Below are 57,277 nucleotides of genomic sequence, written 5' to 3'. Positions count from 1 at the left end.
TGAAGATCCCGTCCCTTCCCGGGGGCGGGATCTTCCGCATTCGGCACCTGTTCCCGGACCGGTTTGAGTCGGGGGGCGCCCGGCGGCCGTATACCCGGCGGAGACGTCCGGGCGGGCGCGGGCACTGGCCGGAACGATCGTGGCGGGAGCCGTGTCCGGACTGGTACTGAGGCGTCGCTGACCGTGTTGGTCCGGTCGTGGCAGAATCACATGGCCGGAAGGGAGCGCGGCCCGACGGGAGGGAGTGGCGATGCCTGCGAGCATCCTCGGGGAGGTCGGCCACCTCCCCGGTGCGGCGTTGATACGGGACACGGCCACCCGGCTCGGCTGCCCTTCCTGCGGTTCCGCGCATGTGGCCCAAGTGCTCGGCGACAACGGCGGGATCTCCTACGTGTGCACGGCCTGCGGCCACATCTGGAGCTGATCGATGGGTGCACACCGGCGGAAGTGCGACTGGTGCGGGAGCGGTACGCCGATCGTCCGCGACATGGAGCCGATCAACCCCGACTACCAGTACTGGTGCGAGGAATGCGCGCGGGCGCTGATCATAAAAGGCGACCCGATCGAGACGTACCGGGAGCTGGAGGGCGAGCCGATCTACGGCCGGCTCCTGGAGGAGCACTGCACGCTCAAGCGGTTCTACCAGTTCGTCACGGCCTGACGCGGACCTCTCCGCGGGCGGGTCCCGGCGACGGTGTCCGGGCCAGCGCGAGGAACAGCGCGCCGGCCGCTCCGTAGAGGACCGACAGCAGCAAGTGCGGGCCGCCCAGGTGCAGTTCGGGCCGGCCGGGCCCGTGCGGCACCCACCACGGGACGTACGAGCAGAAGACCAGCAGGGTGCCCAGGGCCGCCGCCCGGTGCCCGCGCGTCCACAGCAGCGCCACCAGCGGCACGCACCACACCCAGTGGTGCGTCCACGACACCGGGCTGACCAGCAGGGCGGTGACCGCGCAGGCGCACACCGCCCACGCCCTGCGCCCCCGCAACTCCGCCCGCACCGCCACCGTCAGGCCCAGGGCGGCCGCCAGGGCCGCGCACAGTACCCAGGGGCCCGCCGGGTCGGGCGTGCCCAGGAGGCGGGCCAGGACACCGCGCAGCGCCTGGTTGGCGGTGTCCTCGGCGCGCCCGGCCCGGCCCGCGCGGAACACCGCGTCCGTCCAGAACCGCCGGGAGTCCTCCGGCAGGACGGCCGCCGCCAGCAGGGTCGGTACGGCGAACGCCACGGCCGCCCCGCGCGCGTGCCCGAGCCACGGCTGACCGCGCCCGCCGCGCAGCCGGTCCGCCAGCCCCGTGGCGAGCAGGAACACCCCGAACAGCGCGGGCGTCAGTTTGACCGCCGCGGCCAGCCCGAGCCCCGCCCCGGCCCAGCGGTCGCGTCCGCCGGCGGGACGGCGGGTCAGGTCCGCCAGCACCAGGACGGCCAGCAGCAGGTTGATCTGGCCGTAGCGCAGGGTCGTCCACACCGGCTCGCACCACACGGCCGCCGCCGCGACCCACCAGGCGCTCTCCCCGCGCGCGTGGCCGACGAGCCGCAGCGACAGCCGGACGAACACCACCAGCAGCGCCAGATTGCCGGCCGTCGCCAGGGCGCGCAGCAGCGCGGTGTCCAGCAGGGGCAGCGGCGTGAAGAGCAGGGCCGCGAACGGCGGATAGGTGGTGGGCAGGTGTGCGGCGGTCGCCCGCAGCGCGTACAGGTCGCCGCCGGCGCGCACGGCGGCGCCCTCGGCCCGGTAGACCATCAGGTCGACCAGCGACACCCGCGCGGCCCGCTGCGCGGCGCAGAACACCCCGAACGACACCAGGCACACGGCCGGCGCGACCGGGATACGGCGGTGTGCTGCGGGCGGCGCGCTCTCGGTCATGAAAAGCGACATTAGCGGTCGTACCGGAGCGAAGTCGCAATCGATTTGGTGCTGCGTCGAGGGCCCTGTAATGTTTACGTCGTCGCCGGGGGAACCGGGCGGAACAACAGAACAAGGGGCTATAGCTCAGTTGGTAGAGCGCCTGCATGGCATGCAGGAGGTCAGGAGTTCAATTCTCCTTAGCTCCACAGAAAGCGAAGGCGGATCATCCCAAGGGATGGTCCGCCTTCGGCGTGTTGCGAGATGCGTCACAGGGAATTGCCGCGGCGGGCCACCCGGTCCGGGTGGCCCGCCCCGTCCGTGCGCTCAGCGCCCCAGCGCGCGCCGGCCGCGCCCCTGGGACAGGACCGGGAGATTGCGCGCCGGCACCTGCCCGCGCGTGTCCTCCTCGATGCGCAGGGCGAGCGCCGGGCAGCGGCGCACCGCGCGCAGCGCCTTCGCCTCCGCGTAGCGCGGCACCTGCGCCTGGGCGACGGTCGGGAAGCCGTCGGCGCCCAGCTCGAACACCTCCGGCAGGATGTCCGCGCACAGCCCGTGGCCCCGGCAGAGCGTCCAGTCGACGTGGATCTTCTGCCGGCTGGCGCCGGTGTCCGCGGGCTCCGCGCCGCCCGGGACGCCCGTCGGGGCCCTGCCGCCCTCGAAGAGCGGCAGCACGCCCTCCACGGGCCGTCCGCAGCCGTTGCCGAGGACGTGCGCCGCCAGGTCGTCGGTGAACGCCCGGACGGTCGACTCCAGGAACATCGCCGAACCGTCCGGGTGCGAACACGCGCCGCGCCGCTTCACGTTCCTCGCGACCTGCTTCAGCGCCTCCAGGGCGGCCGGGCCGCCGCCGTTCAGGATCTCCTCCAACCCGCGCGCGGCGGCGGGCAGTCCCAGGTAGCAGGGCCCGCACTGGCCGGCGCTCTCCTCGGCCAGCCACTGCGCCACCCGCAGCGACTCGCCCAGCGGGCAGGTCTCCTGGCTGATCGGCAGGATCGCGCCCGCGCCCAGCGAACCCCCCACGGCCTCCAGCGCGTTGCGCGAGACGATCGCCTCGTCGACGGTGGCCGCGTCGATCCACTTGCCGTGGTAGCCGCCGGTCAGCACCCCCTGCGGCACCGGCGGGGCGCCCGCCAGCCGGAGCACGTAGCGCAGCGGCACCCCGGTGGGGACCTCGATCACCATCGGGCGGGCGACCGCGCCGGATACGGTGAGCAGCACGGTGCCCGGTTCGTCGTACAGGCCCGTGTTGCCGTAACGCTCCGGGCCGATGCGGGCGGCGACGGCGAGCTGCGCGAACGTCTCCGCGTTGGACAGCAGGGTGGGTGCCCCGCCGACCCCGCTGCGCGAGGCGCTGACCTTGCGGCCGGGCGGGATCGCCGGGCCGCCGTCGATCGAGCGGATCAGCGAGGCGGCGGCACCGGTGACCATGCGCACCGGGTTGCGCTGCACCCACGCGCGAAGGGCCGCCCTGCGGCTGTTGCCCAGGCCGCGTTCGGCGAGCGCGGCCTCCATGGAGCGCTGCGTGGACTCCCGCGTGACACCGATGACGAGCGTGCGCGCGCCGAGCGCCTCGGCACACAGCAGCGCGCCGTCCAGGATGAGGTGCGGCGCGCGGTTGATCAGCACGGTGTCCTTGCGGCAGGCCGGTTCGTCCTCGCTGCCGTTGACCACGACGACCGGCCGCACCCCGCGCTTGATCGCCGACTCGGCGACCGAGCGCAGCTTCTTGTGGAAGGGGAAGCCGGCGCCGCCGCGGCCCCTGAGGCCGATGCGTTCGGCGAGCTGGGCGAGCTGTTCGCCGCCCAGCGGGTCGAGCGGCCCGTGCACCTTCAGGTGCATGGGCAGGTCGAGCCGCTCCACAAGGTCGAAACCCGACGTGAGCTGGGGAAGTCCGACCACGCGGACCTCGGGGACGTCGGGCAGGGCCTCGTTCACTCAAAGCCTCCGGAAGGCGTGTTCCATGGTTCGCCCGCGCCCGGCGTCCGGTAGGGGAAGCCGGGCGGAGTCTCGGCGGCGGGACCGCCGGCGAACGTGTCACCAGGGTGGTACGCGCCGCGGCGGCCGTTCGTCTCACCGGTGTCGTACACGTCACCTCCGCCGTATCCGGCGGCGCCCGGATCGCCGTAGGCGGGGACGGTGGGTCCGGTGTCCCGGAGCGGGTCGTACGCGGACGGCGGAGCCTCGCCGACCGGCGGCGGGGACGGGACCGGCCAGCTACCCGGAGGGCCCGAAGTGGGGGACGGGCCGTCCGGCCGCGAGACGGCCTGCGCGGGCCACGCATCCGGCGGCGGGTTTCCGCGGGCCGTCCGGCCGGCGTAGTGCGGCGGCGGGCCGCCCGGTGCCGACACCGCGCGGTAGGCCGCGGCGAAGCCGGGGGCGGGCCCGTCGGCCGGGGCCTGGGGGAACGGGGCGGACGCCGGGCCGGCGGGCACCGGCTCGCGGCGGCCCCCGAAGCCGGAGCGGGCCGGGCCGGCCGCCCGGGCGCGGCGCCCGGCCGGCCTGCCGCCCACGGGCCGCTCGGGGCCGCCGAACAGGGCCGCCAGCCGGTCGGCGACCCGGCGCTTGACCGGGCGCGGCGCGGCGCGCAGCGCGAGGGCGCCCATCACGGCGAGCAGGGACAGGCTGTAGAGGATCACGAAGACCGGTTTGGCCGAGCGGCCCGCGTAGAGACCGTGGACCAGCGCCGCGCACCAGGCCGGGTAGGCGAGCATGTGCATGGCCCGCCAGCGCGCGGCGACCGGGGCCGGGCCGGCGAAGGCGCCGCGCAGGGCGCCCGTGACACCGACGAAGATCATCAGCAGGCCGGCGAGCGAACCCAGCCCGATCAGGCCGGCGATGCCCGTGACGCCGAGCGAGAACGGGACGGCAGCGGCGATCAGCCCGGTGTGGCCGAGCGCGATCTTGGTCGTGACGTGCAGCAGGAGGAAGGCGATCGAGGCCACCGCGGTCGTCCGGTGCACCGCCTGGCCGATGATCCGCTGCCGGGTGTCGAGGAAGATCCGGTCCTGGGCGAACAGACCCCAGATCACCGAACAGCTCAGCGAGACGAGGGACAGCACGCCCGCGCCGAAGTTCAGGAAGTCGCGGAACCCGCTGCCTCCGGCCGGCACGGCCACGGGGAGGAGCAGCAGGAAGACGGCGGACGCCACCCCATAGGCCGAGCGGCCCGGCGCGGGGAGCGAGCTGGTACTACGACGAGGGTTCATGGGGGCAACTCCGAGCAGTTCCGGGAAAGCGGTCCCGCTGCCGCACTCTAAGTGGCGCCATACCGATCGGTACGGGGTTTGGGTTATTGCGTTGTTATCAACGGACAATGTGAGAAGGACGGTGTCCCTTAGGGGGCGGTACGCGCGGTAATCGCTGGCCTTTGTTCAGTGCCGGACGGGCTTCGTGACATGTCCCTCAGGGATACGCAAGCGCCTCGCGACCTGCTCAAGGGCTGCGGTACCCTAGCGCCATGCGTGCCGTACGCCTTCTGCTTAGCGGGCCGCGCTGATCAGTACCGACCCCCGGTCCAGCCGTGAGGTCGGCATCGGCGCGGCGTCCCCTCCTGTGCGAGGGGTTTTTTCATTTCCGCAGGCAGAGACGATCGATGGAGCTTTGAGGATCATGAGCGAGACGAACCCCGCTGCCACCGCCGCGTCGGCGGAGGCCGCGCCGCACCGCTACACGGCCGCCCTGGCGGCCGAGATCGAGGCACGCTGGCAGGACTTCTGGGACGCCGACGGCACCTACGCGGCGCCGAACCCCACGGGCGACCTGGCGGGCGACCCGGAGCTGGCCGCCCGGCCCAAGAAGTTCATCATGGACATGTTCCCGTACCCCTCCGGCGCGGGCCTGCACGTCGGCCACCCGCTGGGCTACATCGCCACCGACGTCTACGCCCGGTTCCAGCGCATGACCGGCCACAACGTCCTGCACACCCTGGGCTTCGACGCCTTCGGCCTGCCCGCCGAGCAGTACGCCGTGCAGACCGGCACGCACCCGCGCGTGTCCACCGAGGCCAACATCGAGAACATGAAGTCCCAGCTGCGCCGGCTGGGCCTGGGCCACGACAAGCGCCGGTCGTTCGCCACGATCGACCCCGAGTACTACAAGTGGACCCAGTGGATCTTCCTGCAGATCTTCAACTCCTGGTACGACGAGGAGGCGCGCAAGGCCCGCCCGATCGCCGAGCTGGTCGCCCGGTTCGAGTCCGGTGAGCTGCCGGTTCCGGGCACCACGCGCGCGTGGAGCGAGCTGAGCGCCCGCGAGCGCGCCGACGTCCTGGGCGAGTACCGCCTGGCCTACGCCTCCGAGGCGCCCGTCAACTGGTGTCCCGGCCTGGGCACCGTGCTGGCCAACGAGGAGGTCACCGCCGACGGCCGCTCCGAGCGCGGCAACTACCCGGTCTTCAAGGCCAAGCTGCGCCAGTGGAACATGCGCATCACCGCCTACGCCGACCGGCTGCTGGAGGACCTGGAGGAGCTGGACTGGCCCGAGGCCATCAAGCTCCAGCAGCGCAACTGGATCGGCCGCAGCGAGGGCGCCCGCGTCGACTTCCCGGTCGACGGCGAGCGCATCACGGTCTTCACCACCCGCCCGGACACCCTGTTCGGCGCCACCTACATGGTGCTGGCGCCCGAGCACCCGCTGGTCGAGAAGTTCACCCCCGAGGCATGGCCCGAGGGCACCCACGCGGTGTGGACCGGCGGCCACGCCACCCCGGCCGAGGCCGTCGCCGCCTACCGCGCGCAGGCCGCCTCGAAGTCCGACGTCGAGCGGCAGGCCGAGGCCAAGGACAAGACCGGCGTCTTCACCGGCGTGTTCGCCACCAACCCGGTCACCGGCGAGCGCATCCCGGTCTTCATCGCCGACTACGTCCTGATGGGCTACGGCACCGGCGCGATCATGGCCGTCCCCGGTCACGACAGCCGCGACTTCGCCTTCGCGCGCGCCTTCGAACTGCCCGTCCGCTGTGTGGTCGAGCCGACCGACGGCCGCGGCACCGACCCCGCCGCCTGGGACGACGCCTTCGTCTCCTACGACGCGAAGATCGTCAACTCCGACCGTGACGACCTCAGGCTGAACGGCCTGGGCGTGGCCGAGGCCAAGGCCCGCATCACCGAGTGGCTGGCGCGCGAGGGCATCGGCGAGGGCACGGTCAACTTCCGGCTGCGCGACTGGCTGTTCAGCCGCCAGCGTTACTGGGGCGAGCCCTTCCCGATCGTCTACGACGAGGACGGCGTCGCCCACGCCCTGCCCGAGTCGATGCTGCCGCTGGAGCTGCCCGAGGTCGAGGACTACAGCCCGCGCACCTTCGACCCGGACGACGCCGACACCCAGCCCGAGACGCCGCTGTCGCGCAACGAGGACTGGGTCCACGTCACCCTGGACCTGGGCGACGGCCCCAGGAAGTACCGCCGTGAGACCAACACCATGCCCAACTGGGCCGGCTCCTGCTGGTACGAGTTCCGGTACCTGGACCCGCACAACGACCGCGCGCTGGTCGACCAGGAGATCGAGCGGTACTGGATGGGCCCGCGCGAGGACCGGCCGCACGGCGGTGTCGACCTGTACGTCGGCGGCGCCGAGCACGCCGTGCTGCACCTGCTGTACGCGCGCTTCTGGTCCAAGGTCCTGTACGACCTGGGACACGTCTCCTCCGCGGAGCCGTTCCACAAGCTGTTCAACCAGGGCATGATCCAGGCCTACGTCTACCGCGACAGCCGGGGCATCGCGGTGCCGGCCGCCGAGGTCGAGGAGCGGGACGGCGCCTACTTCCACCAGGGCGAGCAGGTCACCCGCCTGCTGGGCAAGATGGGCAAGTCCCTGAAGAACGCGGTCACTCCGGACGAGATCGCCGCCGAGTACGGCGCCGACACGCTGCGCCTGTACGAGATGGCGATGGGCCCGCTGGACGTCTCCCGCCCGTGGGACACGCGCGCGGTGGTCGGCCAGTTCCGGCTGCTCCAGCGGCTGTGGCGCAACATCGTCGACGAGGCCACCGGCGAGGTCACCGTCACCGGCGCCGAGCCCGACGAGGAGACCCTGCGCGCCCTGCACAAGGCCGTCGACGGCGTCCGCCAGGACCTGGAGGGCCTGCGCTTCAACACCGCCATCGCCAAGGTCACCGAGCTGAACAACCACCTGACCAAGTCCGGCGGCGCGGTGCCGCGGTCCGTGGCCGAGCCGCTGGTGCTGATGATCGCCCCGCTGGCCCCGCACATCGCCGAGGAACTGTGGCGCAAGCTGGGCCACACCGACTCGGTCGTCCACCGGGACTTCCCGGTCGCCGACCCGGCCTACGTCGTCGACGAGACCGTGACCTGCGTCGTGCAGATCAAGGGCAAGGTCAAGGCCCGGCTGGAGGTCCCGCCGGCCATCTCCGAGGAGGAGCTGGAGAAGGCCGCGCTGGCCGACGAGAAGGTCGTCGCGGCGCTGGGCGGCGCGGGCATCCGCAAGGTGATCGTGCGGGCGCCGAAGCTGGTGAACATCGTCACGGCGTAGGCACGCGGGCGCCGGCCCGGCGTAGCCACCGGGTGCCGTCCCGGGCGGCGGAACCGGGCGCTGCGCACCGGCTGAGGGTAGTCCCCTACGGGCAGGTTCGGGGTTTCGGCGGAACTCCGGGCCTGCCCGCTGCGTTTACCGTGGAGAGCGTGACCGCGCACAGCACACCGACCGCAGGAGGAGCGCCATGGAAGTAGTGCTCACCGTGTTCGCCCTGCTCTTCCTGCTCCTCGTCGGCCTCGGCGCCTACGCCACGGTCAAGGCCGTGGGCGCCGCCAAGCGCGGTGTGGACCGGACCGTCGCGCAGGCCCGCCGCACGGTCGAGGACCACACCCTGCGCGCCAAGTCCTTCGTCCAGCCCGGACCGGCCGGCGAGGTCGCCCAGCTACGGCTCGCGCTGCGCACCTCCCTGCGCGCCACCCAGGACGCGCTGCGCGCGGGCGCGGCCGAGGACGAGTCGCTGAAGGAGTCCCTCGGCCTGTTCGAGCGGCTCAGCGAGCACGGGCGCGACCTGGACGCCGACCTCAAGCGCCTGGAGACCGAGCCGGACCGGGCCACGCTCGCCGCGCGCCTGCCCGGACTGCGCGAGCGCACCGAGCGGATCACCGCCTCCGCGGACTCGCTGCGGTGGGCCGCGCGCGACCGCGCCCGCCGCTTCTCCGACGACGATCTGGACTCCCTCAGCGCCCAGATCGACATCGAGGCCGGCGCCCTGCGCCACTGGACGCCGGCCGAGCCCGGCCAGGCGCCCCCGCAGTGGCCCGGCGCGCACGCCTCCGCCGCCGGAGCGCCCCGGCCGGAGACGGCGGAAGCCCGCGCCGCCGAGGAGTCCGCTCCGGAGGCGATCGCCGCGCCGGCCTGGCGCCCGGCCGCCCCCTGGCAGCGGAAACCCCGTCCCGAGAGCACCACATGAGCCGCCCGCGCCACGGCCACCCGGCCGGGGCCGGGCTGCCGAGCGAGCACTACGCCAGGTAACCTCCAGCCCATGTCCCCCCATGTCGCGATCGTCACCGATTCAACGGCCTATCTGCCGCCCCGGGCGATGGAGCGTCATGGCATCACCGCGGTGCCGCTGACCGTGGTCCTCGGCGACCAGGCCCTGGAAGAGGGCACCGAGATCTCCACCCGCTCCCTCGCCCAGGCGCTGCAGAAGCGGCGCCCGGTCACCACCTCCCGCCCCAGCCCCCAGGTGTTCGCGGAGACCTACCGCAGGATCGCCGCGGCCGGCGCGGACGGCATCGTCTCCCTGCACCTGTCCGCCGAACTGTCCGGCACCTACGACGCGGCGGTCCTCGCGGCGCGCGAGGCACCGGTGCCCGTGCGGGTCGTGGACACCGGAATGGTCGCGATGGCGCTCGGCTTCTGCGCGCTCGCGGCGGCCGAGGCCGCGGAGGCGGGCGACACGGTGGACCAGGTCGTCACGGCCGCCGAGAAACGCGCCTCGGGCACCTGCGCCTACTTCTACGTCGACACCCTCGACTATCTGCGCCGCGGCGGCCGCATCGGCGCCGCCCAGGCACTGCTGGGCTCCGCGCTCGCCGTCAAACCCCTCCTCCAGCTCGAAGACGGCCGTATCGGGCCGCTCGAAAAGGTGCGTACGGCGTCCAAGGCGATCGCGCGCCTGGAGGAACTCGCCGCCGAACGGGCGGGCAACGCCGAGGTGGACATCGCCGTGCACCACCTCGCCGCCGCCGACCGTGCCGCCGCGCTCGCCGACCGGCTGCGCGCACGCGTCCCGGGCCTGGCCGACCTGCATGTCAGCGAGGTCGGAGCGGTGATCGGGGCGCACACCGGGCCCGGTCTGCTGGGCGCGGTCGTCTCGCCCCGCTGACGGGCGGACGCGGTCCCGGGCTCCCGCGGGGAGGCCCGCGCGCCGGTCCGCTTCACTCGTACGGGTGGCGGAGTTTTCCACAACCGGGCCGTCATACACGGTAATTCACCACGAACTCCGTGGGGCGGCGCGATCATCCATGCTCGTCCCATGGCACTTCGATCCCGTCCCCGCACCGCGACCCCGACCAGCGGCCCGGGCCGTGGCCCCGGCTCCGACGGCCGCGTCCGCCACCACCGCACCCCCGGACCTCCCCGCACCCGCCACCGCCCGCCCGCCCCGGCGGACGAACTGCGCCGCCGGGCGGAACTCCTCTTCGGCGAACGGGCCTCGCCCTGGCGGGAGTCGGGCAAGGCGCCACCGGGGCGGGGAGCGCTCGCGGGTCTGCCGGAGGCGGAGGTCCCCGCGGGATCTGACGGCTTTGTGGGCTCTGCGCCGCCTGTTGGGTCCGGGGCGTCCGGGGCGTCTGGGGTGGGGGCGGAGAGGGGCGCCGGATTCGCCGCGAGGGCGGGGTCGGAGCGGCGCGAGGGGCCCGCACGGCCCGACGAGTCTGACGGATCTGACGGAGCTGACGGGTGGGGAGGATCGGGGGAGCCAGGAAGGTCCGGGGAGCCCGGGGAGCCCGAGGCGCCCGCGGCTTCCGGCTGGCGGGAGCGTGCCGGACTGGCGGTGCGGGAGCGGCTGCCGCTCTGGCTCCAGGCACGGTACGGCGTGGAGCGGCGGGCCGTCGTGGCGCTCACCGTGGTGCTCGTGGCCGCGGCCGTTCTCGCCGCGCAGCACTTCTGGACGGGCCGGACCCGGTCCGTGAGCGCCCCTCAGGTGGTGCGCAGCCCGGCGCCCTTGACGACGAAGACCGAGGCGGCGGCGGCCGGACCGTCCGGGGAGACGTCGGCGACACCCGGCGCGCAGATCGTCGTGGATGTCGGCGGCAAGGTCCGCAAACCGGGAATCCTGCGGCTGCCGGCCGGCGCCCGGGTGGCCGACGCGTTGCGCGCCGCGGGCGGGGTCCGGCCGGGTGTGAGCCTGGCAGGGCTGAACCGGGCCCGTTTCCTGGTCGACGGCGAACAGGTCGTCGTCGGCTCGCCCGCCGGCGCCGCCGCGCCCGGTCCGGCGGCCGGGTCCCTCCCCGGAGCCACCGGTGCGGGTCCGGCGGTGCCGGTCTCCCTCGGCACCGCCACCGCGGACCAGCTCGACACCCTGCCCGGAGTCGGCCCGGTCCTGGCCCAGCACATCATCGACTACCGCACCCGGCACGGCGGTTTCCGCTCCGTGGACGAACTGCGCGAGGTCGACGGCATCGGCGACCGCCGGTTCACCGATCTGCGCGACCTGGTGCGGCCGTGAGCCGCGCGCTCGCCGTGGCCGGCCCGCGTGCCGAGCCCGAGCGGCAGGGGCCCGTGCACACCGGCCGGAGCGATCCCCTGGACCTGCGCCTGGTGCCGCCGGCGCTCGCGGCCTGGGGTACGGCGGCCCTGGCCGTGGACGCGTCGCCGGCCTGGACCACCGCGACCGCCGTCGTCTGCCTGACCGGTGGCGTCCTCCTGCTGTCGGTGCGGCGACCGGGACGGTTCCGGGCGCGGGAACGGCCCGGCCGGACGCACGGGCGGCTGCGCTGGGCGCGGACCGCCGTCGCCGCGGCGCTGCTCTGCTCCGCCGCGGCGGCCGTCTCCGCCGGACTGCACGGGGCCGACGTGCGGCGCGGCCCGGTGCCCGAACTGGCCCGGCGGTCCGCGAGCGTCACCGTCGAGGCCGAACTGACCGGCGACCCCTGGCTGAGCAGACCACGGGTGCGCGGCGATCACACGGCGCCCGTGGCGGTGCTGGCACGGGCCGACCTACGGAGCGTGGAGACGGCGGACGGGAGCCGGGCGCGGACCCGGACACCGGTGCTGCTCGTCGTCGACGCGGACGTCCCGGCACCGGAAGGGAGCGCCGCGGGCGACCGGAACCCCGGACCGCCAGCCGGCGCCGGAGGGCACGGGCCGGGTGCGCGCGCCGCCTGGCTCGGGCTGCTGCCGTCCACCCGGCTCCAGGTGGGCGGACGGCTGGCACCCGCGCTCGCGGGCGGCGACCGGACAGCGGCCGTGCTCCGGGTGCGCGGCCGGCCCCGGCCTCGGATCGTGGCGGGGCCGAGCGGGCCGCAACGGCTCGCCGGGAGACTCCGGGCCGGTCTGCGGGAGGCGACCGAGGACCTGCCGGGAGACGCGCGGGCGCTGCTTCCCGGACTGGTCGTCGGGGACACCTCGCGGATCACACCCGAGCTGGAGCACGCCTTCGAGGAGACGGACCTGGCGCACACCCTCGCCGTCTCCGGCAGCAACCTCACCGTCCTGCTCGCGCTGCTCATCGGGCCGCCGGGGCTGGCCCAGCGCGCGGAGCGCCGTGGCCTCGCCCCGCGTCTGGGGCTGTCACTGCGGGCGACGGCCCTGCTCGCGGGAGCGCTGACGCTGGGCTTCGTGGTCGTCTGCCGGCCCGACCCCAGCGTGCTGCGGGCCGCGGCCTGCGGCGCGGTCGCACTGCTCGCGCTCGCCACCGGGCGCCGCAGATCGCTGGTCCCGGCCCTGGCCACGGCCGTGCTGCTGCTGGTGCTGTACGACCCGTGGCTGGCCCGCGGTTACGGCTTCCTGCTGTCGGTGCTGGCCACCGGCGCGCTGCTGGTGCTGGCGCCGGGCTGGAGCGAGGCGCTGCGGCGACGCCGGGTGCCGCCGCGGCTGGCCGAGGCGCTGGCGGCGGCTGCCGCGGCGCAGGCCGTGTGCGCGCCGGTGGTGGCGGTGCTGTCGGCCCGGGTGAGCCTGGTGGGGGTGCCCTGCAATCTGCTGGCCGAGGTGGCGGTGGCACCGGCCACCGTGCTGGGGTTCGCGGCGCTCGCGACGGCACCGGTGGCGATGCCGGCGGCCGAGGCGCTGGCCTGGTGCGCGAGGTGGCCGGCCGGGTGGATCGCCGGGGTCGCCCGGACCGGGGCGGCGCTGCCCGGCGCGGGCGTGGACTGGCCGGGGAGCTGGCCGGGGGCCCTGGCGCTCGCGGCGGTCACCGTGGCCGTCGTCCTGGCCGGGCGGAGACTGGTACGGCACCCCGGGTGGTGCGTGCCGCTCGGCGTGCTGCTCGTGCTCCTCGTGACGCGGCCGGCCCCGCTGACCCGGGTGATCACCGGCTGGCCGCCGCCGGGCTGGCGGTTCGCGATGTGCGACGTCGGACAGGGCGACGCGACGGTGCTGGCGGCCGGCGGGGGAGCCGCGGTGGTCGTGGACGCCGGACCCGACCCGGGACTGGTCGACGACTGCCTGCGGCGGCTCGGTGTCACCCGCGTTCCGCTGCTGCTCCTCACCCACTTCCACGCCGACCACGTCGCGGGACTGCCCGGCATCCTGCGGGGCCGCTCGGTGGCCGCGATCGAGACCACGGGGCTGGCGGAACCGGCGGACCAGGCGGAGTTCGTCCACCGGCAGGCGGCCGAGCGGCACATCCCGGTCACGACGGCCGTCGCGGGAGAGGAACGGCGCACCGGACCGCTCACCTGGCGGGTCCTGTGGCCACCACCGCCGCACACCGGGCCACGCACCCCTGCCGGGACGGGATCGCACACCGGGACGGGAGCGGCCCTAGGGATGGCAGCGCCCGCCGGGACGGCAGCGCCCGCCTGGACGGGAACGGCACCCGGACCGCGGGTGCCGCCGGTTCAGCCGGGGGGCGTCCTCTTCGCGCCGGAGGGGCCGAACGACGCCAGCGTCGCGCTGCTCGTCCGCACGGGCGGACTGCGGCTGCTGCTGCTCGGAGACCTCGAACCACCGGCCCAGCAGGCACTGCTGCGGTCCCCGGCGGCGGCCGGCCTGGCCGGGGTCGACGTCCTGAAGGTGGCCCACCACGGCTCGGCCTACCAGGACCCGCGGCTGCTGCGGCGCGCGGCGCCCCGGGTGGCCCTCGTCTCCGCGGGCGCCGGCAACCCCTACGGCCATCCGGCACCGGTGACGCTGGCCGCGCTGCGGACCGCCGGGGCGACGGTCCTGCGCACCGACAAGGACGGCGCGCTGGCGATCACCGGGACCGGCGGGCGGCAGGGGCGGATACGGGTGACGAGCGAGCACTGAGCCCACCGTCGGCGCCCGTCGTGGGCCGGCGGCGCGGAAACCGGGCCCGCGCGGCCAATTCGGCCCACTCCCGGCGCATGCCCCGCATTCCTGAGATGTGGGACCGTGTTGCCTCGAAAGCCGCATCGGTGATCGAATGGATCTTCGGCAAGGGATCACGTCGAGGCGTACAGGGGTGTCGTTGATGTTCGGCCGTTGGCTGGGTGACCGAGCGAACCGCGGGCAACGGACGGGCCCCCTGGCGGCGTTGCGCACACCACCGGGTGCCGGGGTGCTCAGCGGCCGGGTGGTCGACCCGGTCGACGAGCCGGTGCACGGCGCGGAGCTGACGGTCAGTGACTCCCTGGGCCGCCGGGTGGTGTCCGGCGGGACGGACCCGTACGGGCTGTTCGTGGCCACGCTGCCGGCGGGGGAGTACCGGATCGCGGTGGGGGCGGAGGGGTACGCGCCGTACCGGGCCACCGCGCTGGTCGGCGAGAACTCCCTCGCCTCGCTGGGCGATGTGATCCTTCAGGTGGCCCAGCCGCCGGCCCCGCCCGCGCCGGGCGACTGGGACGTGGAACCCGCGCACTCCTCGATCGCCTTCACCGCGCGGCACATCGGACTCGCCCTGGTCCACGGGCGGTTCAACTCCTTCGCCGGCGTCGTGCGGATCGCCGAGCGGATGGAACAGTCGGCGATGCACGTCGTGATCGACGCGGCGTCCATCGACACGAGGGTCCGGATGCGCGACGACCACCTGCGGTCGGCGGACTTCCTGGACGTGGGGCGGTTCCCGACGCTGGAGTTCTACAGCGACCGGTTCGTGCACAGGGGTGGCAGCCGGTGGGCGGTCACCGGGGCGCTGTCGCTGCACGGCGTGACCCGCACGGTCACGCTCGACACCGAGTACCTCGGACTCGGCAACGGCATGGAGGGCGAGACGCGGGCCGCCTGCCGGGCCACCACCGAGCTGCACCGCGACGACTTCACGGTGAGCTGGCAGTCGATGCTGGCCCGGGGCATCGCGGTGGTCGGACCGAGCATCCGCGTCGACCTGGACGTCCAGATCGTGCCGAAGAACTGACCCCCGCGGAACCCGGCACACCCGTCCTGCCCCGGGCCGGCCGGCTCGCAGCCGTACCGGAGAATGGGGCGGTGAGCGATGTGAGACACGTGCTGGTGCTGCCCGACCGCGACGCCGCGGAGGAGGCGGCCGAGGCGCTCGGGCAGCGGTTCGGGATCGACGAGGAGCCCCGGCTGGTCCGGGACGCGCTGGCCGGCGAGGACGACGCCGAGGACGCCCAGTGGCTCGTGGTCCTGCGTGACGAGCGCGAACGGCTGGACCCGGCCGAGCTGGACGCGTTCGCGGGCGAGTGGGACGGCTGGCGCGAGGAGCCCTGAACCGGCACCGGACACACGGGCCCCTGAACCGGCACCGGACGGACGTATGGGCCCCGGCCGCTGTCAGTGCCGCGTGGGATGCTTTAGGCGATGGCCAGGAAAAGTGCGAACGACGACCCTCTCGCCCCGGTGACCCTCGCCGTGGGCCAGGAGGACCTCCTGCTCGACCGTGCCGTGCGGGAGGTGGTGGCCGCCGCCAAGGCCGCCGACGCCGACACGGACGTGCGTGACCTCACCCCGGACCAGCTCCAGCCCGGCACGCTCGCCGAGCTGACCAGCCCCTCGCTCTTCGCGGAGCGCAAGGTCGTGGTCGTGCGCAACGCGCAGGATCTTTCCGCCGACACGGTCAAGGACGTGAAGGCGTACCTCGGCTCGCCCGCGGAGGAGATCACGCTCGTGCTGCTGCACGCCGGTGGCGCCAAGGGCAAGGGACTGCTGGACGCCGCGCGCAAAGCGGGCGCGCGGGAGGTGGCCTGCCCGAAGATGACCAAGCCTGCGGACCGGCTGGCCTTCGTGCGCGGCGAGTTCCGCACCCTCGGACGGTCGGCCGCGCCCGAGGCGTGCCAGGCGCTCTGCGACGCCATCGGGAGCGATCTGCGGGAGCTGGCCTCGGCGGTGTCGCAGTTGGTCGCCGACGTGGAAGGCACGATCGACGAGGCCGTCGTCGGGCGGTACTACACGGGGCGCGCCGAGGCGTCCAGCTTCACGGTCGCCGACCGGGCCGTGGAGGGGCGTACGGCGGAGGCGCTGGAGGCGCTGAGATGGTCGCTGGCGACGGGCGTGGCGCCGGTGCTGATCACCAGCGCGCTGGCGCAGGGCGTCCGGGCGATCGGCAAGCTGTCCTCGGCCCGGGGCGGCCGGCCGGCCGATCTGGCGCGTGAGCTGGGCATGCCGCCGTGGAAGATCGACCGGGTGCGCCAGCAGATGCGGGGCTGGACGCCGGACGGGGTCTCGGTGGCGCTCCGTGCGGTCGCGGAGGCCGACGCGGGCGTGAAGGGCGGCGGCGACGACCCCGAGTACGCGCTGGAGAAGGCGGTCGTGGTGATCGCCCGGGCCGCAAGATCCCGAGGCCGCGGCTGACCGTCCCACGATCCCCCGGAGACGCGCCCGCGGTCCGGGCCCGCGCTGCCGGGTGCCGGGGTGGCCGAGTCCACGGTGCCGCGGAGGCAGGCCCGCGATTCGGGGCCCCGCTGCCGAGGTGGCAGGCCCGCGGTGCCAGGAGGTGCGCCCACGGTGCCGCAGAGATAGCCCCGCGGTGCCGCGAAGGCCGGCCCGCGGTCCGGGGAGGTAGGCCCGCGACGCCGCGAAGGTAGGCCCACGATCCCCCGGAGACGCGCCCGCGATCCGGGCCCGCGCTGCCGGGTGCCGGGCTGGCCAGGCCCCCGGTGCCAGGAGGTGCGCCCACGGTGCCGCAGAGATAGCCCCGCGGTGCCGCGAAGGCCGGCCCGCGGTCCGGGGAGGTAGGCCCGCGACGCCGCGAAGGTAGGCCCACGATCCCCCGGAGACGCGCCCGCGATCCGGGACCCGCGCTGCCGGGTGCCGGCTGGCCGGGTCCGCGGTGCTGCGGAGGTAGGCCCACGGCCCGGGCAGGCAGGCCCCCGGTGCCGCGAAGGCAGGCCCGCGACGCCGCGGAGACAGGCCCGCCGTCCGGGCAGGCAGGCCCGCGACGCCGCGGAGGCAGGCCCGCCGTCCGGGCAGGCAGGCCCGCGACGCCGCGGAGACAGGTCCGCCGTCCGGATGGGCAGGCCCCCGCTGCCGCCAAGATGAAACCGCGCTGCCGGGCAGGTGCGGCGGCATGCCGAAGGCCCCGGCATCCGTCTTGGGGAAGAACGGGGCGCCGGGGCCGTCGGATGAAACCGTTGAGCCCGTTCCCGCGTGGCGAACGCAGGCCGCGAACAGGCTCGTTGTGCCGGACGGGAGCGGATGAGAGAGGGCCCGCTCTGGGTCCCTCCGGCGATCAGATCAAAAGGGAGGTTCGGCCCTAGAGGGACGTGACCTTGGAAGCAAGCGCCGACTTCTTGTTGGCGGCCTGGTTCTTGTGGATGACACCCTTCGAGACGGCCTTGTCGAGCGCACGCGCGGCAGCGCGCTGCAGCTCGGTGGCCTTCTCGGTGTCACCCGCGGCAGCGGCCTCGCGAGCCTTGCGGATCGCGGTCTTCAGGGAGGACTTGACGGCCTTGTTGCGCAGCCGGGCCTTCTCGTTGGTCTTGTTCCGCTTGATCTGGGACTTGATGTTCGCCACGAAGGAGCCTTTTCAGGTTCAGGCACGGGGCCGCACGGGTCCCGTACCGATGATCCGAACTGATGAGTCGCGCCTCGCGCTGAGAGGGCATGAGGCGCAGCCATCTACAGTACCAGTGGCGCTCCGGACGGCCCAAAACGGCCCCCGGTCCCTGCCCGTGGGACCATGGAGACTACGTAACGATCCGACCCGAGGCATAAGGCGCCTCAAGAGACAGGACCCTGCGTGCCCGCGACCCCTAACCATGTGCCCGAGCCGAGCCGTACCGACCCGGCTCTGATCCGCAACTTCTGCATCATCGCGCACATCGACCACGGCAAGTCCACGCTCGCCGACCGGATGCTCCAGCTGACCGGTGTGGTCGAGCAGCGGCAGATGCGTGCTCAGTACCTCGACCGGATGGACATCGAGCGCGAGCGCGGCATCACGATCAAGTCCCAGGCGGTGCGTCTGCCCTGGGCCCCCACCGAGGGCCCCGACCAGGGCACGACCCACATCCTCAACATGATCGACACCCCGGGGCACGTCGACTTCACCTACGAGGTCTCGCGGTCGCTGGCCGCCTGCGAGGGAACCATCCTCCTCGTCGACGCCGCCCAGGGCATCGAGGCGCAGACCCTCGCCAACCTGTACCTGGCGATGGAGAACGACCTCACGATCATCCCGGTGCTGAACAAGATCGACCTGCCGGCCGCGCAGCCGGAGAAGTTCGCCGAGGAGCTGGCGAACCTGGTCGGCTGCGACCCGGAGGACGTGCTCAAGGTCTCGGCGAAGACCGGTCTCGGCGTGGACGCGCTGCTGAACAAGGCCGTCAAGGAGATCCCGGCGCCGGTCGGGGTCGCCGACGCCCCCGCCCGCGCGATGATCTTCGACTCGGTCTACGACTCGTACCGCGGTGTCGTGACGTACGTCCGTGTCATCGACGGCCAGCTCAACCGGCGCGAGCGCATCCGGATGATGTCGACCGGCGCCACCCACGAGCTGCTGGAGATCGGCGTCAGCTCGCCCGAGATGCTGCCGGCCGACGGTCTCGGCGTCGGTGAGGTGGGGTACCTCATCACCGGCGTGAAGGACGTCCGCCAGTCCAAGGTCGGCGACACCGTCACCAGCCAGCACAAGGGCGCGACCGAGGCGCTCGGCGGGTACAAGGACCCGAAGCCGATGGTCTTCTCCGGTCTGTATCCGCTGGACGGCTCGGACTACCCCGAGCTGCGCGAGGCGCTGGACAAGCTCCAGCTCAACGACGCCGCGCTGGTGTACGAGCCGGAGACCTCCGCCGCGCTCGGCTTCGGCTTCCGCGTCGGCTTCCTCGGCCTGCTGCACCTGGACGTGATCCGGGAGCGGCTGGAGCGCGAGTTCGGTCTCGACCTGATCGCCACCGCCCCGAACGTGGTCTACCGCGTGATCTTGGAGGACGGCAGCGAGGTCACCGTCACCAACCCGAGCGAGTTCCCCGAGGGGAAGATCGACGAGGTCTTCGAGCCGGTCGTGCGGGCGACGATCCTGGCGCCCACCGAGTTCATCGGCGCGATCATGGAGCTGTGCCAGACCCGGCGCGGCACGCTGCTCGGCATGGACTACCTCTCCGAGGACCGGGTGGAGATCCGCTACACCCTGCCGCTCGCGGAGATCGTCTTCGACTTCTTCGACCAGCTGAAGTCCAAGACCCGCGGCTACGCCTCGCTGGACTACGAGACCACGGGCGAGCAGAGCAGCTCCCTGGTCAAGGTGGACATCCTGCTGCACGGCGACAAGGTGGACGCCTTCTCGGCGATCACCCACAAGGACCAGGCGTACGCGTACGGCGTGCGGCTCGTCGCCCGGCTCAAGGAGCTGATCCCGCGGCAGAACTTCGAGGTGCCGGTGCAGGCCGCCGTCGGCTCCCGGGTCATCGCCCGCGAGACCATCCGCGCCATCCGCAAGGACGTCCTCGCCAAGTGCTACGGCGGTGACATCTCGCGCAAGCGGAAGCTGCTGGAGAAGCAGAAGGAAGGCAAGAAGCGGATGAAGATGGTGGGTTCCGTGGAGGTTCCGCAGGAAGCCTTCATCGCCGTCCTGTCCAGCGATGACAGCGCGGGGTCGACCAAGAGCAAGAAGTAACCGGGGGTAGCGGTCGGTCACGACGGCAAACCGGGCATGCGGGGGCCCGCCGTGCGAAAGCGCGGCGGGCCCCCGCGCGTCCCGGGCACCGCCGTGCGGGGAAAGTGACAGGCCGGTGCCCCTTACGCAGCGGGCGGTCGCGCCTTACCCTGATGCCTGCTCGCTAGTTACTGGTGAGTTAAACAACGATCCGCACCCCCACAGTGAGTCAACCAGCCGCACCGAGTCAGCCGCACCGTCGCGGGCCCCCGGAGGATGTCGTGAGCGACACACAGATTCTGATCGAGAACCGTCCGCCGTCCGTGGCGGCCCTCTTCCTGGAGCGCGTGGCGTCCACACCGGACGCGGAGGCCTACCGCTACCCGGTCCCGCCCGCCGCGGGCCAGGGCCCCGACGACTGGGCGTCGCTCAGTTGGGCGCAGGCGGCCGACCGGGTGTACGCGATCGCGGCCGGGCTCATCGAGCTGGGCATCGAGGCCGAGCAGCGGGTGGCGCTCGCCTCCTCCACCCGGGTCGAGTGGATCCTCGCCGACCTGGCCATCATGTGCGCCGGCGGCGCCACCACCACGGTCTATCCGCAGACCAACGCCGACGAGTCCGCGTTCATCCTCTCCGACTCCGAGAGCCGGGTGCTGATCGCCGAGGACGCGGCCCAGCTCGCCAAGGCCGTGGAGAAGCGCGCCGAGCTGCCCGCCCTGGCCAAGGTCGTGGTGATCGACCCGGCCGGGGTGGAGACGGGCGACTGGGTGACCACCCTCGCCGAGCTGGAGGAGCGCGGCACCGCCTATCTGGAGCAGCACCCGCAGCTCATCAAGGAGCGGGTCGGCGCGATCACCAGGGACCAGCTCGCCACCCTGATCTACACCTCGGGCACCACCGGCCGCCCCAAGGGCGTGCGCCTGCCGCACGACAACTGGGCGTACATGGCCAAGGCCATCGCGGCGACCGGCCTGATCACCATGGACGACACGCAGTACCTGTGGCTGCCGCTCGCGCACGTCTTCGGCAAGGTGCTCACCTCCGGCCAGATCGAGGTCGGGCACGTCACCGCCGTGGACGGCCGCGTCGACAAGATCATCGAGAATCTGCCGGTGGTGCGGCCGACGTACATGGCGGCCGTGCCGCGCATCTTCGAGAAGGTCTACAACGGCGTCGCGGCCAAGGCCCGCGAGGGCGGCGCGGCCAAGTACCGGATCTTCCAGTGGGCCGCCGAGGTCGCCCGCGAGTACGCCAAGGTCACCCAGGACAACTTCCGCCGCACCGGCACCGCCTCGGCGCCCTTCGGGCTCGCCGCCCGGCACAAGGCCGCCGACGCCCTCGTCTACGGCAAGCTGCGCGAGGCGTTCGGCGGCCGGCTGCGCGCCTGTGTCTCCGGCGCCTCCGCGCTCTCGCCCGAGATCGGCTACTTCTTCGCCGGCGCCGGCATCCACATCCTGGAGGGCTACGGCCTCACCGAGACCTCCGCGGCCTCCTTCGTCAACCCGGGCGAGGCCTACCGCACCGGCACGGTCGGCAAGCCGCTGCCCGGCACCGAGGTCCGCATCGCCGGCGACGGCGAGATCCTGCTGCGCGGCCCCGGCATCATGCAGGGCTACCACCAGCAGCCCCAGAAGACCGCCGAGGTGCTGGAGTCCGACGGCTGGTTCCACACCGGCGACATCGGGGAGCTGTCGCCCGACGGCTATCTGCGCATCACCGACCGCAAGAAGGACCTCATCAAGACCTCCGGCGGCAAGTACGTCGCCCCGGCCGAGGTCGAGGGCCAGTTCAAGGCGGTGTGCCCGTACGTGTCCAACATCCTCGTGCACGGCGCCGACCGGAACTACTGCACGGCCCTGATCGCCCTGGACGAGAGCGCAATCCGGGAGTGGGCGAAGGACAACGGCCTGGCGGGCCGGCCGTACGCCGAGATCGTCGCCGCGCCGCAGACGGTGGAGCTGGTCGACGGGTACGTGCGGCAGCTCAACGCCGGTCTCCAGCGCTGGCAGACCATCAAGAAGTTCCGGCTGCTGCCGCGCGACCTCGACGTGGAGCACGGCGAGATCACGCCGAGCCTGAAACTGAAGCGGCCGGTGGTGGAGCGGGAGTACCGGAACCTCATCGAGGAGATGTACGCCGGGACCCGGGAGCAGTAGCCCTCAGGGAGCGGCCGGTCCGTTGTGCGGCCCGAGGCGGCCCCCGGTGCCCCTCAGCCGCTCACCGGCGCTCAAAAGCCGCCGTCTTCTGTCCACTTCGGTAACTGCCCGCTTATAGGCGCCCCCGGTCTGTCACCCTGGCCGCATGGACATGGCGGCCATACCGACGCAGCGGGAGAACGGCTCCCCGCCCGGCCAGGTGCGGGGCCGGGCCACGCTGCCCGGCAGCCCTCTCGCCCCCGGCTCGGCCCGCGCGCTGGTGCGGGCCGCGCTGGACCACGCGCCCGGCGTCTCCCCGCGGCTGGCCGACGACGCCATGGCCGTGGTGAGCGAGCTGGTCACCAACGCCGTCGTGCACGCCGGCACCGAGGTGCGGGTCGACTGGCTGCTGGAGGACGGCGGCGCGTTCGTGATCGAGGTGCGCGACCGGCACCCGTCCCGCGCGCCCCGGGACGCGTCGGCGGGCGAGGGGCCGTACGACACGGCCGAGTACGGGCGCGGCCTGCGCCTGGTCGCCACGCTCGCCGAGTCCTGGGGCGTCACCTACCGCGCCGGCACCAAGACCGTCTGGGCCCGGCTGCCGCCCGGCGGCAGCGACGCCCTGGACGGACCCGCCCCGGATCCCGCCCTGGAGGTCGCCGGGGACCTCGCCCCGCTGCCGCACCGCGCCGAGGGTGACCGGGACTGGCTCGGCCGGGGCGCCCTGTCCTTCCTCGCCGAGGCCTCCGACCTGCTCGCCGGACAGCTCGACGAGAACCTGGTCGCCGCGCTCACCGGCCAGCTCATCGTGCCCCGGCTCGCCGACTGGTGCGCGGTCTGGCTGGAGGACGAGGCGTCCGTGCGCGGCGGCGTCTGCGACGGCCCCGCCCGGGTCTGGCACGCCAGCGAGGCCCGCATCGAGGAACTGCGGTGCGCCCTGGAGAAGGAGCCGCCGCGGCCGCCGGACGGAGCGCGCTCCGGTCCCGAGCCCTACCCCTGGCCCGGCCACGCGCTCGGCCCGCACGGCGCCCAGGGCACGGCCCTGTCGTACCGGCTGGTCGCGGGCGGCCGGCCGCTCGGCACGCTGATCATCGGCCGGTGCGGGCCCGCGGGCTTCCCCGAGGAGATCACCGGCCTGGTGGAGGACCTCAGCCGGCGGGTGGCCCTCGCCATCGGCGCGGCCCGCCAGTACGCCCGCCAGGCCACCATCAGCGCCGTCCTGCAGCGCGGCCTGCTGCCCGGCGCGGTCGCCGAGATCCCGGGCGTGAGCAGCGCGCTCGTCTACGAGCCCTGCGACAAGGGCGGCCCCAGCGGCGACTTCTACGACCTGTTCCCGGCGGGCGACGGACGCTGGTGCTTCGCCGTGGGCGACGTCCAGGGCAAGGGCCCGGAGGCGGCCGTCGTGATCGGCCTGGCCCGCCCCTGGCTGCGCCTGCTGGCCCGCGAGGGGTACGGCGTCGCGGACGTCCTGGACCGCCTCAACCAGCTCCTGCTGGACGACGCCACCGAGGCCGCCGACGCCGCCGCCCGCGCCCTGGTCACCGCCGGCGGCCGGCCGGCCTTCGGGGACGGCCCGCAGACCCGCTTCCTGTCCCTGCTCTACGGCGAGCTGACCCCGCACGACGGCGGCGTGCGCTGCACCCTCGCCTCCGCCGGCCACCCGCTGCCGCTGGTCCTCGGCCCGGACGGAAGCGTGCGCACCGCGGCCCGTCCGCAGACCCTCCTCGGCGTCGTGGAGGACGAGACGTACACCAGCGAGACGCTGGAGCTGCGGTCCGGCGACAGCCTGCTGTGCGTCACCGACGGCGTGACCGAGCGGCGCTCCGGCTCCCGCCAGTTCGACGACGGCGACGGCCTCGCGCACGCCCTGGCCGGCTGCGTCGGGCTCAGCGCCGAGCGGATCGCGGAACGGATCAGCCGTCTGGTGCACGACTTCGGCGGCGGCCTGCCCGAGGACGATCTCGCCCTGCTGGTGCTCCAGGCGGAGTGACGCCCGCGGTGCTGGACAATGGAGGGCATGCCTTCCGCACTCCCCGACGGCGAGCCCGTCCCCGCCGACGGCGCGCTGCCCGCGTACGCGCTCGCCGGGGCCGCCGCCCGCCCGCTCGGCTTCTACCTGCACGTGCCGTACTGCGCGACCCGCTGCGGCTACTGCGACTTCAACACCTACACCGCCACCGAGCTGCGCGGCACGGGCGGGGTGCTCGCCTCCCGGGACAACTACGCGGACACCCTCGCCGACGAGGTGCGGCTGGCGCGGAAGGTGCTGGGCGACGACCCGCGCCCGGTCCGCACGGTCTTCGTCGGCGGCGGCACGCCCACGCTGCTGGCCGCCGGTGACCTCGTACGGATGCTGGACGTGGTCCGCGAGGAGTTCGGGCTCGCCCCGGACGCGGAGATCACCACCGAGGCGAACCCGGAGTCGGTGGACCCCGCGTACCTCGCCACGCTGCGGGAGGGCGGCTTCAACCGGATCTCCTTCGGCATGCAGAGCGCCAAGCGGCACGTCCTGGACGTCCTGGACCGCACGCACACGCCCGGCCGGCCCGAGGCGTGCGTGGCGGAGGCGCGCGCGGCCGGCTTCGACCACGTCAACCTGGACCTGATCTACGGCACACCGGGGGAGAGCGACGACGACTGGCGGGCCTCCCTGGACGCGGCGATCGGCGCCGGCCCCGACCACGTCAGCGCCTACGCGCTCATCGTGGAGGAGGGCACCGGGCTCGCCCGTCGCATCCGCCGGGGCGAGATCCCGATGACCGACGATGACGCGCACGCCGACCGCTACCTGATCGCCGAGGAGACGCTGTCCCGGGCGGGCTTCGCGTGGTACGAGGTCTCGAACTGGGCCACCTCCGAGGCGGGCCGCTGCCTGCACAACGAGCTGTACTGGCGGGGCGCCGACTGGTGGGGCGCGGGTCCCGGGGCGCACTCGCACCTGGGCGGTGTGCGCTGGTGGAACGTCAAGCACCCGGGGGCGTACGCGGCGGCCCTCGCCGCCGGCCGCTCCCCGGGCGCCGGCCGGGAACTGCTGTCCGAGGAGGACCGGCGGGTGGAACGCGTCCTGCTGGAGCTGCGGCTGCGCGAGGGCGTCCCGCTGTCCCTGCTGCGGGAGGACGGCCTCGCGGCGTCCCGGCGCGCGCTGGCCGACGGACTGCTCCAGCGGGGCCCGTACGACGAGGGACGGGCCGTCCTCACGCTGCGCGGCCGGCTGCTGGCGGACGCGGTGGTGCGGGACCTGGTGGACTGATCACCCCGGCGGGTGAACCCCGGACGGGTGCCGGACCCCGCCGGTCCGGCACCCGTCCGGACGTCAGGCCCCGCCGCCCGTGACGAAGTCGATCAGCTCCTCCACCCGGCCCAGCAGCTCCGGCTCCAGGTCCTTGTAGGAGGTCACCCGCTTCAGGATCGCCTGCCACACCGCGCCGGTGTTCTCCGCCGGCCAGCCCAGCGCCCGGCACACCCCGGTCTTCCAGTCCTGCCCCTTCGGCACCGCCGGCCAGGCCGGGATGCCCAGCGAGGCCGGTTTCACCGCCTGCCAGACGTCGATGTACGGGTGCCCGACGACCAGCGCGTGGGCGCTGGTCACCGACTCGGCGATCCGCCACTCCTTGGTGCCCGGCACCAGGTGGTCCACGAGGACGCCCAGCCGGGCGCCGGGACCCGGGGCGAAGGACTCCACGATCGCCGGCAGGTCGTCCACGCCCTCCAGATACTCCACGACCACGCCCTCCACGCGCAGGTCGTCGCCCCACACCTTCTCGACCAGCTCGGCGTCGTGCCGGCCCTCCACGTAGATCCGCCCGGCGCGGGCCACGCGCGCGCGGGCCTGCGGGACGGCGACCGAACCGGAGGCCGTACGGGCCGGCCGCGCCGCGCCCGGGGCCGGCCGGACCAGCGTCACCGTCCTGCCCTCCAGCAGGAAGCCGCCCGGCGCGAGCGGGAACACCCGGTGCTTGCCGAAGCGGTCCTCCAGGGTCACCGCGCCCGCCTCGCAGCCGATCACCGCCCCGCAGAACCCGGTGCCGGCCTCCTCCACCACCAGCCCCGCCTCGGCCGGCACCTCCGGCACCGGTGCGGGCTTCTTCCACGGCGGGGTCAGGTCGGCGGAGTACACGCGGGGGCGCGGGCCCCGGGGACCTTCGTCGGCGGGGCGGCGGCGGGAGACGGGTGGGCGCATTCGCCCGACGATAGGAGAAGCGGCGGACCCGTTCTCACGACACGCCGAAACGCGCCGCCAGCTCCTCGCGCTGGCGCCGCACGAACGCCGCGTCCACCACCGCTCCGTGACCGGGCACGTACAGCGCGTCCTCGCCGCCCAGCGCCACCAGCCGGTCCAGGGCGGCCGGCCAGCGCGCCGGGACCGCGTCGGGACCGGCCTGCGGCACGCCGGACTCCTCCACCAGGTCGCCGCAGAACACCACCTCCGGATCGCCCGGCACCAGCACCACGAGGTCGTGCGCCGTGTGCCCCGGGCCCACGTTGGCCAGCAGCGCCTGGCGGCCGTCGCCGAGGTCGAGGGTCCACTCCCCGGAGACCAGGTGGCCGGGCGGCACCAGCGCGTCCACCGCCTCGTCCGCGTCCGCCACCGGCAGGCCGTTGCGCACCGCGTCCAGGTGCAGCCCCGCGCGCTCGTGGGCGAACACGGCGTCCAGGCCCACCGCGCCGTACACCTGCGCCCCGGCGAACGCGGCGGCGCCGAAGACGTGGTCGAAGTGGGGATGGGTGAACGCGAGATGGGTCACACGGCCGCCCGCCAGTTCCTCGGCCCGCGCGCGCAGCCGGGCCCCCTCCGCGAGGCTGGAACCCGCGTCCACGAGCAGCGCCGTCCCCGCGCCCAGGACCAGCCCCGCCGTGCAGTCCCACCCGGGGAGCCTGCACCGGCCCACCCCGGGGGCCAGCCGTTCCCAGCCCAGCTCTTCCCAAGTCACGGTCATACCGGCGACGCTAGCGGTAGGAACCGGTACGGCGGCCCGACCTTGCCCAGTGTGTACCCGACAGCCGTACACTGGGCCGGGGAATGCTGGCACTCGCGTGGGAGGAGTGCCAGGCGGACGACCCGAACGGACGAGGGGACGACGTGCTGGAGGTGCGCGCATGCTGAGTGAACGCAGGCTTCAGGTGCTGCGCGCCATCGTCCAGGACTACGTGGGCACCGAGGAGCCGGTCGGTTCCAAGGCGCTCACCGAGCGGCACAACCTCGGCGTCTCCCCGGCCACCGTCCGCAACGACATGGCGGCCCTGGAGGACGAGGGGTACATCGCGCAGCCGCACACCAGCGCGGGGCGCATCCCCACCGACAAGGGCTACCGGCTGTTCGTGGACAAGCTGGCGGGCGTCAAGCCGATGACCGCGCCCGAGCGGCGGGCGATCCAGAACTTCCTGGAGGGCGCCGTCGACCTCGACGACGTCGTGGCCCGGACGGTGCGGCTGCTCGCGCAGCTCACCCGGCAGGTCGCCGTCGTGCAGTACCCCTCGCTGACCCGGTCCACGGTCCGGCACGTGGAGCTGCTCTCGCTGGCTCCCGCCCGGGTGATGCTCGTGCTGATCACGGACACCGGCCGGGTCGAGCAGCGTATGGTCGACTGCCCGGCGCCGTTCGGCGAGGGTTCGCTGGCGGATCTGCGGGCGCGGCTGAACAGCAGGGTCGCGGGCCGCCGGTTCGCCGATGTGCCCAAGCTGGTCGAGGACCTGCCGGAGGCCTTCGATCCGGAGGACCGCGGTACGGTCTCCACGGTGCTCTCCACTCTGCTGGAGACACTGGTCGAGGAGAACGAGGAGCGGCTCATGATCGGCGGCACCGCCAACCTGACCCGCTTCGGGCACGATTTCCCCCTCACGATCCGGCCGGTGCTGGAGGCGCTGGAGGAGCAGGTCGTGCTCCTCAAGCTGCTCGGCGAGGCCAAGGACCCGGGCGTGACCGTGCGCATCGGCCACGAGAACGCCCACGAGGGACTCAACTCCACCTCCGTCGTGTCGGTCGGCTACGGTTCGGGCGGCGAGGCGGTTGCCAAGCTCGGCGTGGTCGGACCGACCCGCATGGACTACCCGGGAACGATGGGAGCGGTACGCGCAGTGGCACGGTACGTCGGACAGATCCTGGCGGAGTCGTAAGTGGCCACGGACTACTACGCCGTTCTCGGCGTGCGCCGCGACGCGTCGCAGGATGAGATCAAGAAGGCGTTCCGGAGGCTCGCGCGCGAGCTGCACCCGGACGTCAACCCCGATCCGAAGACCCAGGAGCGGTTCAAGGAGATCAACGCCGCTTACGAGGTGCTGTCGGACCCGCAGAAGAAGCAGGTCTACGACCTCGGCGGCGACCCGCTCTCGCAGTCCGGCGGCGCCGGCGCGGGCGGCTTCGGGGCCGGCGGCTTCGGCAACTTCTCCGACATCATGGACGCGTTCTTCGGCACGGCGTCGCAGCGCGGGCCGCGCTCGCGCACCCGGCGCGGCCAGGACGCGATGATCCGGATCGAGGTCGAGCTGGACGAGGCGGCCTTCGGGACGACCAAGGACATCCAGGTCGACACCGCCGTCGTCTGCAACACCTGCAACGGCGAGGGCGCGGCCCCGGGCACGTCCGCGCAGACGTGTGACATGTGCCGCGGCCGGGGCGAGGTCTCCCAGGTCACCCGGTCCTTCCTGGGCCAGGTCATGACCTCCCGGCCGTGCCCGCAGTGCCAGGGCTTCGGCACGGTCGTGCCGACCCCGTGCCCGGAGTGCGCCGGCGACGGCCGGGTCCGCTCCCGCCGCACGCTGACCGTGAAGATCCCGGCCGGCGTCGACAACGGCACGCGGATCCAGCTCGCCGGCGAGGGCGAGGTCGGCCCCGGCGGCGGCCCGGCCGGTGACCTGTACGTCGAGATCCACGAGCTGCCGCACTCCACCTTCCAGCGGCGCGGCGACGACCTGCACTGCACGGTCACCATCCCGATGACGGCCGCGGCGCTCGGCACCAAGGTCCCGCTGGAGACCCTGGACGGCATGGAGGAGGTCGACATCCGGCCCGGCACCCAGTCCGGCCAGTCGATCCCGCTGCACGACCGCGGGGTCACGCACCTGCGCGGCGGCGGCCGGGGCGACCTGATCGTGCACGTCGAGGTGCAGACGCCGACCAAGCTGGACCCGGAGCAGGAGCGCCTGCTGCGGGAGCTGTCCAAGCTGCGCGGCGAGGAGCGGCCCTTGGGCCAGTTCCAGCCCGGTCAGCAGGGCCTGTTCTCCCGGCTGAAGGACGCGTTCAACGGACGCTGAGACGCGGCGGCCCCCGGCGCCGGCCGGGGGCCGCCCCGATTCGGACTTGTTCGACGGACGTGACACCATGCGGTCATGTCCTCCGCGCTGACCGATCTGTTCCCCCTCCCGATCGTGCAGGCCCCCATGGCGGGCGGTGTCTCCGTCCCGCGGCTCGCCGCCGCTGTCTCCGAGGCCGGGGGCCTCGGCTTCCTCGCCGCCGGGTACAAGACCGCCGACGGGATGTACCAGGAGATCAAGCAGCTGCGCGGGCTGACCGGCCGGCCCTTCGGCGTCAACGTCTTCATGCCGCAGCCGGAACTCGCCGAGTCCGGGGCCGTCGAGGTCTACTCCCAGCAGCTCGCCGGCGAGGCCGCCTGGTACGACACCGAGCTGGGCGACCCGGACGGCGGCCGGGACGACGGCTACGACGCCAAGCTGGCCGTCCTGCTGGACAACCCGGTGCCCGTGGTCTCCTTCCACTTCGGCGTGCCCGCCCGGGAGGTCCTGGACCGGCTGCGCCGGGCCGGCACCCTCACCCTGGTCACCGCCACCACCGCGGAGGAGGCCCGCGCGGTGGAGCGGGCCGGGGCGGACGCGGTCATCGCGCAGGGCGTGGAGGCCGGCGGCCACCAGGGCACCCACCGGGACGTCCCGGAGAACGACGGCACCGGCATCGGCCTGCTGTCGCTGGTCGCCCAGGTCCGGGAGGCCGTGAGCATCCCGGTCGTCGCTGCCGGCGGCATCATGCGCGGCGGCCAGATCGCCGCCGTCCTCGCGGCGGGCGCGAGCGCGGCCCAGCTCGGCACCGCCTTCCTCGCCACCCCCGAGTCCGGCGCCTCCGACCCGCACAAACAGGCCCTGACCAACCCGCTGTTCGTCCGCACCGAGCTGACCCGCGCCTTCACCGGCCGCCCGGCCCGCGGGCTGGTCAACCGCTTCCTGCGCGAGCACGGCCCCTACGCCCCGGCCGCCTACCCGGAGGTCCACCACCTCACCTCGCCGCTGCGCAAGGCCGCCGCCAAGGCCGGGGACGCGCAGGGCATGGCGCTGTGGGCGGGCCAGGGCCACCGGATGGCCCGCGAACTGCCGGCCGGACGGCTGGTGGAGGTGCTGGCGGCCGAACTCGCCGAGGCCGGCACGGCCTTGACGGACCTGCCGCGGCCCGGAGGTGACCCGCGATGACCGCCCCCGTCTTCGTCGTCGACCGACTCGACCCGACCGGGCCCGAGTTCGTGCTCGACGGGCCCGAGGGACGGCACGCCGTGTCCGTGAAACGGCTGCGGCCCGGCGAGCCGGTGATCCTCACCGACGGACGCGGCCGCTGGGCCGAGGGCGCCGTCCAGGCCGCCGAGGGCAAGGACCGCCTGGTCGTCACCGGGCTGGAGACCGTCCGCGAGGAGGAACCGGCCAGCCCGCGCATCACCGTCGTCCAGGCCCTGCCCAAGGGCGACCGGGGCGAACTCGCCGTCGAGACCATGACCGAGGTCGGCGTCGACGCCATCGTGCCCTGGCAGGCGTCCCGCTGCGTCACCCAGTGGCGGGGCGAGCGCGGGCTGAAGGCCCTCGCCAAGTGGCGGGCCACCGCCCGCGAGGCCGGCAAGCAGTCCCGCCGGGTCCGCTTCCCCGAGGTGGCGGACGCGGCGACCACGAAGCAGGTCGGCGCGCTGCTGGCCGGCGCGGACTTCGCTGCCGTGCTCCACGAGAGCGGCGACACCCCGCTGGCCACCGCCGAACTGCCCGTCCGGGGCGAGATCGTGCTGGTCGTCGGGCCCGAGGGCGGGGTCTCGCCGGACGAGCTGGCGCTCTTCGCGGAGGCCGGCGCCCGGCCGTATGTGCTCGGACCGACCGTCCTGCGCACCTCCACCGCCGGCACCGCCGCCGCGGCCCTGCTGCTGGGCCGCACCGGCCGCTGGTCCTGACCCGCCCCGGAGGCACCGTGGAACTCGCCCAGGTCCGGCTCCTCGTCACCGACTTCACCGCCTGCTACCGCTTCTACGCCGACGTCCTCGGCCTGAAGCCGCAGTCCGGCGCCGTCGAGGGCCCCTACGAGAAGTTCAGCCCGCACGCCGGCTCCGCCGGGATCGCGCTCCAGGACCGCGCGATGATGGCCGGGGTCCTCGCAGAACTGGGCGACACCGTCACCGGCCACCGGTCCCTGGTGGTCCTGCGCGTCGACGACCTCGACGCCTCCTGCGCGCGGATCACCGCCCGGGGCGCGGCCCTGCTGCGCGGCCCGGCGCCCCTGACCGACCGGATGCGCGTGGCCCACCTCAAGGACCCGGAGGGCAACCTCGTCGAACTCCAGGAGTGGCTGCTGCTGCGCGGCTGACCCGGGTGACCGGAAACCGGGCGCGGGGCGCGCCCGGCGCTGCGTACAGTGACGGGGTGACTCAGGGCGCTCCGACGGGAACCAGTCCCGGCTACCTCCGATTTCCGCACCTGCACGGCGAGTTGGTGGCCTTCGCCGCCGAGGACGACGTGTGGCTCGCGCCGCTGGCCGGCGGCCGCGCCTGGCGGGTCAGCGCCGACAACATGCCGGTGAGCTGGCCCCGCATATCGCCGGACGGACGGCACCTCGCCTGGACCTCCACCCGCGACGGCGCCCCCGAGGTGCACGTCGCCCCGGTCGACGGCGGACCCGCCCGGCGGCTGACGTACTGGGGCAACGGCCGGACCGAGGTGCGGGGCTGGACCCCGGACGGACGGGTGCTCGCGCTCGGCGCGCACGGCCGGCCCAGCTTCCGGCACACCTGGGCGCACGCCGTCCCGCTCGACGGCGGCCCGGCCGAGACCCTGCCCTACGGCCCGGTCGGCGCGGTGGCCTCCGGCCCGGCCACCGTGCTGCTGTCCGCGCCGATGGGCCGCGAGGCCGCCTACTGGAAGCGCTACCGCGGCGGCACCGCGGGCAAGCTGTGGATCGACCGCGGTCCCGGGGACGAGGCGGGCGCCGGGGAGTTCGTCCGGCTGCACGAGGACCTCGACGGGAACATCGAGTGCCCGCTCTGGGCGGGTGACCGCATCGCGTTCCTCTCCGACCACGAGGGCACCGGCGCGCTGTACTCGTCCCTCGCCGACGGCTCCGACCTGCGCCGCCACACCCCACTCGGGGGTTTCTACGCCCGGCACGCGGCCGGTGACGGCACCCGGGTCGTCTACAGCTCGGCCGGCGAACTCTGGCTGCTGGACGACCTGGAGGGCGCCGAGCCGCGCCGGCTGGACGTACGGCTCGGCGGGCCCCGCGTCGACCTGCGGCCGTACCCGGTCAACGCCTCCCGCTGGTTCGGCGAGGCGTCCCCCGACCACACCGCGCGCGGCAGCGCCGTCTGCGTGCGCGGCGGCGTGCACTGGGTCACCCACCGCTCCGGACCCGCCCGCGCCCTGGCCGCCGTGCCCGGTGTCCGCGCCCGGCTGCCGCGCGCCTTCCGCGTCGACGGCGAGGAGTGGGCGGTGTGGGTGACGGACGCCGAGGGCGAGGACGCGCTGGAGTTCGCGCCCGCGACCGGCACCGTGCCCGGCTCCCCGCCGCGCCGGCTCGCCGCCGGACAGCTCGGCCGGGTCCTGGAGCTGGCCATGGCCCCCGACGGCAGCCGGGCCGCGGTCGCCGCGCACGACGGCCGGCTGCTGCTCGTCGAGCGGGAGACCGGCGAGGTCCACGAGGTCGACCGCGGTGACGACGGCGAGGTCTCCGGCCTGGCCTTCTCGCCCGACTCCGCCTGGCTGGCCTGGTCCCACCCCGGCCCGCGCCCGCTCTCCCAGCTACGCATCGCCCACACCACCGACCTGTCGGTGACCGAGGCGACCCCGCTGCGCTTCCAGGACTACGCGCCCGCCTTCACCCTCGACGGCAAGCACCTCGCGTTCCTCTCCCACCGCGCCTTCGACCCGGTCTACGACGAGCACGTCTTCGACCTCGCCTTCGTGGTCGGCGCCCGCCCGCACCTGATCACGCTGGCCGCCACCACGCCCTCGCCGTTCGGCCCGCAGCGCCACGGCCGTCCCTTCGAGACCCCCGACAAGGACGAGACGCCCGACAGCGAGGGCACCCCCGCCACCCGCGTCGACCTCGACGGGCTCGCCGACCGGATCGTGCCGTTCCCGGTGGAGGCCGGCCGCTACTCCGGCCTGCGCGCCGCCAAGGACGGCGTCCTGTGGCTGCGCCATCCGGTGCGGGGCGTCCTCGGCGCCGCCCGCGCCCACCCCGAGGACCCCGGCCCGCACACCGAGCTGGAGCGCTACGACCTCGCCCAGCGCCGCCTGGAGCACCTCGCCTCCGACGCCGACCACTTCGAGGTCAGCGGCGACGGCAAACGCGTCCTGCTGTGGACCGACGGCCGGCTGCGGGTCGTGCCCGGCGACCGCCGCGCCGGCTCCGAGGACGACGACACCCACGTCACCGTCGACCTCGGCCGGGTCCGGCAGACCGTCGACCCGGCCGCCGAGTGGCGGCAGATGTACGACGAGACCGGCCGGCTCATGCGCGACCACTTCTGGCGCCCCGACCTCGGCGGCGTCGACTGGACCGGCGTCCTCGACCGCTACCGCCCGCTGCTCGGCCGCCTCGCCACCCACAGCGACCTGGTCGACCTGCTCTGGGAGGTGCACGGCGAACTCGGCACCTCGCACGCCTACGTCATCCCGCCCGGCGGCACCGGCCGCGCCCGGCAGGGCCTGCTCGGCGCCGACCTGTCCCGGCACCCGGACGGCAGCTGGCGCATCGACCGGATCCTGCCGGCGGAGACCTCCGACCCGGACGCCCGCTCCCCGCTCACCGCGCCCGGTGTCGCGATCCGGCCCGGCGACGCCGTGATCGCGGTCGCCGGCCACCCGGTGGACCCGGTGACGGGCCCCGCCCCGCTGCTCATCGGCACGGCCGGCCGCCCGGTGGAGCTGACCGTCTCCCCGGCCGGCGGCGGCGAGCCCCGGCACACCGTCGTCGTGCCCGTCGCCGACGAGGAGCCGCTGCGCTACCACGCCTGGGTCGCGGACCGCCGCGCCCACGTCCACGCGGCCTCCGACGGCCGCCTCGGCTATCTGCACATCCCCGACATGCAGGCGCCCGGCTGGGCCCAGATCCACCGCGACCTGCGGGTGGAGGTGGCCCGGGAGGGCCTGGTGGTCGACGTCCGGGAGAACCGCGGCGGCCACACCTCCCAGCTCGTGGTCGAGAAGCTGGCCCGCCGGATCATCGGCTGGGACCTGCCGCGCGGCATGCGCCCCACCAGCTACCCGCTCGACGCGCCCCGCGGCCCGGTGGTCGCGGTGGCCAACGAGTTCTCCGGTTCGGACGGCGACATCGTCAACGCGGCGATCAAGACCCTCGGCATCGGCCCGGTCGTCGGCACCCGCACCTGGGGCGGGGTCATCGGCATGGACAGCCGCTACCACCTCGTCGACGGCACCCTGCTCACCCAGCCGAAGTACGCGATGTGGCTGGAGGGCGTCGGCTGGGACATGGAGAACCACGGGGTGGACCCCGACGTGGAGGTCGTCCAGCGCCCGCAGGACTGGGCGGCGGGCCGCGACACCCAGCTCGACGCGGCGGTCGGGCTCGCGCTGGAGGCGCTGGCGCAGCGTCCCGCGCGCACCCCGCCGGGACTGCCGGGACTGCCGGGCTGAGGGGGCGCACCCCTGCCGCTGCGCGCCCGAACGACTACGATGCCCACGGAAATGGATCACAGGAGGCACACGCATGGCCGGCGAACCGCAGGACGACTGCCTGTTCTGCAAGATCGTCGCGGGTGAGATCCCGGCGACGATCGTCCGCGAGACCGACACGACCGTAGCCTTCCGGGACATAAACCCGCAGGCCCCGACCCATGTGCTGGTGATCCCGAAGGCGCACTACGAGAACGCCGCGGCCCTCGCCGCCGGCGCGCCGCAGGCGGCGGCCGACGTCCTCGCCGAGACCAGGGCCGTGGCGGAGGCGGAGGGGCTGGACAGCTACCGCCTCGTCTTCAACACGGGCGCCGACGCCGGCCAGACCGTCTGGCACGCCCACGCCCATGTCCTCGGCGGCCGCGGCCTCCAGTGGCCGCCCGGGTGATCCGGCGTGTCCGTCCGTGAACTGGTGGTCCTCGGCACCGCCAGCCAGGTCCCGACCCGGCACCGCAACCACAACGGCTATCTGCTCCGGTGGGACGGCGAGGGCATCCTGTTCGACCCCGGCGAGGGCACGCAGCGGCAGATGCTGCGCGCCGGGGTCGCGGCGCACGACCTGAACCGGATCTGCGTCACCCACTTCCACGGCGACCACTGCCTGGGTCTCGCGGGCGTCATCCAGCGGATCAACCTGGACCGGGTGCCGCACGAGGTCACCGCGCACTATCCGGGCTCCGGGCAGCGCTTCTTCGACCGGCTGCGCTACGCGACCGCCTACCGGGAGACGGTCGGTGTCACCGAGGCACCGGTCGCCGCCGCCGGCACCCTCGCGGCGACCGGGTCGTACACGCTGGAGGCCCGCGAGCTCTCGCACCCCGTCGACTCCTACGGCTACCGCCTCGTCGAGCCCGACGGCCGCCGCATGCTGCCCGACCGGCTCGCCGCGCACGGACTGCGGGGCCCGGACGTGGGCCGCCTCCAGCGCGAGGGCCGGCTCGGGGACGTGACGCTGGACGACGTCAGCGAGGTGCGGCGCGGGCAGCGGTTCGCGTTCGTCATGGACACCCGGCTCTGCGACGGCGTGTACGCGCTGGCGGAGGGCTGCGACCTGCTCGTCATCGAGTCCACGTTCCTCGACGAGGACGTGGACCTGGCCGTCGAGCACGGACACCTGACGGCCGGACAGGCCGCCGCCGTGGCCCGGGACGCCGGCGTACGGCACCTCGTCCTCACCCACTTCAGCCAGCGCTACACCGACCCCGGCGCGTTCGAGCGGCAGGCGCGGGCGGCGGGCTACACCGGCGAGCTGACCGTGGCCTACGACCTGCTGCGGGTACCGGTTCCGAAACGACGGTAAAACGCCCGTACGATACTTTGATGCCCCTCCCCAAAGCAGAACTGCACCTCCATATCGAAGGCACCCTGGAACCGGAGCTGGCGTTCGAGCTGGCCGCCCGCAATGGCGTGCGCCTGCCGTACGCGGACACCGAAGCCCTCCGCGAGGCGTACCGGTTCGAGGATCTCCAGTCCTTCCTGGACCTGTACTACGAACTGATGGCCGTCCTGCGCACCGAGCGGGACTTCGCCGACCTGGCGGACGCCTACCTCGCCCGGGCCGCCGCGCAGGGCGTGCGGCACGCGGAGATCTTCTTCGACCCGCAGGCCCATCTGGCCCGGGGCGTGTCCATGGGCACCGTCGTGGACGGGCTGTGGCGGGCGCTCGGCGACAGCGAGGCCCGCCACGGCGTCTCCACCAGGCTGATCCTGTGCTTCCTGCGGGACGAGTCCGCGGAGTCGGCCCTGGCCACGCTGGAGGCGGCGCGGCCGTACCTGGACCGGATCACCGGGGTCGGCCTGGACTCCGCCGAGGTCGGGCACCCGCCGGTGAAGTTCCGCGAGGTGTACGCGGCCGCCGCCGCGCTGGGCCTGCGCCGGGTCGCGCACGCCGGCGAGGAGGGGCCGCCGGAGTACATCACCGAGGCGCTGGACGTGCTCGGCGTGGAGCGCGTCGACCACGGTCTGCGCTGCATGGAGGACCCGGCACTGGTCGAACGGCTGGTCCGGGAGCGGATCGCGCTGACCCTGTGCCCGCTGTCCAACGTCCGGCTGCGCGCCGTCGACACCCTCGCCGCCCACCCTCTTCCCGCGATGCTCGACGCGGGCCTGCTGTGCACGGTCAACTCCGACGACCCGGCCTACTTCGGCGGGTACGCGGGCGACAACTTCGCGGCCGTGCACCAGGCTCTCGGACTGTCCCCGGACCGTCTGCGCGAGCTGGCCCGCAACTCCTTCCTCGCCGCCTTCCTGGAGGACGACGAGGAGCGCCGGGCGCGTTACCTCGCCGAGGTCGAGGCGTACGAGTTCGGGGACGCCGTGGCGTAAGCCGGCGGACCGAGGAGTGTGATCCCGGCCACGGCAGGTTTGGCCGTGGCGCGGGATCGGGTACGACCTTCTCAGCAGCGTTCTCATATGTGGACGCAATTCATAAGGGGAGATGGTCAGGGTGGGTGGCGGTCCGGCTCCGCAGGACGTGGCGCGGCGGCTCGCGGAGGGGATGGCACACGGCGTGCTGTCCTTCCCGCTCACCGCCTTCCACGACGACGGCACCCTCGACCCCGACGGCTGCCGGGCGCATGTCGCCGGCCGGCTCGCCGCCGGCCCCGGCGCCCTCTTCCCGGCCTGCGGCACCGGCGAGTTCTTCTCGCTGGACGAGGACGAGTACCGGACGGTCGTCACCCTCGCCGTCGAGGAGGCGGCCGGCCGGGTGCCGGTGGTGGCCGGCACCGGATACGGCTGGGCGCAGGCCGCCCGGTTCGCGCGGATCGCCGAGGAGGCCGGCGCCGACGCCCTGCTGGTCCTGCCGCACTATCTGACCGAGGCGCCGCAGGACGGCCTCGCCGCCCACCTGGAGCGGCTCGCCGCCCGCACCCGGCTGCCGCTCATCGCCTACCAGCGCGGCCAGACCGCCTACGGCACCGAGGCGCTGCGGCGCATCGCCCGCGTCCCGAACGTCATCGGCCTCAAGGACGGCCACAGCGACCTGGACCGGCTCCAGCGCCTCACCCTGGCCGCCCCCGACGGCTTCCTCTTCTTCAACGGCGCCGCCACCGCCGAGATCCAGGCCCGCGCCTACGCCGCCGTCGGCGTGCCCGCCTACTCCTCCGCCGTGCACGCCTTCGCGCCGGAGATCGCCGGCGCCTTCTTCACCGCGCTGCGCGCGGCGGACCACGCCACCGTCGACCGGCTGCTGCGCGCCTTCTACGTCCCGTTCGTGGAACTGCGCGACCGCGCGCCCGGCTACGCCGTGTCCCTGGTGAAGGCGGCGGCCCGGCTGCGCGGCCAGCCGGTCGGGCCGGTGCGCGCCCCGCTCGCCGACCCCTCGCCCGCCGACCTCGCCGGCCTCAAGGCCCTCCTCGGCACCGGACTCGACCTCGTAGGAGCCTCCCTGTGACCCGTGACCTGACCATCGCCGAGGTGCGGCTGACGCCGATCCTGGTCGCCGACCCGCCGCTGCTCAACACCCAGGGCGTGCACCAGCCCTACACCCCGCGGCTGATCGTGGAGATCGTCACCGCCGACGGGATCACCGGGCTCGGCGAGACCTACGGCGACACCAAGTACCTGGAGCTGGCCCGGCCGCTGGCCGAACGGCTCACCGGACGCTCGGTCATGGACCTGAACGGACTCTTCGGGATCGACCTGGCCGTGGACGCCTCCCGGCTGGAGGGCGCGGCCGACGCCGGCGGACTGCGCGGCGTGCTGAGCGCCGACAAGCTCCGGCTGTCCGTGCTGTCCGCCTTCGAGGTGGCCTGCCTGGACGCCCAGGGCAAGGCGCTCGGGCTGCCCGTGCACGCGCTGCTCGGCGGCAAGGTGCGCGACGCCGTCGAGTACAGCGCCTACCTCTTCTACAAGTGGGACGGGCACCCGGCGGGCGCCCCGGCCGAGCCGGACGAGTGGGGCGCCGCGCTCGACCCGGCCGGCGTGGTGGCGCAGGCCCGCCGGCTCCGCGAGCGGCACGGGTTCACGTCCTTCAAGCTCAAGGGCGGGGTCTTCCCGCCCGGCGAGGAGATCGCCGCCGTCCGCGCCCTCGCCGACGCCTTCCCCGGGCACCCGCTGCGGCTGGACCCCAACGGCGCCTGGTCGGTGCAGACCTCGCTGAAGGTCGCGGAGGAACTCGGGGACGTGCTGGAGTACCTGGAGGACCCGACGCTGGGCACGCCCGCCATGGCCGAGGTGGCCGCCGGCGCCGGCCTCCCGCTCGCCACCAACATGTGCGTGACCACCTTCGGCGAGATCAAGGAGGCGTTCACCAAGAACGCCGTCCAGGTGGTCCTCTCCGACCACCACTACTGGGGCGGGCTGCGCAACACCCGCTACCTCGCCGAGATCTGCGCCGCCTTCGGGGTCGGGGTGTCCATGCACTCCAACACCCACCTCGGCATCAGCCTCGCCGCGATGACCCAGGTGGCGGCCACCGTCCCCGGCCTGACCCACGCCTGCGACTCCCACTACCCCTGGCAGTCCGAGGACGTCCTCACCGAGCGGCTCGTCTTCACGGACGGCCGGATCGCGGTGTCCGACGCGCCCGGCCTCGGCGTCGAACCGGACCGGGACGAACTGGCCCGGCTGCACCGGCGGTGGGCCGAGGACGACGGCTCGCTGCGCGACCGCGACGACGCGGCGGCGATGCGCCTCGCCGACCCCTCCTGGCGGACCCCGGCGATGCCCCGCTGGTGACCGGGGTGACGGCGGCCGGCGCGCGGCCTGGTGCACACTGGCCGGAACCGCACCACGCCAGGGAGCGCACCGTGACGCCGTCGCACACCCTCACCGGAGAGGAACCGGAACACCTCACACAGGCAGCGCGCAGCCAGGTCCAGGTCGACCCGCTCGCCGCGCTGCGCGCCCCGGGCGACCCGCCCTGGGACGTGTACCTCACCGGGACGGTCTTCCTCGACATCATCTTCACCGGCCTGGCCTCGGCGCCCGTGCGCGGCACCGAGTCCTGGGCCCGGGGCATGGGCTCCAGCCCGGGCGGCGTCGCCAACATGGCCGCCGCCCTGGCCCGGCTCGGCCTGCGCACCGCGCTGGCCGCCGCGTTCGGCGACGACCACTACGGCGAGTACTGCTGGGACGCCCTGGCACAGGGCGAGGGCATCGACCTGTCGGCCTCCCGGACCGTGCCCGGCTGGCACTCCCCGGTGACCGTCTCCATGGCCTACGAGGGCGAGCGGACCATGGTCTCGCACGGCCACGAGCCGCCGCCGGACGCCGTTTTCGGCCAGGGCGGAGCCCCCGCCCGGCCGCCCCGCGCCCGGGCCGCCGTCGCCTCGCTCACCCCGGGCCGCGGCGCGCCCTGGATCGCCGAGGCCGCCCGCGCGGGCACCCGGATCTTCGCCGACGTCGGCTGGGACGAGACGGGCGCCTGGGACCTGTCCGCGCTGCCCGACCTGGAGTACTGCGAGGCGTTCCTGCCCAACGCCGAGGAGGCGAAACGGTACACCGGCACCGACTGCCCGCGGGCCGCCGCGCATGCCCTGACCGCGTACGTCCCGGTGGCCGTGGTGACCCTCGGGGACGAGGGCGCCTACGCCGTGGACCGGCGCACCGGCGAGGCCGCCGAGGTCCCCGCGATCGCCGTGGAGGCGCTGGACCCGACCGGGGCCGGGGACGTGTTCGTCGCCGGGTTCGTGACCGGCTCCCTGGCGGGCTGGCCGCTGGCCGACCGGCTGGCCTTCGCCGGGCTCACGGCCGCGCTGTCGGTGCAGGAGTTCGGCGGCTCGCTGTCCGCGCCGGGCTGGTCGGAGATCGGGGCGTGGTGGCGCAAGGTGCAGTCCCTGCCCGGCCAGGACCCGATGGCGCTGCGCCGCTACGCGTTCCTGGACCGGCTCGTCCCGAGGGAGCTGGACCGGCCCTGGCCGCTGCGCCGGGCGGTGCCGACCCTCGGGTTCCGGCGGACCGGCTGAGCATGGGCGGGGCGGACGGGGGAAAAGTCCTACTGGCTTGTCGTCGCCCCGTCGTACTCTGGACAGTGCGAGGCCGCCCTCAGCTACGCGGCCGTGACGAGGAGGAAGCGCAGGCCTTCAGCGCCGGCCCATGACACAGACACCCACAGCTCGCACGCCCGCCCAGGAGCAGGCGAAAGCGCAGTTCACCGTCCCCGCCCAGCACCCCATGGTGACCGTGCTGGGTTCCGGCGACTCCCTCCTGCGCGTGATCGAGAGGGCCTTCCCGGCGGCCGACATCCACGTCCGGGGCAATGAGATCAGCGCGGTGGGCGACCCGGTCGACGTCGCCCTGATCGCGCGCGTGTTCGACGAGATGATGCTGGTGCTCCGCACCGGGCAGCCGATGACGGAGGACGCAGTGGAACGCTCGATCGCCATGCTCAAGGCGAGCGAGAACGGGACGAGCGACGGCGCCGAGACCCCGGCGCAGGTGCTCACGCAGAACATCCTGTCCTCGCGGGGCCGCACGATCCGCCCCAAGACCCTCAACCAGAAGCGGTACGTCGACGCGATCGACCAGCACACGATCGTCTTCGGCATCGGTCCCGCCGGCACCGGCAAGACCTACCTGGCCATGGCCAAGGCCGTCCAGGCCCTGCAGTCCAAGCAGGTCAACCGGATCATCCTGACCCGGCCGGCGGTGGAGGCGGGCGAGCGGCTCGGCTTCCTGCCCGGCACGCTCTACGAGAAGATCGACCCGTATCTGCGCCCGCTGTACGACGCGCTGCACGACATGCTCGACCCGGACTCCATCCCGCGGCTGATGGCCGCCGGGACGATCGAGGTCGCGCCGCTCGCCTACATGCGCGGCCGCACCCTGAACGACGCCTTCATCATCCTGGACGAGGCCCAGAACACGAGCCCCGAGCAGATGAAGATGTTCCTCACCCGCCTCGGCTTCGAGTCGAAGATCGTGATCACGGGTGACGTCACCCAGGTCGACCTGCCCAACGGCCAGAAGTCCGGCCTCCGGCAGGTCCAGGACATCCTCGAAGGCGTCGAGGACGTCCACTTCTCCCGCCTGACGTCCCACGATGTCGTACGGCACAAGCTGGTGGGCCGTATCGTCGACGCGTACGAGAAGTACGACAGCGACCACGGCACGGAGAACGGCGCCCACAAGGACGGCCGTGGCAGGACCGGAGCCAAGGGCACCAAGGGGAAGTAGACCAGCACGACCATGTCGATCGACGTCAACAACGAGTCCGGCACCGCGGTGGACGAGCAGGCGATCTGGGACATCGCCCGCTACGCGCTCACGCGGATGCGCATCCACCCGCTCTCCGAACTGTCGGTGATCGTCGTGGACGCCGACGCCATGGAAGAGCTGCACATCCAGTGGATGGACCTGCCGGGCCCCACGGATGTCATGTCGTTCCCGATGGACGAGCTGCGGCCGCCGTCCAAGGACGACGACGAGCCGCCGCAGGGGCTGCTCGGCGACATCGTGCTGTGCCCGGAGGTCGCCGCCCGGCAGGGCGCCGAGGCGCCCACCGGGCACTCCATGGACGAGGAGCTCCAGCTCCTCACCGTCCACGGCGTGCTGCACCTGCTGGGGTACGACCACGAGGAGCCCGACGAGAAGGCGGAGATGTTCGGGCTCCAGGCCGCCATCGTGGACGGCTGGCGGGCCGAGCGCGGCCTGACCGGCCCGTCCCCGGCGCCGACCGTCTCGTAAGCGGCCCGGATGTCCGCTCAGCTCGTGGTCGGCGCGATCGCGCTGGTCGTCGTGGCCTGGCTCGCCGCCTGCGCGGAGGCGGGCCTCGCCCGTGTCTCCAGCTTCCGCGCCGAGGAGGCCGTGAAGGCCGGCCGGCGGGGCAGCGCCAAGCTGGCCCAGATCGCCGCCGACCCCACCCGCTACCTGAACATGGCCCTGCTGGTCCGCGTGGCCTGCGAGATGGCCGCCGCCGCCCTGGTGACCTACGCCTGCCTGCGGGAGTTCGCCGCCACCTGGCAGGCCCTGCTGGTCGCCATCGGCGTGATGGTGCTCGTGTCGTATGTCGCCGTCGGCGTCTCCCCGCGCACCATCGGCCGCCAGCACCCGCTCAACACGGCCACCGCGGCGGCGTACGTACTGCTGCCGCTGGCCCGGATCATGGGGCCCGTGCCCTCCCTGCTGATCCTCATCGGCAACGCGCTCACCCCCGGCAAGGGCTTCCGGCGCGGCCCCTTCGCCTCCGAGGCGGAGCTGCGCGCGCTGGTCGACCTCGCCGAGAAGGAATCGCTGATCGAGGACGACGAGCGCCGCATGGTGCACTCGGTGTTCGAACTGGGCGACACCCTGGTGCGCGAGGTGATGGTGCCGCGCACCGACCTGGTCACCATCGAGCGCTTCAAGACCATCCGGCAGGCGCTCACCCTGGCCCTGCGGTCGGGTTTCTCGCGCATACCGGTCACCGGCGAGAGCGAGGACGACATCGTCGGGATCGTCTACCTGAAGGACCTGGTCCGCAGGACGCACATCAGCCGGGAGGCCGAGGGCGACCTGGTGTCCACGGTGATGCGCCCGGCCGTGTTCGTGCCCGACACCAAGAACGCCGGCGACCTGCTGCGCGAGATGCAGAAGGAACGCAACCACGTCGCCGTCGTCATCGACGAGTACGGCGGCACCGCCGGCATCGTCACCATCGAGGACATCCTGGAGGAGATCGTCGGCGAGATCACCGACGAGTACGACCGGGAGCTGCCGCCGGTGGAGGAGCTGGGCGAGGACCGGTTCCGGGTCACCGCCCGGCTGGACATCACCGACCTCGGCGAGCTGTACGGGCTGGAGGAGTACGACGACGAGGACGTGGAGACCGTCGGCGGACTGCTCGCCAAGGCGCTCGGCCGGGTGCCCATCGCCGGTGCCCGCGCCGAGGTGGACCTGCCCGACGGGCGCGTCCTGCGGCTGACGGCGGAGGCCGCGGCCGGCCGCCGCAACAAGATCGTCACGGTCCTGGTGGAGCCGGTCCCCGGCTCCGCCGCCGAAGAGGAGGGACCCGGGTGACGCCCGAGGAGCTGCGCGCCTTCTGCCTGTCGTGCAACGCGGCGGTGGAGGATTTCCCGTTCAACCCCGAGACCTCGGTCTTCAAGGTGCTGGGCAAGATGTTCGCGCTGACGAACCTGGGCGCGCGGCCCCTGACCGTCAACCTCAAGTGCGACCCGGAGGACGCGGTCCGGCTGCGCGCCGGGCACCCCGGGCTGATCGTCCCCGGCTGGCACATGAACAAGCGCCACTGGAACACCGTGACGGCCGGCGGAGAGCTGCCGGACCGGCTGCTGCGCGAGCTGATCGAGGACTCCTACGACCTGGTCGTCGCCGGTCTGCCGCGGGCCGAGCGGCTCCGGCTCGACCGGCCCTGACGGCGTCCCGCGGCGGCGCGGGGCACCGGGGCTTCGCGGGCGCCGGACGGGTTCGTATGCTCGGGGCATGACCGACAGCAGCGCGCTCGACCCCGAGGACCGCAAGATCGTCACCCTGGCCCGCTCCGCCCGGGCCCGCAACGGCGTGCCGGAGGGCGCGGCCGTACGGGACGACACCGGGCGCACGTACGTCGCCGGGTCGGTGGACCTCGCGTCGCTGAAGCTGAGCGCGCTGCGCACGGCCGTCGCGATGGCCGTGGCCTCGGGAGCGCGGTCCCTGGAGGCGGCGGCCGTGGTGAGCGAGGCGGACACGGCCGCGGCGGACGACCTGGCCGCCGTCGCCGACCTCGGCGGCTCCGGGACGCCGGTCCTGCTCGCCGCGCCCGACGGCACCGTGCGGCGCACCGTCTCCGCCGGCTGACACCGGCACCGGGCGCGGGCTCAGAGGGCGTCGGGCCCGCGCTCTCCGGTGCGCACCCGGACCACCGTCTCCACCGGCACGGCCCACACCTTGCCGTCCCCGATCTTGCCCGTCTGCGCGGCCCGGACCACGGCGTCGATCACGTCCTCCGCCACGGCGTCCTCCACCACGACCTCGATGCGCACCTTCGGCACCAGGTCGACCCGGTACTCCGCCCCCCGGTACACCTCGGTGTGGCCGCGCTGCCGGCCGTAGCCGCTCGCCTCGGACACGGTCAGGCCGTGCACGCCCAGCTCCTGCAGGGCGGTCTTGACCTCGTCCAGACGGTACGGCTTGACGATCGCGGTGATGAGCTTCATGCCGAGGTGTCGACCTTCCGGGTGGGAGCCTGCGGGGCGGAGGCGAGGACGGACGGGCCGACCGGGGCGCCGTGGCCCAGGACGCCGTGATCGTATGCCGTCTCCGCGTGCACCGTAAGGTCCAGACCGGTGTACTCCTGCTCCTCGCTCGCCCGGAAGCCCAGCGCCTTGTCCAGCAGCCGGCCCAGGCCGTACGTCACCGAGAAGGCGTACACCGCCACGGCCGCCACGGCGAGCAGCTGCCTGCCGAGCGGGGCGAGCCCGCCGCCGTAGAACAGGCCCTCCGTGCCGCCGGTCATCGCCTTCTCGGCGAACAGGCCGATCAGCAGGGTGCCGATGATCCCGCCGACCAGGTGCACGCCGACGACGTCCAGCGAGTCGTCGTAGCCCAGCTTGAACTTCCAGCCCACCGCGTAACTGCACACGACACCGGCGGCCAGGCCCACGACGAGGGCGCCCAGCAGTGAGACCGTGCCGCAGGACGGGGTGACGGCGACCAGACCGGCCACCGCGCCCGAGGCGGCGCCCAGCGTGGTCGGGTGGCCGTCGCGCCGCTGCTCCACGAAGAGCCAGCCGAGCAGGCCGGTGCAGCCGGCGGTCAGCGTGTTGAGGAACGCGGCGGCGGCGAGGCCGTTCGCGCCGAGCGCGGAGCCGGCGTTGAAGCCGAACCAGCCGAACCACAGCAGCCCGGCGCCGAGGACGACCATCGGCAGGTTGTGCGGCCGCATGGAATCGCGCCGGAACCCCAGCCGGGGCCCGAGGACCAGGCACAGGGCGAGCCCGGAGGCACCGGAGGTGATCTCGACGGGCAGACCGCCGGCGAAGTCCAACGCGCCCAGCCGGTCCGCGATCCAGCCGCCCGGCCCCCACACCCAGTGGGTGACGGGAACGTATACGAGCAGGGTCCACACCGGGACGAAGACCAGCCACACCGGGAACCTCGTCCGGTCCGCGACCGCGCCGCTGATCAGCGCGGCCGTGATGATCGCGAAGGTGAGCTGGAAGGTCGCGAAGAGCAGGGTGGGGACCGTGCCGTGGACGCTGTCCGGGCCGAGGCCGCGCATCCCGGCGTGCGCCGGGCTGCCGAGCAGCCCGCCGCCGAGGTCGTCGCCGAAGGCGAGGGAGTAGCCGGCCGCCAGCCAGACCACCGTCACCAGGGCGATCGACACGAAGCTCATCATCAGCATGTTGAGGACGCTCTTCGTGCGGACCATGCCGCCGTAGAACAGGGCCAGGCCCGGGGTCATCAGCAGGACGAGGGCGGTCGCGGCGAGCAGCCAGGCGGTGTCGCCGGGGTTCACCGGTGCGGCGGCGAGGGTCACGGGCGTCTCCAACGCTGTGGGGGCTGCGTCAGAGGGTCACCGGTGTGCGTTTCCGGTCGCGTACGGGTGTGTTTCCGTGACGTTTCGTCGCGCGCTGGTTCCCGCGAGCCCGTCGCCGGGGCCGTCCGGCGGCGGCGGTACGGCGGCGGTACGGCCGCGGTGGTACGGCGCGGCTCCGTGGATCAGGGAGAATGGGCGGCATGAGCGTTCGTACCCAGACTTCCGAGCAGCCGGCCGAGACCGTCCACCGCGCCGGCTTCGCCTGCTTCGTGGGCCGCCCCAACGCGGGCAAGTCCACCCTCACGAACGCTCTGGTCGGGCAGAAGGTGGCGATCACCTCCAACCGCCCGCAGACCACCCGGCACACCGTCCGGGGCATCGTGCACCGGCCGGACGCGCAGCTGATCCTGGTCGACACCCCGGGTCTGCACAAGCCGCGCACGCTGCTCGGCGAGCGGCTCAACGACGTGGTCCGCACCACCTGGGCCGAGGTCGACGTGATCGGGTTCTGCCTGCCCGCCGACCAGAAGCTGGGCCCGGGCGACCGGTTCATCGCCAAGGAACTGGCCGGCATCAAGAAGACGCCGAAGGTCGCGATCGTCACCAAGACCGACCTGGTGGACGGCAAGGCGCTGGCCGAGCAGCTGATCGCCGTCGACCAGCTCGGCAAGGAGCTGGGCTTCGAGTGGGCGGAGATCGTGCCTGTCTCGGCGGTCGGCGACCGGCAGGTCGACCTCCTCGCCGACCTGCTGATCCCCCTCCTGCCCGAGGGCCCCGCCCTCTATCCCGAGGGCGACCTGACCGACGAGCCCGAGCAGGTCATGGTGGCCGAGCTGATCCGCGAGGCCGCGCTGGAGGGCGTCCGGGACGAACTGCCGCACTCCATCGCGGTGGTCGTGGAGGAGATGCTGCCCCGCGAGGACCGCCCCGCCGACCGGCCGCTGCTGGACATCCACGCCAACGTCTACATCGAGCGCCCCAGCCAGAAGGGCATCATCATCGGCCCCAAGGGCAAGCGCCTGAAGGAGGTCGGCATCAAGTCCCGCAAGCAGATCGAGGCCCTGCTGGGCACGCCCGTCTTCCTCGACCTGCACGTGAAGGTGGCCAAGGACTGGCAGCGCGACCCCAAGCAGCTCCGCAAGCTGGGGTTCTGACGCCCTACGCCCGCTGGGCCCGCAGCACGTCCCGGAACCAGTGGTACGAGGACTTCGGCGTGCGGCGCAGCGTCGCGTAGTCGACGTGCACCAGGCCGAAGCGGCGGGTGTAGCCCTCGGCCCATTCGAAGTTGTCCAGCAGGGACCACACGAAGTAGCCGCGGACGTCCACGCCCGCCGTCAGGGCGGTGTGCAGGGCGCGGAGGTGGGCGTCCAGGTAGGCGATCCGCTCCTGGTCGTCGACGCCCTCGTACGCGCAGCCGTTCTCGGTGATGACGACGGGCGGCAGCCGGTCGCCGTAGCGGTCGCGGAAGCCGGTGAGCAGGTCGGTCAGCCCCTCGGGGACCACCGGCCAGCCGGAGTCGGTCACCGGGCGGTCCTCGAACCCGCGCAGGGAGAAGGGGAGCCCCTCCGGAAGCGCCAGGCCGCCGTACTCGCCGCCGGCCGGGCCGGGAGCGCCCACCCGGGACGGCGCGTAGTAGTTGACGCCGTACCAGTCGACGGGCTCGGCGATGGTCCGCAGGTCCCCGGCCGCGCCCGGGGGCATCAGTTCGGCCAGGCCGTCCGGGTAGGCGCCGAGCAGGACCGGCTCGGCGAACAGCCGGTTGAGCAGGGTGTCGTACAGGTCCGCCGCCGCCACGTCGGCCGGGTCCCCGGACGCGGCCCGGACCGGCCCGTGGGAGTTGGCGATGCCGATGTCCGCGGCGCCGGCCGCGCGCAGCGCCCGGACCGCGAGGCCGTGCGCGAGAAGCTGGTGGTGGGCGGCCGGCAGCGCGTCGAAGAGCAGCCGGCGGCCGGGCGCGTGCACGCCGACCGCGTGGCCCAGCAACGTGTGTTCGGCGGGTTCGTTCAGGGTGATCCAGGTGCCCACCCGGTCGCCGAGCCGTTCGGCGACGACCGTCACGTGGTCGGCGAACCGGGCCGCCGTGTCCCGGTCCAGCCAGTCCAGTGAGGCCGGCAGGTCCCAGTGGAAGAGCGTGGGCACGGGCCGTACGCCCGCCGCGCACAACGCGTCCACCAGGCGGTCGTAGAAGTCCAGCCCGCCGGGCGAGTTCACCCGGGGCCAGGAGACGGAGAAGCGGTACGCGTCCACGCCGAGGCCGGCGAGGAGGGCCACGTCCTCGGCGTAGCGGTGGTAGTGGTCGCAGGCCACCGCCGCCGTCGAGCCGTCCCTCACCCGTCCCGGCCGCGCCGTGAACACGTCCCAGACGGACGGCTCCCGCTCCCCGGCCGCCCCCTCGATCTGGTGCGCCGAGGTCGACACACCCCACAGGAAGCCGGCCGGGAACCGGGGCAGCGCGGTGCCCGCGTCAGTCGCCATGGCCGGATCATCCGCACCCCGGGCAAGGGAAGTCAACGCCCTTGCCCAGAGCGGTCGTTACGCACCTTCCTTCAGCACTCTCGACACCAGCTCCCGCTCGTCGTCGGTGAGCCGGGGATCGGCCGCGTACACCGTGCGGCCGTCCACCGTGATCTCGTAGCCGAAGCCGTCCGGGACGCCCGCCGGCGGGGTGCCCCGGCCGGTGGCGAGGACGCGTTCGGCGAGTGCCTGCCACTGCGGGGCGTCGGGCCGGTCCGAGGTGTCCACCTCGGCCCGGCGCTCGATGCCCGCGAAACCGCCCGTGCGCCGTACTCGAATTCGCATGGGTCCGTGTCTAGTACGGATTCACAGCGTCCGCACCCCCACCTCTTCCCACGCCTTCTGCACGGCCTGGAGTTCGCCCCCGGCGCCGTACCGCTCGCGCGCCGCCTTCACCGTCAGCGTGGCGAAGTCGGTGAACGAGGCGTCCTCCTTGAGGGCGCCGCCGGTGAGCACGTCGTACCAGATCTGCCCGGCCTTCTCCCAGGAGTGGCCGCCGAGGGCCGTGGCGGCCAGGTAGAACGCGTGGTTCGGGATGCCGGAGTTGATGTGCACGCCGCCGTTGTCGCGGCCGGTGTGGACGTAGTCCTCCATCTTCGCCGGCTGCGGGTCCTTGCCGAGGACGTCGTCGTCGTACGCCGTGCCCGGGGCCTTCATCGAGCGCAGGGCCACGCCGGTGACGCGCGGGGCCAGCAGGCCGGCGCCGATCAGCCAGTCGGCCTCGGCGGCGGTCTGGCCGAGGGTGTACTGCTTGATCAGCGAGCCGAAGACGTCGGACACCGACTCGTTCAGCGCGCCGGACTGGCCGTAGTACTCCAGGTTCGCGGTGTGCTGGGTGACGCCGTGGGTCAGCTCGTGGCCGATGACGTCGACCGGGATGGTGAAGTCGAGGAAGATCTCGTTGTCCCCGTCGCCGAAGACCATCTGCTCGCCGTTCCAGAAGGCGTTGTCATAGTTCTCGCCGAAGTGCACGGTGGCGTCCAGCGGCAGCCCGTGGTCGTCGATGGAGTGCCGGCCGTACACCTTCAGATACAGCTCGAAGGTGGCGCCGAGGCCCGCGTAGGCGCGGTTGACGGTGGCGTCGGAGCCGGGCTCGGAGCCCTCCTCGCGGACCTTGGTGCCGGGCAGGTCCTCGGTGTGCCCGGCGTCGTAGATCGTGCGGTGCGGCTTGTCGGCGGGGGCGCCGGCGGGCGCCGCGGCGGGGGCCGCGCCGATCACCGTGGTCAGCCGGCGCTTGGTGCGCTGGTAGGAGTCGTGCTCCAGGGAGCGGCGGGCCGGGTGGGAGAGCGCGGGGTCGTCGTTGCGGGCGAGTCTGTCGAGGACGTGGGGCGGCACGATCGTGCAGAAGACGGGCTGGAAGCCCCCGTTGGCGGTCATATAGGAACCATTGCACTGCGTGATGTGAGTGTCACTACCTGCCACCATGATTGGTGAAATACCCGGACAGGGGTCGCAACGCTGGGTCACGATGTGCTAGGGAGATGTGGGCTCGCGCACTTTTTGTCCCGATGTGTCACACGGTCCCGCATACTGGGACAGGCCCGCGCACCCGGAACGGCTCGGCTAGGCTGCGGAGCATCATGCGTTTCTGGCTGCTTCTTCTTAGCTGCCGCGGCGAGGGCCTGTAGTCGAGGCCGACTCCCTCCCCGCGGAGCTTGGCGTTGCGTCGTCGGCCGCCCACTCGGAGACATCCAGAGGAGCCCACGCCATCATGGCCAACCGCCAGCAGCCCAGCCCCATGCCGATCCACAAGTACGGCCGCTACGAGCAGGTCGACATCCCGGACCGCACCTGGCCGGACCGGCGGATCACCGCCGCGCCCCGCTGGCTCTCCACCGATCTGCGCGACGGCAACCAGTCGCTGATCGACCCGATGTCGCCCGAGCGCAAGCGCCGGATGTTCGACCAGCTCGTGAAGATGGGCTACAAGGAGATCGAGGTCGGCTTCCCCGCCTCCGGCCAGACCGACTTCGACTTCGTGCGCTCGATCATCGAGGAAGAGGGCGCGATCCCGGACGACGTCACGATCTCCGTGCTGACCCAGGCCCGCGAGGACCTGATCGAGCGCACGGTGGAGTCGCTGAAGGGCGCCCGGCGCGCCACCGTCCACCTGTACAACGCCACCGCGCCGGTCTTCCGCCGGGTCGTCTTCCGCGGCTCCCGCGACGACATCCGGCAGATCGCCGTCGACGGCACCCGCCTGGTGGTGGAGTACGCCGAGAAACTGCTGGGCCCCGAGACCGAGTTCGGCTACCAGTACAGCCCGGAGATCTTCACCGACACCGAGCTGGACTTCGCCCTGGAGGTCTGCGAGGCGGTCATGGACGTCTGGCAGCCCGGTCCGGGCCGCGAGATCATCCTCAACCTGCCCGCCACCGTGGAGCGTTCCACGCCGTCCACGCACGCGGACCGCTTCGAGTGGATGCACCGCAACCTCTCCCGCCGCGAACACGTCTGCCTGTCCGTCCACCCGCACAACGACCGCGGTACGGCCGTGGCGGCGGCCGAGCTGGCGCTGATGGCCGGCGCCGACCGCGTCGAGGGCTGCCTGTTCGGCCAGGGCGAGCGCACCGGCAACGTCGACCTGGTCACCCTGGGCATGAACCTGTTCTCGCAGGGCGTCGACCCGCAGATCGACTTCTCCGACATCGACGAGATCCGTCGCACGTGGGAGTACTGCAACCAGATGGAGGTCCACCCGCGCCACCCGTACGTGGGCGACCTGGTCTACACGTCCTTCTCCGGCTCCCACCAGGACGCCATCAAGAAGGGCTTCGACGCCATGGAGGCCGACGCCGAGGCCAGGGGCGTCACGGTCGACGACATCGAGTGGGCGGTGCCGTACCTGCCGATCGACCCCAAGGACGTCGGCCGCTCCTACGAGGCCGTCATCCGCGTCAACTCCCAGTCCGGCAAGGGCGGTGTGTCGTACGTCCTGAAGAACGACCACAAGCTGGACCTGCCGCGCCGGATGCAGATCGAGTTCTCCCGGATCATCCAGGCGAAGACCGACGCCGAGGGCGGCGAGATCACGCCGAAGGAGATCTGGGCGGTCTTCCAGGACGAGTACCTGCCGAACCCGGCCAACCCCTGGGGCCGCGTCCAGGTCAAGACCGGCCAGTCCACCACGGACACCGACGGCGTCGACACCCTGACCGTGGAGGCCACCGTCGACGGCGAGGACACCGTCCTGACCGGTTCCGGCAACGGTCCGATCTCGGCCTTCTTCGACGCCCTCCAGGGCCTGGGCATCGACGTACGCCTGCTGGACTACCAGGAGCACACGATGAGCGAGGGCGCCTCCGCGCAGGCCGCCTCCTACATCGAATGCGCGATCGACGGCAAGGTCCTGTGGGGGATCGGCATCGACGCGAACACGACGCGTGCGTCGCTGAAGGCGGTCGTCTCCGCCGTCAACCGCGCCGCCCGCTGACCCCGCCCGACCAGCGCTTTCGCCGCCCTGACCGCCGCATACGGCGGTCAGGGCGGCGTCGTATACCGGCCATCGCGCCCCTCAGGTCACGGAAAGGTCTCCTCCGGGGTGCTGACTCCGGCTCGGTGATGTGGCTAACATCACGCCAGCGCGGCGATGCTGCCGCGCGGTTACGGAGGTGCGACGTGCTGCCAGTACGGGGACGAGACGACCGTGCCACCAGGGCTGCGCGCTTCCTGGGCACCCGCACCGCGTGGACACCCGTCGGCGACGGCGAGTTCTTCTGCCCCGGCTGCGGCGGCGACCGCAACTACCAGCGGCTCACCGGCCGCCGCCGGCTCACCCTGCTCGGCGTGCCCCTGCTGCCGCGCGGCGCCACCGGACCGGTCGTGGAGTGCGCCGCCTGCGGCCAGCACTTCGCCACCGACGTCCTGGACCACCCCACCACCCGCCGCTTCTCCGCGATGCTCCGCGACGCCGTGCACACCGTCGCCCTCGCCGTGCTCGCCGCGGGCGGCACCGGCTCCCGTACGGTGCTGGAGACGGCCGCCGGCACGGTCCGCGCGGCCGGCTTCGCCGACTGCACCGAGGAGCAGCTCGCCGCGCTGGTCGAGGCCCTCGCCGCCGACACCGGCCGGTACTTCGAGCAGCCCTGCGGTGCCGGGCTGACCATAGAGCTGCACGAGGCCCTGGACCCGCTCGCCCCGCACCTGGCCCGGGCCGGCCGCGAGTCCCTGCTGCTCCAGGGCGCCCGCATCGCCCTCGCCGACGGCCCCTACACGCCCGCCGAACGCGATGCCCTCGCCACCGTAGGCGCGGCCCTCACCCTCTGCGCCGACGACGTCACGCGGCTGCTGGCCGCGGCCCGGACGCCGTCCTGATCACCCGGACGGAGTAAGAGCGGCCCCCTCCGGGTGGGGAGCATCAGGGCGTGACCCCGCGCAGCCGCTCCCTCCTGATCAGCCTGGCACTCCTCGGCTCCCTCACCGCCGTCCGGCAGCCCGCGCACGCGGCGCCCGCCGACTGCGGTTCCTCGGTGCCGTACGTCTCCGGACAGGGCGGCTACGCCGTCTACCGCATCCCGGCCGTGGTGAGAACCGCCCGCGGTACCGTCCTGGCCTTCGCCGAGGGCCGGCGCGGCGGGGCCGGGGACAGCGGCGCCATCGACGTCGTCCTGCGCCGCTCCACCGACGGCGGCTGCACCTGGGGCCCGCTCACCGTGGTCAGCGCCGGACGCGGCGACACCCGCGGCAACCCGGCACCCGTGGCCGACCCGCGCACCGGTGCCGTGACCCTGGTGACCTGCGGCAACGCCGGAGACGTGACGGAGGCGCAGATCATGCGCGGCGAGGTGGCGCCGGGGCGGGGCCGCCGGGTGTACGTGCAGCACAGCTGGGACGACGGCCGGCACTTCAGCGCCCCCCGGGACATCACGGCCCGGGTGACCCGGCCGGGCTGGCGCTGGTACGCCACCGGCCCCGGCCACGCCGTCGCGCTCACCCGGGGCCCGCACCGGGGCCGGCTGCTGATCCCCGCCGACCACTCCGCGGCCCCGCCCGCCGGCTCGCCCGACACCGGGCAGGAGGCCAGGTACTACGGCGCGCACGCCCTCTACAGCGACGACCTCGGCCTCACCTGGCACCTGGGCTTCGTGGACGATGGGTACGACGGGGTGACCAACGCCAACGAGACCAGCGCCGCCCAGCTCCCCGACGGCCGCCTCTACCTCTCCGCCCGCGACCAGAACGGCACCGCGCCCGGCAACCGGCTCGACACCTACTCCGGTGACGGCGGCCGCACCCTGGACCGGCCCTTCGCCGCCCAGCCCGCCCTGGACGCCGTCCCCGTGGTCCAGGGCAGCGTCCTGCAACCGCGCGGCCGGGACGCGCCCCTGCTGTTCTCCGGGCCCTCCGTGCCGTCCGCCCGCCGTGCCCTCGCCCTGTGGGCCAGCACGGACGCCGGCCGCACCTTCACCCGGGTCCGCACCCTCACCGACCGCCCGGCCGCCTACTCCGACCTCGTCCAGCTCGCCCGCGGCCGGGTGGGCGTGCTCTACGAGACCGGTGTCCACGGCCCGTACGAGTCCCTGGAGTTCCGCCGCCTCCCGGCCACCTGAGCAGCACCGGAGCGGCGGCCGTCCCGTCCGGTCACGCGGATGCCCGGGCCCGCGCCGAGCAGGCGTGCGGGAGGGGGGATGATGTCCCGGTGGACAGGACCGGGGAATTCGAGGAGCTGCGGCCCCTGCTGTTCTCGATCGCCTACCGGATCCTCGGCAGCGTCGCCGAGGCCGAGGACGCCGTCCAGGAGACCTGGCTGCGGTTCTCCGCCTCGCCGGTCCGGCCCAGGTCGGCCAGGGCGTTCCTGTCGGCCACGGTGACCCGGCTCTCCATCGACGTCCTGCGCTCGGCCCGGGTCCGCCGGGAGGCGTACGCCGGGCCCTGGTTCCCCGAGCCGCTGCTCGCCGACCCCTACGAGGACCCGGAACGGTCGGCGGAGCTGGCCGACTCGGTGTCGATGGCGGCCCTGCTGCTGCTCGAACGGCTCAGCCCGCTGGAGCGGGCGGTGTTCGTGCTGCGGGAGGTGTTCGACTTCGGCTTCCCGGAGATCGCCTCGGCGGTGGACCGTTCGGAAGCGGCCTGCCGTCAGCTCGTGGTGCGGGCGCGGCGCCACATGGCCGAGGACCGGCCCCGTTTCGCGGCGGACCGCACCGAGCGGGAGCGGCTGGCGTCCCGGTTCTTCGACGCCCTGCGCGAGGGCGATGTCGGCGGGCTGCGGGACCTGCTGGCCGCCGACGTGTCGATGACCGGCGACGGCGGCGGCAAGGCGCCCCGGCTGGCCCGCGCCGTCCAGGGCGCCGGGAACGTGGCCCGGCTGCTCGGCTCCGTCTTCCCGGCGCTGGCCCGGGCCGGGGTGGTGTGCGAGCCGTGCGAGGTCAACGCCGGGCCGGGCGCGGTCTTCCGGGACCGCGAGGGCAGGGTACTGAACGCCCTGGCCCTCGACGTGCTCGACGGGCGCGTCCAGACGATCCGGCTCGTGGTCAACCCCGACAAGCTGGGCCACCTCGGCCCGGTGGCGGACGCCTGGGCGGTCCACCACGCGCTGCGGGCCGACCGCGCCCGGCGGTGACGGCCCTCCTCGCCCGAAAGCCCGAAGCCCCAAGCCCGAAGCCGTCGAGAGGCGGCTCCCGGCGGACACGATCGCCGTCAGGGCCGGAGGCTCTCGGCGGTCCCCGGCCGGACGAGCCCGCGAGACCGGCACCGCCGGAGGCTCGGCCGTGACCGTCAGCGCCGGGACCCGTCGAGAGCGAGCAGTCCGGCCGCCTCCAGGAACCTGCCCACCCGCTCGACCTCCTCGCCGGACAGCGGGACCTGCGGCTCGGCGGTCACCGGGCAGTCGATGACACCGCGCAGGTGCAGCGCCGCCTTGAACGCGCCCAGCGCCGCCGAGCTGCCGCCCATCCGCACCGGATCGCCCGCGCCGGTCATCCCGAACAGGGCGCACAGCCGCTCCTGTTCGGCCCGCGCGCCCGCCCAGTCGCCCGCCCGGCACTGCCGGTACAGGCGCACGTATCCGTGCGGGTCGACGTTGGCCAGGCCCGGCACCGCCCCGTCCGCGCCCAGCGCCAGCGCCGCGTCGGTGATCAGCTCGCCGCCGGTCAGCACGCTGAACCCGGGCCGGGCGCGGGCGCCCGTGACGATCTCCCGGAAGGCCGCCAGGTCGCCGCTGGAGTCCTTCACCCCGGCCAGCACGCCGTCCCCGGCGAGCCCCAGCACCAGGTCCGCCGGCAGCTTGGTGTGCACCGCGACCGGGATGTCGTAGGCGAGCACCGGGACCGGGCTGGCGGCGGCGATCCGGCGGTAGTGGCGTTCGATCTCCGCCGGGTGGGTGCGGGCGTAGAAGGGCGCGGTGACGACGACGGCCTCCGCGCCCGCCGCCGTGACCGCCGAGACGTGCTCCAGGACGCGCGGGGTGGTCATGTCGATGGCGCCCGCCAGGACGGGTAGCTGACCGCCCACGTGCGCGGTGACGGCCGCCACCACCTGCCGGCGCTGGGCGTCCGTCAGGAAGGCCGCCTCCGAGGTCGAGCCGAGCAGGAACAGCCCGTGTACCCCGGCCTCCACCAGGAAGCCGGCCAGCCGCAGCAGCGAGACCACGTCCACCTCGCCTTCCGGTGTCAGGGGCGTGCAGACGGGCGGGACGACACCGGTGAGCGGGGTGGCAGAGGTCATTCAGGGCTCCTGGCGCGCTAGGTCTCGGGTCGGCGTGTCCTCCTCCACAGGATGGTGACACCGGTAGCGGTGTCCGGGGTGCGACGCGGCCGAGAAGTCCGGCATCACCCGGGCGCACACCTCGTCGGCCTTCCAGCAGCGGGTGCGGAACGGGCAGCCGCTCGGCGGGCGGGTCGCCGAGGGCACCGGACCGGTCAGCGGGATCGGCTCGATCGGGTCCAGCAGTCCGGGCGTGGCCGAGAACAGGGCGCGGGTGTACGGGTGCCGGGCGGCGTCGGTGACCCGGCCGGCCGGGGCCTCCTCCACGATCCGGCCCAGGTACATGGTGATCACCCGGTCGCTCATCCGCCGTACCGTCTGGATGTCGTGCGAGACGAACACCAGGGCCAGCCCCAGGCGTTCCTGCAGGTCCAGCAGCAGGTTGAGGATCTGCGCGCGGACCGAGACGTCCAGGGCGCTGGTCGGCTCGTCGGCGACGACCAGGGCCGGGTCCAGGGCGAGCGCGCGGGCGATGGCGACCCGCTGCCGCTGTCCGCCGGAGAGCTGTCCGGGCAGCGCGTCGGCGAGCGCCCGGTCCAGACCCACCAGGGCCATCAGCTCCCGTACCCGCTCCTCCCGCCCGGCCCGGGTGCCGCGGCGGTGGACGTCCAGCGGGTCGCGCAGGATGCGGCGGACCGTCAGCCGGCGGTTCAGCGCGGTCGACGGGTCCTGGAAGATCATGCCGGTG

49 protein-coding genes and 1 tRNA gene (1 of these 50 only partly in view) are annotated in these 57,277 nt (G+C 73.7%); 37 read left to right on the top strand and 13 right to left on the bottom strand.

Annotation, left to right across the window (positions count from 1 at the left end; translation table 11 throughout):
* The first annotated feature begins 250 nt into the window (after positions 1-250).
* Both ACZ4SV_RS22880 and ACZ4SV_RS22875 read left to right on the top strand, forming a co-directional pair.
* On the top strand, positions 251-424 hold the full coding sequence (locus tag ACZ4SV_RS22880) for a hypothetical protein (protein WP_365880414.1): 174 nt from the start codon (positions 251-253) through the stop codon (positions 422-424).
* 3 nt (positions 425-427) lie between these two features.
* Positions 428-661 (top strand): hypothetical protein, encoded by a 234-nt coding sequence (locus ACZ4SV_RS22875; RefSeq protein WP_030653820.1) that lies wholly within the window; start codon positions 428-430, stop codon positions 659-661.
* Here the strand turns inward: ACZ4SV_RS22875 and ACZ4SV_RS22870 are convergent.
* On the bottom strand, positions 651-1,862 hold the full coding sequence (locus ACZ4SV_RS22870; RefSeq protein WP_468006178.1) for a glycosyltransferase 87 family protein: 1,212 nt from the start codon (positions 1,860-1,862) through the stop codon (positions 651-653). The two genes, ACZ4SV_RS22875 and ACZ4SV_RS22870, sit on opposite strands and share 11 nt — an antisense overlap.
* A 115-nt stretch (positions 1,863-1,977) precedes the next feature.
* Here ACZ4SV_RS22870 and ACZ4SV_RS22865 point away from each other — a divergent pair.
* Positions 1,978-2,050, top strand: a tRNA-Ala gene (locus ACZ4SV_RS22865).
* 118 nt (positions 2,051-2,168) lie between these two features.
* Here ACZ4SV_RS22865 and ACZ4SV_RS22860 read toward each other — a convergent pair.
* Complete coding sequence (locus ACZ4SV_RS22860; RefSeq protein ID WP_468006177.1) at positions 2,169-3,779, bottom strand: NADH-ubiquinone oxidoreductase-F iron-sulfur binding region domain-containing protein; 1,611 nt, start codon at positions 3,777-3,779, stop codon at positions 2,169-2,171.
* The gene (locus ACZ4SV_RS22855; RefSeq protein ID WP_468006176.1) at positions 3,776-5,050 is read right to left on the bottom strand and encodes a cytochrome b/b6 domain-containing protein; all 1,275 of its coding nucleotides are present in this window, start codon (positions 5,048-5,050) and stop codon (positions 3,776-3,778) included. Before ACZ4SV_RS22855 ends, ACZ4SV_RS22860 begins: the two co-directional genes overlap by 4 nt.
* A gap of 403 nt (positions 5,051-5,453) precedes the next feature.
* Between ACZ4SV_RS22855 and leuS the strand changes: the two genes are divergently transcribed.
* The 8 genes from leuS (at position 5,454) to holA (ending at position 16,712) form a co-directional block, all read left to right on the top strand.
* Positions 5,454-8,333: a leucine--tRNA ligase gene (gene leuS / locus ACZ4SV_RS22850; protein ID WP_468006175.1), complete on the top strand. Its 2,880-nt coding sequence runs from the start codon at positions 5,454-5,456 to the stop codon at positions 8,331-8,333.
* 187 nt (positions 8,334-8,520) lie between these two features.
* Complete coding sequence (locus tag ACZ4SV_RS22845) at positions 8,521-9,246, top strand: hypothetical protein (protein ID WP_468006174.1); 726 nt, start codon at positions 8,521-8,523, stop codon at positions 9,244-9,246.
* Positions 9,247-9,318: 72 nt separating this feature from the next.
* Positions 9,319-10,164: a DegV family protein gene (locus tag ACZ4SV_RS22840; protein ID WP_365875143.1), complete on the top strand. Its 846-nt coding sequence runs from the start codon at positions 9,319-9,321 to the stop codon at positions 10,162-10,164.
* A gap of 423 nt (positions 10,165-10,587) precedes the next feature.
* Positions 10,588-11,508, top strand: a complete 921-nt coding sequence (locus tag ACZ4SV_RS22835) for a ComEA family DNA-binding protein (protein WP_468006286.1) — start codon at positions 10,588-10,590, stop codon at positions 11,506-11,508.
* Complete coding sequence (locus ACZ4SV_RS22830) at positions 11,505-14,249, top strand: ComEC/Rec2 family competence protein (protein ID WP_468006173.1); 2,745 nt, start codon at positions 11,505-11,507, stop codon at positions 14,247-14,249. The genes ACZ4SV_RS22835 and ACZ4SV_RS22830 overlap by 4 nt, the downstream gene beginning before the upstream one ends.
* Positions 14,250-14,433: 184 nt before the next feature.
* Positions 14,434-15,315, top strand: coding sequence for a YceI family protein (locus ACZ4SV_RS22825; RefSeq protein WP_468006172.1), 882 nt, complete (start codon positions 14,434-14,436; stop codon positions 15,313-15,315).
* A 71-nt stretch (positions 15,316-15,386) separates the two neighbouring features.
* Complete coding sequence (locus tag ACZ4SV_RS22820; RefSeq protein ID WP_365875149.1) at positions 15,387-15,632, top strand: hypothetical protein; 246 nt, start codon at positions 15,387-15,389, stop codon at positions 15,630-15,632.
* Between the two features lie 90 nt (positions 15,633-15,722).
* Positions 15,723-16,712: a DNA polymerase III subunit delta gene (holA, locus tag ACZ4SV_RS22815; RefSeq protein WP_365875151.1), complete on the top strand. Its 990-nt coding sequence runs from the start codon at positions 15,723-15,725 to the stop codon at positions 16,710-16,712.
* A 901-nt stretch (positions 16,713-17,613) separates the two neighbouring features.
* Here the strand turns inward: holA and rpsT are convergent.
* Positions 17,614-17,874, bottom strand: a complete 261-nt coding sequence (gene rpsT, locus ACZ4SV_RS22810) for a 30S ribosomal protein S20 (RefSeq protein WP_365875152.1) — start codon at positions 17,872-17,874, stop codon at positions 17,614-17,616.
* A 225-nt stretch (positions 17,875-18,099) separates the two neighbouring features.
* Between rpsT and lepA the strand changes: the two genes are divergently transcribed.
* The 4 genes from lepA (at position 18,100) to hemW (ending at position 25,338) form a co-directional block, all read left to right on the top strand.
* Positions 18,100-19,974, top strand: coding sequence for a translation elongation factor 4 (gene lepA / locus ACZ4SV_RS22805; RefSeq protein ID WP_365875154.1), 1,875 nt, complete (start codon positions 18,100-18,102; stop codon positions 19,972-19,974).
* A gap of 260 nt (positions 19,975-20,234) precedes the next feature.
* Entirely contained in the window at positions 20,235-22,109 is a 1,875-nt protein-coding gene (locus ACZ4SV_RS22800; RefSeq protein ID WP_468006171.1) for an AMP-dependent synthetase/ligase, read from the top strand.
* 151 nt (positions 22,110-22,260) lie between these two features.
* Positions 22,261-24,078 (top strand): SpoIIE family protein phosphatase, encoded by a 1,818-nt coding sequence (locus tag ACZ4SV_RS22795; protein ID WP_468006285.1) that lies wholly within the window; start codon positions 22,261-22,263, stop codon positions 24,076-24,078.
* A gap of 27 nt (positions 24,079-24,105) precedes the next feature.
* A complete protein-coding gene (hemW, locus tag ACZ4SV_RS22790; protein ID WP_468006170.1) occupies positions 24,106-25,338 on the top strand; it encodes a radical SAM family heme chaperone HemW in 1,233 nt (410 codons plus the stop codon).
* Positions 25,339-25,401: 63 nt separating this feature from the next.
* On the opposite strand, the gene ACZ4SV_RS22785 is transcribed toward hemW, so the two are convergent.
* Both ACZ4SV_RS22785 and ACZ4SV_RS22780 read right to left on the bottom strand, forming a co-directional pair.
* The gene (locus tag ACZ4SV_RS22785) at positions 25,402-26,268 is read right to left on the bottom strand and encodes a DUF3097 domain-containing protein (protein ID WP_468006169.1); all 867 of its coding nucleotides are present in this window, start codon (positions 26,266-26,268) and stop codon (positions 25,402-25,404) included.
* 34 nt (positions 26,269-26,302) lie between these two features.
* Positions 26,303-27,025 (bottom strand): MBL fold metallo-hydrolase, encoded by a 723-nt coding sequence (locus tag ACZ4SV_RS22780; RefSeq protein WP_468006168.1) that lies wholly within the window; start codon positions 27,023-27,025, stop codon positions 26,303-26,305.
* A 160-nt stretch (positions 27,026-27,185) separates the two neighbouring features.
* On the opposite strand from ACZ4SV_RS22780, the gene hrcA reads away from it, so the two are divergent.
* The 17 genes from hrcA (at position 27,186) to ACZ4SV_RS22695 (ending at position 44,693) form a co-directional block, all read left to right on the top strand.
* Positions 27,186-28,202: a heat-inducible transcriptional repressor HrcA gene (gene hrcA / locus ACZ4SV_RS22775; RefSeq protein ID WP_365875163.1), complete on the top strand. Its 1,017-nt coding sequence runs from the start codon at positions 27,186-27,188 to the stop codon at positions 28,200-28,202.
* Positions 28,203-29,339: a molecular chaperone DnaJ gene (dnaJ, locus tag ACZ4SV_RS22770; RefSeq protein ID WP_365875165.1), complete on the top strand. Its 1,137-nt coding sequence runs from the start codon at positions 28,203-28,205 to the stop codon at positions 29,337-29,339.
* 75 nt (positions 29,340-29,414) lie between these two features.
* Positions 29,415-30,503, top strand: a complete 1,089-nt coding sequence (locus ACZ4SV_RS22765) for a nitronate monooxygenase (protein ID WP_468006167.1) — start codon at positions 29,415-29,417, stop codon at positions 30,501-30,503.
* Entirely contained in the window at positions 30,500-31,240 is a 741-nt protein-coding gene (locus ACZ4SV_RS22760) for a 16S rRNA (uracil(1498)-N(3))-methyltransferase (RefSeq protein WP_468006166.1), read from the top strand. Before ACZ4SV_RS22765 ends, ACZ4SV_RS22760 begins: the two co-directional genes overlap by 4 nt.
* Before the next feature lie 17 nt (positions 31,241-31,257).
* A complete protein-coding gene (locus ACZ4SV_RS22755; RefSeq protein ID WP_468006165.1) occupies positions 31,258-31,650 on the top strand; it encodes a VOC family protein in 393 nt (130 codons plus the stop codon).
* 56 nt (positions 31,651-31,706) lie between these two features.
* Positions 31,707-34,937 (top strand): S41 family peptidase, encoded by a 3,231-nt coding sequence (locus tag ACZ4SV_RS22750; protein WP_468006164.1) that lies wholly within the window; start codon positions 31,707-31,709, stop codon positions 34,935-34,937.
* Positions 34,938-35,010: 73 nt separating this feature from the next.
* Entirely contained in the window at positions 35,011-35,364 is a 354-nt protein-coding gene (locus ACZ4SV_RS22745; protein ID WP_365877301.1) for a histidine triad nucleotide-binding protein, read from the top strand.
* 6 nt (positions 35,365-35,370) lie between these two features.
* The gene (locus ACZ4SV_RS22740; RefSeq protein WP_468006163.1) at positions 35,371-36,276 is read left to right on the top strand and encodes a ribonuclease Z; all 906 of its coding nucleotides are present in this window, start codon (positions 35,371-35,373) and stop codon (positions 36,274-36,276) included.
* Between the two features lie 20 nt (positions 36,277-36,296).
* Positions 36,297-37,301 carry an adenosine deaminase gene (locus ACZ4SV_RS22735; RefSeq protein WP_468006162.1) on the top strand — a complete coding sequence of 335 codons (1,005 nt, stop codon included), beginning with the start codon at positions 36,297-36,299 and terminating at the stop codon, positions 37,299-37,301.
* Between the two features lie 172 nt (positions 37,302-37,473).
* A complete protein-coding gene (locus ACZ4SV_RS22730) occupies positions 37,474-38,370 on the top strand; it encodes a 5-dehydro-4-deoxyglucarate dehydratase (protein WP_468006161.1) in 897 nt (298 codons plus the stop codon).
* The gene (locus tag ACZ4SV_RS22725) at positions 38,367-39,656 is read left to right on the top strand and encodes a glucarate dehydratase family protein (RefSeq protein ID WP_468006160.1); all 1,290 of its coding nucleotides are present in this window, start codon (positions 38,367-38,369) and stop codon (positions 39,654-39,656) included. The genes ACZ4SV_RS22730 and ACZ4SV_RS22725 overlap by 4 nt, the downstream gene beginning before the upstream one ends.
* Positions 39,657-39,727: 71 nt before the next feature.
* Complete coding sequence (locus ACZ4SV_RS22720; protein WP_468006159.1) at positions 39,728-40,885, top strand: carbohydrate kinase family protein; 1,158 nt, start codon at positions 39,728-39,730, stop codon at positions 40,883-40,885.
* A 130-nt stretch (positions 40,886-41,015) separates the two neighbouring features.
* A complete protein-coding gene (locus ACZ4SV_RS22715) occupies positions 41,016-42,095 on the top strand; it encodes a PhoH family protein (protein WP_365877291.1) in 1,080 nt (359 codons plus the stop codon).
* Positions 42,096-42,107: 12 nt separating this feature from the next.
* Positions 42,108-42,605 carry an rRNA maturation RNase YbeY gene (ybeY, locus tag ACZ4SV_RS22710; RefSeq protein ID WP_468006158.1) on the top strand — a complete coding sequence of 166 codons (498 nt, stop codon included), beginning with the start codon at positions 42,108-42,110 and terminating at the stop codon, positions 42,603-42,605.
* A 9-nt stretch (positions 42,606-42,614) separates the two neighbouring features.
* Positions 42,615-43,916, top strand: a complete 1,302-nt coding sequence (locus ACZ4SV_RS22705) for a hemolysin family protein (protein ID WP_365877286.1) — start codon at positions 42,615-42,617, stop codon at positions 43,914-43,916.
* Positions 43,913-44,272 carry an MmcQ/YjbR family DNA-binding protein gene (locus ACZ4SV_RS22700; protein WP_468006157.1) on the top strand — a complete coding sequence of 120 codons (360 nt, stop codon included), beginning with the start codon at positions 43,913-43,915 and terminating at the stop codon, positions 44,270-44,272. The genes ACZ4SV_RS22705 and ACZ4SV_RS22700 overlap by 4 nt, the downstream gene beginning before the upstream one ends.
* 67 nt (positions 44,273-44,339) lie before the next feature.
* The gene (locus ACZ4SV_RS22695; RefSeq protein ID WP_397942886.1) at positions 44,340-44,693 is read left to right on the top strand and encodes a cytidine deaminase; all 354 of its coding nucleotides are present in this window, start codon (positions 44,340-44,342) and stop codon (positions 44,691-44,693) included.
* 20 nt (positions 44,694-44,713) lie between these two features.
* Here the strand turns inward: ACZ4SV_RS22695 and ACZ4SV_RS22690 are convergent, their stop codons facing one another.
* Together ACZ4SV_RS22690 and ACZ4SV_RS22685 are read right to left on the bottom strand one after the other, a co-directional pair.
* Complete coding sequence (locus tag ACZ4SV_RS22690) at positions 44,714-45,052, bottom strand: P-II family nitrogen regulator (protein WP_365877280.1); 339 nt, start codon at positions 45,050-45,052, stop codon at positions 44,714-44,716.
* On the bottom strand, positions 45,049-46,374 hold the full coding sequence (locus ACZ4SV_RS22685) for an ammonium transporter (RefSeq protein ID WP_468006156.1): 1,326 nt from the start codon (positions 46,372-46,374) through the stop codon (positions 45,049-45,051). The genes ACZ4SV_RS22690 and ACZ4SV_RS22685 overlap by 4 nt, the downstream gene beginning before the upstream one ends.
* 200 nt (positions 46,375-46,574) lie before the next feature.
* On the opposite strand from ACZ4SV_RS22685, the gene era reads away from it, so the two are divergent.
* Entirely contained in the window at positions 46,575-47,528 is a 954-nt protein-coding gene (gene era / locus ACZ4SV_RS22680; protein WP_365877276.1) for a GTPase Era, read from the top strand.
* Positions 47,529-47,532: 4 nt separating this feature from the next.
* On the opposite strand, the gene ACZ4SV_RS22675 is transcribed toward era, so the two are convergent.
* From ACZ4SV_RS22675 to ACZ4SV_RS22665, 3 genes are read right to left on the bottom strand one after another with little or no spacing between them, the layout of a single operon-like run.
* A complete protein-coding gene (locus tag ACZ4SV_RS22675) occupies positions 47,533-48,849 on the bottom strand; it encodes a GH1 family beta-glucosidase (RefSeq protein WP_468006155.1) in 1,317 nt (438 codons plus the stop codon).
* 57 nt (positions 48,850-48,906) lie between these two features.
* Positions 48,907-49,173 (bottom strand): protealysin inhibitor emfourin, encoded by a 267-nt coding sequence (locus ACZ4SV_RS22670; protein ID WP_468006154.1) that lies wholly within the window; start codon positions 49,171-49,173, stop codon positions 48,907-48,909.
* A 21-nt stretch (positions 49,174-49,194) separates the two neighbouring features.
* Positions 49,195-50,265 (bottom strand): M4 family metallopeptidase, encoded by a 1,071-nt coding sequence (locus ACZ4SV_RS22665; protein WP_468006153.1) that lies wholly within the window; start codon positions 50,263-50,265, stop codon positions 49,195-49,197.
* Between the two features lie 334 nt (positions 50,266-50,599).
* Here ACZ4SV_RS22665 and leuA point away from each other — a divergent pair, with 334 nt between their 5' ends.
* From leuA to ACZ4SV_RS22645, 4 genes are all read left to right on the top strand, one after another.
* On the top strand, positions 50,600-52,321 hold the full coding sequence (gene leuA, locus ACZ4SV_RS22660) for a 2-isopropylmalate synthase (protein WP_397942893.1): 1,722 nt from the start codon (positions 50,600-50,602) through the stop codon (positions 52,319-52,321).
* A 185-nt stretch (positions 52,322-52,506) separates the two neighbouring features.
* Positions 52,507-53,202 (top strand): TerB family tellurite resistance protein, encoded by a 696-nt coding sequence (locus tag ACZ4SV_RS22655; protein ID WP_365879971.1) that lies wholly within the window; start codon positions 52,507-52,509, stop codon positions 53,200-53,202.
* A 50-nt stretch (positions 53,203-53,252) separates the two neighbouring features.
* The gene (locus ACZ4SV_RS22650) at positions 53,253-54,437 is read left to right on the top strand and encodes a sialidase family protein (protein WP_468006152.1); all 1,185 of its coding nucleotides are present in this window, start codon (positions 53,253-53,255) and stop codon (positions 54,435-54,437) included.
* Between the two features lie 89 nt (positions 54,438-54,526).
* A complete protein-coding gene (locus tag ACZ4SV_RS22645; protein ID WP_468006151.1) occupies positions 54,527-55,447 on the top strand; it encodes an RNA polymerase sigma-70 factor in 921 nt (306 codons plus the stop codon).
* 155 nt (positions 55,448-55,602) lie between these two features.
* On the opposite strand, the gene ACZ4SV_RS22640 is transcribed toward ACZ4SV_RS22645, so the two are convergent.
* Positions 55,603-56,550 (bottom strand): dihydrodipicolinate synthase family protein, encoded by a 948-nt coding sequence (locus ACZ4SV_RS22640; RefSeq protein WP_468006150.1) that lies wholly within the window; start codon positions 56,548-56,550, stop codon positions 55,603-55,605.
* Positions 56,551-57,277: the 3' portion of an oligopeptide/dipeptide ABC transporter ATP-binding protein gene (locus ACZ4SV_RS22635; protein ID WP_468006149.1), read on the bottom strand. 278 nt of this gene lie beyond the right edge of the window; 727 of the gene's 1,005 nt are visible here — the last part of the coding sequence; its start codon lies beyond the right edge, outside the window; its stop codon occupies positions 56,551-56,553. It abuts the gene before it with no gap.

The organism is Streptomyces sp. NPDC027672, from assembly GCF_055566335.1.
This window is presented reverse-complemented; position numbering and strand designations above follow the sequence as displayed.

Excerpts from the sequence above, each read along its gene's own strand:
- leuA (WP_397942893.1), top strand. The coding sequence starts at position 50,600 with ATGGCCAACCGCCAGCAGCCCAGCCCCATGCCGATCCACAAGTACGGC.
- leuS (WP_468006175.1), top strand. The coding sequence starts at position 5,454 with ATGAGCGAGACGAACCCCGCTGCCACCGCCGCGTCGGCGGAGGCCGCG.
- ACZ4SV_RS22880 (WP_365880414.1), top strand. The coding sequence starts at position 251 with ATGCCTGCGAGCATCCTCGGGGAGGTCGGCCACCTCCCCGGTGCGGCG.
- ACZ4SV_RS22730 (WP_468006161.1), top strand. The coding sequence starts at position 37,474 with ATGGCACACGGCGTGCTGTCCTTCCCGCTCACCGCCTTCCACGACGAC.
- ACZ4SV_RS22675 (WP_468006155.1), bottom strand. The coding sequence starts at position 48,849 with ATGGCGACTGACGCGGGCACCGCGCTGCCCCGGTTCCCGGCCGGCTTC.
- ACZ4SV_RS22840 (WP_365875143.1), top strand. The coding sequence starts at position 9,319 with ATGTCCCCCCATGTCGCGATCGTCACCGATTCAACGGCCTATCTGCCG.
- hrcA (WP_365875163.1), top strand. The coding sequence starts at position 27,186 with ATGCTGAGTGAACGCAGGCTTCAGGTGCTGCGCGCCATCGTCCAGGAC.
- ACZ4SV_RS22870 (WP_468006178.1), bottom strand. The coding sequence starts at position 1,862 with ATGACCGAGAGCGCGCCGCCCGCAGCACACCGCCGTATCCCGGTCGCG.
- ACZ4SV_RS22760 (WP_468006166.1), top strand. The coding sequence starts at position 30,500 with ATGACCGCCCCCGTCTTCGTCGTCGACCGACTCGACCCGACCGGGCCC.
- ybeY (WP_468006158.1), top strand. The coding sequence starts at position 42,108 with ATGTCGATCGACGTCAACAACGAGTCCGGCACCGCGGTGGACGAGCAG.
- ACZ4SV_RS22855 (WP_468006176.1), bottom strand. The coding sequence starts at position 5,050 with ATGAACCCTCGTCGTAGTACCAGCTCGCTCCCCGCGCCGGGCCGCTCG.
- ACZ4SV_RS22665 (WP_468006153.1), bottom strand. The coding sequence starts at position 50,265 with ATGACCGCCAACGGGGGCTTCCAGCCCGTCTTCTGCACGATCGTGCCG.
- ACZ4SV_RS22705 (WP_365877286.1), top strand. The coding sequence starts at position 42,615 with ATGTCCGCTCAGCTCGTGGTCGGCGCGATCGCGCTGGTCGTCGTGGCC.
- ACZ4SV_RS22845 (WP_468006174.1), top strand. The coding sequence starts at position 8,521 with ATGGAAGTAGTGCTCACCGTGTTCGCCCTGCTCTTCCTGCTCCTCGTC.
- ACZ4SV_RS22785 (WP_468006169.1), bottom strand. The coding sequence starts at position 26,268 with ATGCGCCCACCCGTCTCCCGCCGCCGCCCCGCCGACGAAGGTCCCCGG.
- ACZ4SV_RS22745 (WP_365877301.1), top strand. The coding sequence starts at position 35,011 with ATGGCCGGCGAACCGCAGGACGACTGCCTGTTCTGCAAGATCGTCGCG.
- ACZ4SV_RS22825 (WP_468006172.1), top strand. The coding sequence starts at position 14,434 with ATGTTCGGCCGTTGGCTGGGTGACCGAGCGAACCGCGGGCAACGGACG.
- ACZ4SV_RS22695 (WP_397942886.1), top strand. The coding sequence starts at position 44,340 with ATGACCGACAGCAGCGCGCTCGACCCCGAGGACCGCAAGATCGTCACC.
- ACZ4SV_RS22795 (WP_468006285.1), top strand. The coding sequence starts at position 22,261 with ATGGCGGCCATACCGACGCAGCGGGAGAACGGCTCCCCGCCCGGCCAG.
- ACZ4SV_RS22780 (WP_468006168.1), bottom strand. The coding sequence starts at position 27,025 with ATGACCGTGACTTGGGAAGAGCTGGGCTGGGAACGGCTGGCCCCCGGG.
- ACZ4SV_RS22670 (WP_468006154.1), bottom strand. The coding sequence starts at position 49,173 with ATGCGAATTCGAGTACGGCGCACGGGCGGTTTCGCGGGCATCGAGCGC.
- era (WP_365877276.1), top strand. The coding sequence starts at position 46,575 with ATGAGCGTTCGTACCCAGACTTCCGAGCAGCCGGCCGAGACCGTCCAC.
- ACZ4SV_RS22690 (WP_365877280.1), bottom strand. The coding sequence starts at position 45,052 with ATGAAGCTCATCACCGCGATCGTCAAGCCGTACCGTCTGGACGAGGTC.
- ACZ4SV_RS22735 (WP_468006162.1), top strand. The coding sequence starts at position 36,297 with ATGCCCCTCCCCAAAGCAGAACTGCACCTCCATATCGAAGGCACCCTG.
- ACZ4SV_RS22875 (WP_030653820.1), top strand. The coding sequence starts at position 428 with ATGGGTGCACACCGGCGGAAGTGCGACTGGTGCGGGAGCGGTACGCCG.
- hemW (WP_468006170.1), top strand. The coding sequence starts at position 24,106 with ATGCCTTCCGCACTCCCCGACGGCGAGCCCGTCCCCGCCGACGGCGCG.
- ACZ4SV_RS22765 (WP_468006167.1), top strand. The coding sequence starts at position 29,415 with ATGTCCTCCGCGCTGACCGATCTGTTCCCCCTCCCGATCGTGCAGGCC.
- holA (WP_365875151.1), top strand. The coding sequence starts at position 15,723 with ATGGCCAGGAAAAGTGCGAACGACGACCCTCTCGCCCCGGTGACCCTC.
- ACZ4SV_RS22640 (WP_468006150.1), bottom strand. The coding sequence starts at position 56,550 with ATGACCTCTGCCACCCCGCTCACCGGTGTCGTCCCGCCCGTCTGCACG.
- ACZ4SV_RS22715 (WP_365877291.1), top strand. The coding sequence starts at position 41,016 with ATGACACAGACACCCACAGCTCGCACGCCCGCCCAGGAGCAGGCGAAA.